47 protein-coding genes and 3 riboswitches (2 of these 50 cut by a window edge) are annotated in these 57,671 nt (G+C 37.8%); of the genes, 5 read left to right on the forward strand and 42 right to left on the reverse strand.

Going from position 1 to position 57,671, the window contains the following annotated elements:
* The 13 genes from EO112_RS00610 to EO112_RS00670 form a co-directional block, all read right to left on the reverse strand.
* Positions 1-1,153 carry the 5' portion of a glutamine synthetase gene (locus tag EO112_RS00610; protein WP_127162437.1) on the reverse strand. It extends 743 nt beyond the left edge of the window, so 1,153 of the gene's 1,896 nt are visible here — the first part of the coding sequence; it begins with the start codon at positions 1,151-1,153; the stop codon falls past the left edge of the window.
* 119 nt (positions 1,154-1,272) lie between these two features.
* Positions 1,273-1,725, reverse strand: a complete 453-nt coding sequence (locus EO112_RS00615; protein ID WP_126940276.1) for a GatB/YqeY domain-containing protein — start codon at positions 1,723-1,725, stop codon at positions 1,273-1,275.
* A gap of 20 nt (positions 1,726-1,745) precedes the next feature.
* Positions 1,746-1,925: a 30S ribosomal protein S21 gene (gene rpsU, locus EO112_RS00620; RefSeq protein ID WP_009353131.1), complete on the reverse strand. Its 180-nt coding sequence runs from the start codon at positions 1,923-1,925 to the stop codon at positions 1,746-1,748.
* A 124-nt stretch (positions 1,926-2,049) separates the two neighbouring features.
* Positions 2,050-4,197 carry a TonB-dependent siderophore receptor gene (locus EO112_RS00625; RefSeq protein WP_127162439.1) on the reverse strand — a complete coding sequence of 716 codons (2,148 nt, stop codon included), beginning with the start codon at positions 4,195-4,197 and terminating at the stop codon, positions 2,050-2,052.
* Between the two features lie 20 nt (positions 4,198-4,217).
* A complete protein-coding gene (locus EO112_RS00630) occupies positions 4,218-5,168 on the reverse strand; it encodes an ABC transporter substrate-binding protein (protein WP_127162441.1) in 951 nt (316 codons plus the stop codon).
* Positions 5,169-5,458: 290 nt separating this feature from the next.
* Positions 5,459-6,736: an amidohydrolase gene (locus EO112_RS00635; RefSeq protein WP_127162443.1), complete on the reverse strand. Its 1,278-nt coding sequence runs from the start codon at positions 6,734-6,736 to the stop codon at positions 5,459-5,461.
* A gap of 9 nt (positions 6,737-6,745) precedes the next feature.
* A complete protein-coding gene (gene mtnA, locus EO112_RS00640; RefSeq protein ID WP_126940272.1) occupies positions 6,746-7,798 on the reverse strand; it encodes an S-methyl-5-thioribose-1-phosphate isomerase in 1,053 nt (350 codons plus the stop codon).
* A gap of 28 nt (positions 7,799-7,826) precedes the next feature.
* Positions 7,827-8,699 (reverse strand): Hsp33 family molecular chaperone HslO, encoded by an 873-nt coding sequence (gene hslO / locus EO112_RS00645; protein ID WP_009353508.1) that lies wholly within the window; start codon positions 8,697-8,699, stop codon positions 7,827-7,829.
* A gap of 14 nt (positions 8,700-8,713) precedes the next feature.
* A complete protein-coding gene (gene ribE, locus EO112_RS00650; RefSeq protein WP_127162445.1) occupies positions 8,714-9,178 on the reverse strand; it encodes a 6,7-dimethyl-8-ribityllumazine synthase in 465 nt (154 codons plus the stop codon).
* A 70-nt stretch (positions 9,179-9,248) separates the two neighbouring features.
* Entirely contained in the window at positions 9,249-10,445 is a 1,197-nt protein-coding gene (locus EO112_RS00655; protein WP_127162447.1) for a bifunctional 3,4-dihydroxy-2-butanone-4-phosphate synthase/GTP cyclohydrolase II, read from the reverse strand.
* Between the two features lie 14 nt (positions 10,446-10,459).
* The gene (locus EO112_RS00660) at positions 10,460-11,113 is read right to left on the reverse strand and encodes a riboflavin synthase (RefSeq protein WP_127162449.1); all 654 of its coding nucleotides are present in this window, start codon (positions 11,111-11,113) and stop codon (positions 10,460-10,462) included.
* Positions 11,094-12,224, reverse strand: coding sequence for a bifunctional diaminohydroxyphosphoribosylaminopyrimidine deaminase/5-amino-6-(5-phosphoribosylamino)uracil reductase RibD (ribD, locus tag EO112_RS00665; protein ID WP_164723929.1), 1,131 nt, complete (start codon positions 12,222-12,224; stop codon positions 11,094-11,096). The genes EO112_RS00660 and ribD overlap by 20 nt, the downstream gene beginning before the upstream one ends.
* A gap of 95 nt (positions 12,225-12,319) precedes the next feature.
* Positions 12,320-12,450, reverse strand: a riboswitch (FMN riboswitch).
* A 133-nt stretch (positions 12,451-12,583) separates the two neighbouring features.
* A complete protein-coding gene (locus tag EO112_RS00670; protein ID WP_127162454.1) occupies positions 12,584-15,400 on the reverse strand; it encodes an FAD-binding and (Fe-S)-binding domain-containing protein in 2,817 nt (938 codons plus the stop codon).
* Positions 15,401-15,625: 225 nt separating this feature from the next.
* Here EO112_RS00670 and EO112_RS00675 point away from each other — a divergent pair, with 225 nt between their 5' ends.
* Complete coding sequence (locus tag EO112_RS00675; protein ID WP_062402869.1) at positions 15,626-16,120, forward strand: S-adenosylmethionine decarboxylase family protein; 495 nt, start codon at positions 15,626-15,628, stop codon at positions 16,118-16,120.
* A 141-nt stretch (positions 16,121-16,261) separates the two neighbouring features.
* On the opposite strand, the gene EO112_RS00680 is transcribed toward EO112_RS00675, so the two are convergent.
* The 3 genes from EO112_RS00680 to EO112_RS00690 are packed head-to-tail and all read right to left on the reverse strand — an operon-like array spanning position 16,262 to position 20,689.
* Entirely contained in the window at positions 16,262-16,741 is a 480-nt protein-coding gene (locus tag EO112_RS00680; protein ID WP_009354146.1) for a dCMP deaminase family protein, read from the reverse strand.
* A gap of 12 nt (positions 16,742-16,753) precedes the next feature.
* Complete coding sequence (gene leuS, locus EO112_RS00685) at positions 16,754-19,222, reverse strand: leucine--tRNA ligase (protein WP_127162456.1); 2,469 nt, start codon at positions 19,220-19,222, stop codon at positions 16,754-16,756.
* 51 nt (positions 19,223-19,273) lie between these two features.
* Positions 19,274-20,689 (reverse strand): glycosyl hydrolase family 18 protein, encoded by a 1,416-nt coding sequence (locus EO112_RS00690; RefSeq protein ID WP_127162458.1) that lies wholly within the window; start codon positions 20,687-20,689, stop codon positions 19,274-19,276.
* A gap of 139 nt (positions 20,690-20,828) precedes the next feature.
* Between EO112_RS00690 and lgt the strand changes: the two genes are divergently transcribed.
* Positions 20,829-21,641 carry a prolipoprotein diacylglyceryl transferase gene (gene lgt / locus EO112_RS00695; RefSeq protein WP_127162460.1) on the forward strand — a complete coding sequence of 271 codons (813 nt, stop codon included), beginning with the start codon at positions 20,829-20,831 and terminating at the stop codon, positions 21,639-21,641.
* Positions 21,642-21,825: 184 nt separating this feature from the next.
* On the opposite strand, the gene trmFO is transcribed toward lgt, so the two are convergent.
* The 17 genes from trmFO to thiD all read right to left on the reverse strand — a co-directional run bounded on the left by trmFO (position 21,826) and on the right by thiD (position 43,956).
* The gene (gene trmFO, locus EO112_RS00700; protein WP_127162462.1) at positions 21,826-23,145 is read right to left on the reverse strand and encodes a methylenetetrahydrofolate--tRNA-(uracil(54)-C(5))-methyltransferase (FADH(2)-oxidizing) TrmFO; all 1,320 of its coding nucleotides are present in this window, start codon (positions 23,143-23,145) and stop codon (positions 21,826-21,828) included.
* Positions 23,142-25,391, reverse strand: a complete 2,250-nt coding sequence (gene topA / locus EO112_RS00705) for a type I DNA topoisomerase (RefSeq protein ID WP_370106285.1) — start codon at positions 25,389-25,391, stop codon at positions 23,142-23,144. The genes trmFO and topA overlap by 4 nt, the downstream gene beginning before the upstream one ends.
* A gap of 13 nt (positions 25,392-25,404) precedes the next feature.
* Positions 25,405-26,508 carry a DNA-processing protein DprA gene (gene dprA / locus EO112_RS00710; protein WP_127162464.1) on the reverse strand — a complete coding sequence of 368 codons (1,104 nt, stop codon included), beginning with the start codon at positions 26,506-26,508 and terminating at the stop codon, positions 25,405-25,407.
* Entirely contained in the window at positions 26,509-28,080 is a 1,572-nt protein-coding gene (locus EO112_RS00715; RefSeq protein ID WP_009354042.1) for a YifB family Mg chelatase-like AAA ATPase, read from the reverse strand.
* A gap of 15 nt (positions 28,081-28,095) precedes the next feature.
* Positions 28,096-28,452, reverse strand: a complete 357-nt coding sequence (locus EO112_RS00720) for a YraN family protein (RefSeq protein WP_009354041.1) — start codon at positions 28,450-28,452, stop codon at positions 28,096-28,098.
* Between the two features lie 264 nt (positions 28,453-28,716).
* A complete protein-coding gene (locus EO112_RS00725) occupies positions 28,717-29,520 on the reverse strand; it encodes a ribonuclease HII (RefSeq protein ID WP_127162729.1) in 804 nt (267 codons plus the stop codon).
* Positions 29,507-30,400 (reverse strand): ribosome biogenesis GTPase YlqF, encoded by an 894-nt coding sequence (gene ylqF / locus EO112_RS00730; protein ID WP_127009401.1) that lies wholly within the window; start codon positions 30,398-30,400, stop codon positions 29,507-29,509. Before ylqF ends, EO112_RS00725 begins: the two co-directional genes overlap by 14 nt.
* Positions 30,401-30,649: 249 nt before the next feature.
* Positions 30,650-30,991 (reverse strand): 50S ribosomal protein L19, encoded by a 342-nt coding sequence (gene rplS, locus EO112_RS00735; RefSeq protein ID WP_009354025.1) that lies wholly within the window; start codon positions 30,989-30,991, stop codon positions 30,650-30,652.
* A gap of 224 nt (positions 30,992-31,215) precedes the next feature.
* Positions 31,216-32,526, reverse strand: coding sequence for a hypothetical protein (locus EO112_RS00740; protein ID WP_127162467.1), 1,311 nt, complete (start codon positions 32,524-32,526; stop codon positions 31,216-31,218).
* 134 nt (positions 32,527-32,660) lie between these two features.
* Positions 32,661-34,103, reverse strand: coding sequence for a restriction endonuclease subunit S (locus EO112_RS00745; RefSeq protein ID WP_127162469.1), 1,443 nt, complete (start codon positions 34,101-34,103; stop codon positions 32,661-32,663).
* Positions 34,100-35,578, reverse strand: coding sequence for a class I SAM-dependent DNA methyltransferase (locus EO112_RS00750; protein WP_127162471.1), 1,479 nt, complete (start codon positions 35,576-35,578; stop codon positions 34,100-34,102). Before EO112_RS00750 ends, EO112_RS00745 begins: the two co-directional genes overlap by 4 nt.
* 2 nt (positions 35,579-35,580) lie before the next feature.
* Positions 35,581-37,923, reverse strand: coding sequence for an EcoAI/FtnUII family type I restriction enzme subunit R (gene hsdR, locus EO112_RS00755; protein ID WP_127162473.1), 2,343 nt, complete (start codon positions 37,921-37,923; stop codon positions 35,581-35,583).
* Between the two features lie 259 nt (positions 37,924-38,182).
* The gene (locus EO112_RS00760; RefSeq protein ID WP_127162475.1) at positions 38,183-39,076 is read right to left on the reverse strand and encodes a zinc metalloprotease HtpX; all 894 of its coding nucleotides are present in this window, start codon (positions 39,074-39,076) and stop codon (positions 38,183-38,185) included.
* 6 nt (positions 39,077-39,082) lie between these two features.
* On the reverse strand, positions 39,083-41,116 hold the full coding sequence (glyS, locus tag EO112_RS00765; RefSeq protein WP_127162477.1) for a glycine--tRNA ligase subunit beta: 2,034 nt from the start codon (positions 41,114-41,116) through the stop codon (positions 39,083-39,085).
* A gap of 1 nt (position 41,117) precedes the next feature.
* Positions 41,118-41,993, reverse strand: a complete 876-nt coding sequence (glyQ, locus tag EO112_RS00770) for a glycine--tRNA ligase subunit alpha (RefSeq protein ID WP_009354040.1) — start codon at positions 41,991-41,993, stop codon at positions 41,118-41,120.
* A 378-nt stretch (positions 41,994-42,371) separates the two neighbouring features.
* Entirely contained in the window at positions 42,372-43,043 is a 672-nt protein-coding gene (gene thiE, locus EO112_RS00775; RefSeq protein ID WP_206168559.1) for a thiamine phosphate synthase, read from the reverse strand.
* A 106-nt stretch (positions 43,044-43,149) separates the two neighbouring features.
* Complete coding sequence (thiD, locus tag EO112_RS00780) at positions 43,150-43,956, reverse strand: bifunctional hydroxymethylpyrimidine kinase/phosphomethylpyrimidine kinase (protein WP_127162481.1); 807 nt, start codon at positions 43,954-43,956, stop codon at positions 43,150-43,152.
* Between the two features lie 66 nt (positions 43,957-44,022).
* Positions 44,023-44,119, reverse strand: a riboswitch (TPP riboswitch).
* A gap of 180 nt (positions 44,120-44,299) precedes the next feature.
* Positions 44,300-44,407: riboswitch (TPP riboswitch) on the forward strand.
* Between the two features lie 143 nt (positions 44,408-44,550).
* Between thiD and cytX the strand changes: the two genes are divergently transcribed.
* From cytX to EO112_RS00795, 3 genes are all read left to right on the forward strand, one after another.
* Positions 44,551-45,732 (forward strand): putative hydroxymethylpyrimidine transporter CytX, encoded by a 1,182-nt coding sequence (gene cytX / locus EO112_RS00785; RefSeq protein ID WP_127162483.1) that lies wholly within the window; start codon positions 44,551-44,553, stop codon positions 45,730-45,732.
* Between the two features lie 81 nt (positions 45,733-45,813).
* Positions 45,814-46,086: a type II toxin-antitoxin system RelB/DinJ family antitoxin gene (locus tag EO112_RS00790; protein ID WP_127160185.1), complete on the forward strand. Its 273-nt coding sequence runs from the start codon at positions 45,814-45,816 to the stop codon at positions 46,084-46,086.
* A gap of 1 nt (position 46,087) precedes the next feature.
* On the forward strand, positions 46,088-46,366 hold the full coding sequence (locus tag EO112_RS00795) for a type II toxin-antitoxin system YafQ family toxin (RefSeq protein WP_126937299.1): 279 nt from the start codon (positions 46,088-46,090) through the stop codon (positions 46,364-46,366).
* A 100-nt stretch (positions 46,367-46,466) separates the two neighbouring features.
* Here the strand turns inward: EO112_RS00795 and EO112_RS00800 are convergent, their stop codons facing one another.
* The 9 genes from EO112_RS00800 to EO112_RS00835 form a co-directional block, all read right to left on the reverse strand.
* Entirely contained in the window at positions 46,467-47,159 is a 693-nt protein-coding gene (locus EO112_RS00800) for a DNA repair protein RecO (RefSeq protein ID WP_127162485.1), read from the reverse strand.
* 139 nt (positions 47,160-47,298) lie between these two features.
* The gene (locus EO112_RS00805) at positions 47,299-48,600 is read right to left on the reverse strand and encodes a hemolysin family protein (protein WP_127162488.1); all 1,302 of its coding nucleotides are present in this window, start codon (positions 48,598-48,600) and stop codon (positions 47,299-47,301) included.
* A gap of 162 nt (positions 48,601-48,762) precedes the next feature.
* Positions 48,763-49,662, reverse strand: a complete 900-nt coding sequence (era, locus tag EO112_RS00810; RefSeq protein WP_127010370.1) for a GTPase Era — start codon at positions 49,660-49,662, stop codon at positions 48,763-48,765.
* Complete coding sequence (ybeY, locus tag EO112_RS00815; protein ID WP_127162490.1) at positions 49,655-50,131, reverse strand: rRNA maturation RNase YbeY; 477 nt, start codon at positions 50,129-50,131, stop codon at positions 49,655-49,657. Before ybeY ends, era begins: the two co-directional genes overlap by 8 nt.
* A complete protein-coding gene (locus tag EO112_RS00820) occupies positions 50,128-51,099 on the reverse strand; it encodes a PhoH family protein (protein WP_127061083.1) in 972 nt (323 codons plus the stop codon). The genes ybeY and EO112_RS00820 overlap by 4 nt, the downstream gene beginning before the upstream one ends.
* 10 nt (positions 51,100-51,109) lie before the next feature.
* On the reverse strand, positions 51,110-52,072 hold the full coding sequence (locus EO112_RS00825; RefSeq protein ID WP_127162492.1) for a TIGR01212 family radical SAM protein: 963 nt from the start codon (positions 52,070-52,072) through the stop codon (positions 51,110-51,112).
* Position 52,073: 1 nt separating this feature from the next.
* The gene (locus EO112_RS00830) at positions 52,074-53,873 is read right to left on the reverse strand and encodes a B12-binding domain-containing radical SAM protein (protein WP_126940252.1); all 1,800 of its coding nucleotides are present in this window, start codon (positions 53,871-53,873) and stop codon (positions 52,074-52,076) included.
* Positions 53,874-54,140: 267 nt separating this feature from the next.
* Positions 54,141-54,290, reverse strand: a complete 150-nt coding sequence (locus EO112_RS08420; protein ID WP_370106296.1) for a putative holin-like toxin — start codon at positions 54,288-54,290, stop codon at positions 54,141-54,143.
* Positions 54,291-55,178: 888 nt separating this feature from the next.
* A protein-coding gene (locus tag EO112_RS00835; RefSeq protein WP_126940251.1) for an efflux RND transporter permease subunit crosses the window boundary here: on the reverse strand, positions 55,179-57,671 show its 3' portion. It continues 672 nt past the right edge of the window; only the last 2,493 of its 3,165 coding nucleotides appear in the window; its start codon lies off the right edge, out of view; its stop codon occupies positions 55,179-55,181.

The following is a 57,671-nucleotide window of genomic DNA, read 5'->3' on the forward strand; positions in this document are numbered from 1 at the left end:
GATCTGTACCCAAGGATGTAACGATACATACAGGTGCTTCAAAGCCTGGTTTTAAGCGATTCAAGGAGTCTGTTGTGGAGGAAATAAATGGGTTGATAGCTTCGTAGTGTTTTAATAGACCCATAATAGCACCATATGCCAATGGGCTAGCATGTTCTTTGCGTAAATCCGCTGGAGAGAACAAATTGTGGACTTTGCCATTTTTCATTTTCACCATTACACCAAAATGTGTATGCTCCCCAGAACCTGCTACACCGATGATTGGTTTCGCGTTAAAAGTAACATCTAAACCATTTTCACGGAACACTTCACGAACAATGATACGGGCTTGTAATTCATTATCTGCTGTTTGCAATGGATTATTTGTATATTTCCAGTCAATTTCTAATTGTTCTAATACCCAGTCCACATTACCTTCATCGTCAAGTTTGGCTTTTACCCCGCCTACTTCTTTATGGCCCATTTCTGCATGTAAACCATATTTATCCAATAAGGATACTGCTTTTTCTAATGCTGTACGCACGGAGCCATGAGTACGTTGCCAGTATTGCTCTTGTAGTTTTTGAGATACGGATAACGCTTTTGCATCTACATTTCTGGACGGTGTTTTCACCCAAAATTCCAATTCTGTAGCAGAAGTGAAAATAACATCTGCAATTTCATTAGCATCAATAAATTCCATACCTTTTACTTGATTAGTTTGTAATAATTTCATTAATTCTTCTTTTACGTACTCACAACTACGTTTTAAGATAGAACGAGAATCTACATAGCGATCACAGTGTTTTAAGAATGCTGGAATACGAAGTGTACCAGTTGGTTTACCTGTTTTTTCATCAATATGTTCATAGTTATAGTCTACAAACCAATTCACACTTGGATCGCCCCACATATCTACACGAGCATTGTTCAATGTTGCAATATTAGTTAATACAACAGAGGAACCATCTGTTTGTACCGCACGGCCTTCAAAAAAAGATTCATAATCATCAAAGAATTGCTCCATTGGAATTTTTTCATCTGTATCATTACCTGCAAGATCAACCCCTACTAAAGATACAAAACGAATTTCTGGATGTTGTTCTAGTAAGGCAAGAACACCTTCTTTACCATATTGGCCCGCTGGAATGTAGTATAATAATTCTTTGCTCATGATAAACCTCCTCATAATAAACAAAAAGACTCTAAGAAACTATATTTCTTAGAGTCCTCATTGACTTAGTATTATATTATGCGATTATAGTAACATAATCAAATAAGTCTGTCAACTCATTAGTTGACTTTTGCAAGTTCTTCTTTAACAATTGCATTGACTAACTTGCCATCTGCACAGCCCTTAGTCTTTGGCATTACCAATGGCATAAGGTCACCCATCTTAATCGGTGCAGTTAGGGTGGAAATCGCTTCTACCACAATGTGACGAACTTCTTCCTCACTTAATTGGGCAGGCAAATATTTTGCTAATACTTCCATCTCAGCTTTTACTTGAGCAATCAAGTCATCACGATGACCCTTCTCAAACTCAGCTAAAGAATCTTGACGAATTTTCATTTCCTTCGCTAATATAGCGATAATATCTGAATCTTCTAATTCAATTTTCTTATCGATTTCTGTATTTTTTATGGCGCTATTTACCATGCGAATGACTGAAAGAGCAACCTTACCCGCTTCGCGAGCTTTCATAGCTTCTTTCATATCTGTTTTAAGCTGATCTTTTAAGGACATGTTGTACCTCCAAGATTGACTTACGCTTTGAATTTGCGTTTTCTTGCTGCTTCAGATTTTTTCTTTCTTTTTACGCTTGGTTTTTCGTAATGTTCGCGTTTGCGTACTTCAGATAAAACACCTGCTTTTTGGCAGGAGCGTTTAAAACGACGAAGTGCACTTTCAAGCGATTCATTTTTACCGACTTTAATTTCTGACATCTATATCCCCCCCTCCAAAACGTATAATGGAAGTGCAGGTAATTTATATACGCACATACAGATATTATAAGCAGTTGACATATATTTGTCAAGCCTAGTCCCCTATACGCTCTAGGATTTTATCTTACCATTTCATTTCCATGCCCATACGATACATACGACCATCAATATACAAATCATGAACTTCACGATTTAATAGATTATCAATTCCTATGTAGGCAGATAATCCATTATTCCATTTTTTATTGACACTGAAATTTAATGTATTAAAAGAGTATTCATTATAACTATTAGTACCGCGATTTCGCGCTTCTTCAAAACCATATTTATGTGTAAAGCTATTCCATAATACAGCACTATATCCATTGGATTTATGGTCATCATAAATCAGCTGTAACGTGCTAATAGAACGCGGACGATTACTTAAACGTTCATGAGTACTCATATCTTTGGCATCCACCAAATTATAAGTACCTTTTACTATAAATTTATCGGTTAATTTATGACCTAAAGTGACTTCAAAACCTTGTATTTTTGCTTTACCAACATTGTAGTATTGATGACGTTGCGATACTCCTACCACATCTGATTGGATCCGATGACTATCAATTAGATTCCTTACCCTTGTATGATAATAGGAGGCTTTACCAAATGTTTTACCACGTTCACCTTCTAAGGCAACATCCAAAGATGTAGAAGTTTCAGGTTTTAAATTTGGATTTCCTACAATATTCAACACTCCCACTGGTGTTGTATGGAACATATTTAAGTATAATTCAGAAATACTTGGTGCTTTGTATCCTTTACCAAAGTTAAATTTCACCCGTGTATGTGTATCGATTCCATAGACTACACCCACTTTTGGTGTTACATTATGCCCAAATTGACTATTATGTTCATAGCGAATGGCTGGTGTTAAGGAAAGTTTTTTATTTACTTGCCATAAATCTTCCCCATAGGCAGCCCAAGAATCATAGTGGAATCCTTTGATTTGTTTTGCACCATGCCCATCCAATCCGCCTAGACGAGTGCCTTCATATAATACATAACGATATTCACCACCAAATGTCACATTGTGATGGTCTCCTACATACATCGTATCTTTACCTTCTACCACATAGGTTTTATATTTTGATGCATCATAATCACTAGCTGGATATAAGGACTGATAATCAAACTTCAATGATGTTGGTGGTTTTGGTGGTTTACTTGGCATCATCACATTGATAATACCTTCAGGTAAAGTACGGTCATCTGTCATTAGATAATTTTTATCTAATTGACTATAATAAGCTCCTATTTCATAATTATTTCTATTGGTTTTACCACTGTAAGTAATACCCGTTTGTACACTCTTATTATCAAAATATTCTGTCTTATTCAAATTGACAGGTACCATTTTGGGGGCTGCTGCAAATACCATTCCACTTTTATGGAATACAGTCGTATATTTATCAGCATTATCAGTTTGTAGCTTTTCTTTAAAATAACTAAAATCTACTTTAATTTTATTTTGATTAGCATTTTTTAAATCATAAATAACACTACTATTATAGGATTGTTTATGACCATACATGATACGACGATATCCTTCAGTATAGCCTGTTAATTGTTTTGTTCTCTCATTGAAAGTCTGATCTGCCATATGTCGATTGATAGGTCTTTCTTTCGTCACATTCACATTGAAACTTGCATTCCAACGATCTTGAGCCCCACTATTAAACGTATAATGTGCTTGCTCATGTTTAGTACCGCTAGATACACCTAAAGATTGTGACATATCGGTAGGCTGCTTCGTAATAATATTAATGATACCGCCCATAGCATCTGATCCATATAAAGCAGAGAATGATCCACGGACAATTTCAATGCGATCCACTTGGTCTAAATTAATGCGGCGCAAGGTGTACACATTCGTCGTATTAGATGCATCTTCACCGGCTAAGCGACGGCCGTTTACGAGTACAAGGGAATGGCGTGATTCCATACCACGAATCATTACCTGATTACCAGTCATGCCTGCTTCTGATAAATTAATATTATCAGCTAATTGTAAAGCACTTTCTACTGTATCTGCCCCTAATCGTTTCATATCTGATTGAGTAATAACTTGTACCGCAGCAGGACTATTTTTAATAGTTTCTTCTCGTTTTGATGCCGTAATAACTACTATATTATTATCACTTGTATCCATTGCATGTGTTACATATACAGGTGCTAATAAAGTACTGAAAATAGCTCCACATAAGGATGCTTTTAAAAGTTTATTCATGATAAAACCTCCTAATATATTTATTCATATAATGCTTTGTACATTAATTCCAGTGTTTGCGTAATCCGTGTGCCCGGATTTAACGCGAATAAACCACCCGGCACATAGTGAATCTGACCATTTTCTACTGCTTGTACGTGTTGCCAAGCTGGGTTTGATTGCATTTCTTTTATAAAAGACTCTTTAATCGAAGGATCAGGATACATAACTACAAAAATAATTCGCTCAGGATTTTGTTCCTGTATAAATTCTAAACTCAGTGGCACATAAGGCGCTTCACTCTTCATATATTTACCAATGTTATTGGCACCTAATGTATCTAACAATTTACCGCTGAAAGAATGATCTGTACTGACGTTTAGATTACCTGGTGTACCCAGTAACAACAATGTTTTAGGATGTGGCTTATTCTTAATTTTTCCTTGATAGTCTGCAAATACAGTATTGATTTTCTCTATTTGCACCTTACTTATATCTGGATGATTCGTTAGCTCACCGAATAGTTGCAAGGATCGATTGACATCTTCAAAGGAATCTAAATCATTAATATACAACGGAATGTTCGCTGATGTTAAAGCCTCCCGAAGTTTTATGTGATTTGCTATATTCATTCCAATCACTAAATCAGGATTTAGGCTAATAATCTTTTCTACATCTGGATTATATGTATTCCCTACAGAGGGAATATCCTTCACCTTTTCCTGTAACTCTCCTGTCAAAGAGGCTGCATCCATGCGCCCCACAATGGTTCCTTCTACAGCTAAATACATATCAATATTGGCTGTATTTAAGATTACAACTCGTTTGGGATGACTTGGCATAGTCACAGAAGTTCCCATCTTGTCAATTTCCGTTCTTGTTGCCGTCTCTTGAGTCACTGCTGTTGGCGTATCAGCAGTCCAAGAGCACCCTGATAGCACCATCAAACCACATAGAACAGAGGCACAAGCTACTGCATTCCACAATCGCATTAGTTTCCTCCTAATAAAAAAATCCACTTTCCCTAAGGAAAATGGAACTTATCCGAATACTATATATTGAGCACTTGCTCACTTGTTACTTAAATTTACAAATTGTTAAATCAATTATTTTTATAATATAATAGTTGATAATTTTTGTCAATTAAAAGCGAGGCCATAAAGACCTCGCTTATATAGGTTATACCTATTAAACTTTCATATTATTAGAACCCTACTATGACCCATGATCACAGTATAGGAATTATATATACTACTATGCCGGGATACACTAATGGGTAGCATTACGCTTGAAACACAACCTGTGCTTGTGCAATTTCATAACGCAACTTTTCTTCATCAATAGTCAATAATTCTTTTTCTTTCATCACTACTTTACCACCCACAAGAACGGTAGTAGCATCTGATGAATTGGCCGCATACACTAAGGATGCTACATCATTATACCGTGGTTGCCAATGCAATCCTGACGTATCATACAATACAATATCTGCCCGATATCCTACGTGTAATATGCCCAAATCATTATAATCTAATGCTTTAGCTCCCATGACTGTACCAAGCTCCCAAGCCGTTTGAGCAGGTATTGCCAATGGATCGTATAAACGAGCTTTATGTAGCATAGCTGCTAAACGCACTTCTTCTAGCATATCTGCATTATTGTTACTAGCAGAACCATCTGTACCTAAGCCTACCACAATTCCTTTAGCAAGCATTTCTGGCACTGGTGCAATACCACTGGCTAATTTTAAATTCGATTGTGGATTATGAGCTACGCGAACAGATTTTTCTTTCATAATATCCATATCTTCATCTGTTACATGCACACAATGGGCTGCTAAACAACCTAAATCAAATAAACCCAAGTCATTCATATGTGCAATAGGAGTTTTACCAGTAGCTTTTATAACATTTTCCACTTCTCCTTTTGTTTCACTTAAATGTATATGAACTTGTGCCCCTAAATCATGACCTAATTGAACCACTCGTTCTAAATACGCATCAGGACAAGTATATGGTGCATGAGGACCTAGCATAACTTTAATTTGCTGCTGATTATATCCATGATAGTTAAGGAATAATTCTTTACTTTCTACTAAAGCTTGTTCTGCCGTAGGCGCTACACCAGCCATACCACGAGATAAAACGGCACGAATACCTGTTTCTTTCACAGCCTCAGCCGTTTGATCCATAAAGAAATACATATCACTAAAACAAGTAGTACCAGAACGGAACATTTCAGCAATGCCTAATTGAGTACCCCAATAGACTAAGTGATTATTCAATTTAGCTTCTGCTGGCCAAATAGCAGTTTGCAACCAATCCATTAACTCCAAATCATCTGCGTAATTACGCAATAAGCCCATAGCAATATGAGTATGCGTATTTACCATTCCTGGGGCTGCTAGCATACCTCTACCATCAATCACTTCTTTAGCTTGAAGTACAGCATCATTAGAAACAAATTCTTTAATATATCCATTTTCAATGACAATGGCAATATCTCTTACAATTGAATTTTCTTGTAACACATCTACATGTGTGATAACAACATCAACCATGTTCAACTCCTATTTCCTTTTCTTTTCTTGTAAATTGCGAATACTTTCATTAAACGGAGGTCGCAACACACCTTCTTCTGTGATAATAGCAGTCACTAAATCATGAGGTGTTACATCAAAAGCTGGATTCAATACTTCAATGCCTTGCGGTGCTGAAGGAACGCCTTGGAATTGCAGTACCTCTTGAGGATTACGCATTTCAATAGGAATATCCTTACCACTTGCCATAGAGAAATCGAATGTACTATACGGAGCGGCTACATAAAATGGAATATTATGATGTTTGGCTAATACGGCAACACTATATGTGCCAATCTTATTGGCCACATCACCTTCTAAAGTAATACGGTCAGCCCCCACAATCACTGCATCAATAAGACCTTGTTGCATAGCATAACCAGCCATATTATCTGTTTGTAATGTCACAGGAATACCATCTTCATGAAGTTCAAAAGCAGTTAGTCGAGACCCCTGCAATAACGGTCTTGTTTCATCTGCATACACACGATCCAATTTACCTTGTGCATGGACTTCTCGAATTACTCCTAATGCGGTGCCTATCCCTGCTGTAGCCAAAGCTCCTGCATTACAATGTGTCAAAATACGATATGTTTCTTTATCTTGGAATAATGTAGCTCCATGTTTTGCCATGCTTTCATTTAAGGCAACATCTTCAGTATCAATAGCGATAGCTTCTTTTACAAGAACCGCATCTAACTCGCCAATATCGCCTGTGAAAGTATCTACAATACGCAATACTCGATCAATAGCCCACATTAAATTAACAGCTGTCGGTCTAGTTTGGCGTAAGGTTTCCGCAAAAGCTCTAAATTCAGACAAAATCTCTGCACTAGCCCCACCACGATGATAGCTCTCACGGAAGGCAAGAATTAATCCATAGGCGGCTGATACACCAATAGCAGGGGCCCCGCGCACACGAAGCATTTTAATGGCTTCAGCCACTTGACGCCAGTCAGTACAACGTACATATTCCAAAGATGCAGGTAATTTCGTTTGATCTAAGATAATAACTTCTGATCCATTCCATTCAATACTTTTCATACTGGTCCCTCCATAGAAACAAGTAGCATTAATGTGTTTCTTCGATTAATAAGGTTTGCATGTCTTCCTTAGAAAAGCGATATTTTTCATTACAGTAGTGACAAGTTAATTCTGTCACTTCATCTTGGGCTAATTCTTGTTTATCATGCATTGGCAAACTTGCTAATCGATCAAAAAATCGTTCTCGACTACAAGGACATGCAAAATGAATACGCTCACTATAGACTTCTTGGACAGTAAATCCATCCAAAATGCGTTCCATCAAGTGTTCCGCATTAGGATTTGCTTTCAAATAATTAGTCACAGGTCCAATGGTTTTCAAATTTGCTTCAATTTTATCAAATGCATCATTTGTTACATCCGGTAAAGCTTGTACTAAAAAACCACCTGCTACAATCGTATGGTAATCTGGATCCACTAGTACACCTAGGCTAAGAACAGAACCTACTTGCTCAGACATAGCTAGATAATAGGCTAAATCTTCCGCCACTTCACCTGTTTGAATCGGACTTTGGGAAGTATAGTTTTGACGAAGTTTAGTAAACCGAGTCACTTGAACCTCTCCATTACGCCCTACAGCAGCCCCTACATCAAGCTTTCCTTCTCGCAATAGTGGTACATCTACATGCGGATGGTCCACATATCCTCGTACAGTGTTATTACTGAATGCATCCACATGAACAATGCCCAAAGGTCCATCACCACGCAATCGGATACTTACATTTTCATCATTTTTAAAATCACTAGCCATTAGCATAGCCCCAGTCATAGTACGACCTAAGGCAGCTGTTGCTACCGGCCACAAATCATGGCGAACTCTCGCCTCTTCTACTGTATCAGTAGTTACGGCAATGGATAGCCGCAATCCTTCTGCTGTTGTATAACGTTTAATAAAATCCACGGATATCCTTCTTTCTATATAGATTCCAATAGATTGATCATTTCAATAGCACCCATAGCGCAATCAAAGCCTTTATTACCAGCTTTTGTACCAGCACGTTCGATAGCTTGTTCAATGTTTTCCGTTGTGACTACACCGAACATAACAGGGACACCGGATTCTAAGGATACATGAGCAATCCCTTTTGCCACTTCGTTACATACATAATCGTAATGCGTTGTAGCACCACGGATAACAGCGCCTAAGCAGATAACAGCATCATACTTACCAGATTTTGCCGCTTTTTGTGCAATCAATGGAATTTCAAAAGCACCTGGTACCCAAATGGTAGTGATATCACTGTCTTGTACGTCATGACGCAACAAGGCATCTTTCGCCCCGCTGATCAATTTAGATGTAATAAACTCATTAAAACGAGAGCCGATAATAGCAAATTTCTTACCTGTGCCTATTAATTTACCTTCTTGAATCATTGTCATTCTCCTCTATTTTTATCAGACATATTCAGACCTGAGCGAGCTAATCGCTAGGTGCTAGTTTCATACTTTTTTACAACATATGGCGCATTTTTTCTTTTTTTGTATTCAAATATTTTGCATTAATGCTATTGGCTTTAATCACAATAGGAACACGTTTAGATACTGTAATACCCCAACGTTCTAAATCTTCTTTCTTTTCTGGATTATTCGTCAACAGTTTAACGCTCTTCACGTCTAATTCGCGCAACATTTGTGCCGCTAAGGAATATTCACGCATATCTGGTGGGAATCCTAGTTTCACATTGGCTTCCACTGTATCATACCCTTGATCTTGTAGTGTATAGGCTTTAATTTTATTCGTTAATCCAATACCACGCCCTTCTTGGCGCATGTAGATAACGATGCCTTCGCCTTGCTCTTCAATAGAGCGCAATGCATTTTCCAATTGTTCCCCACAGTCACAGCGATGAGAACCAAATACATCTCCTGTTAAGCACTCAGAATGAATACGCATCAACACATCAGATTTTCCACGTACATCACCTTTTACAATCATAAGATGTTCTTTATGATCTACTTCATTTTTAAACACAATGATGCGGAAATCACCGAACTTTGTAGGTAGTTTTGTTTCTGCTGCAATGCTTACTAATTTATCGTGTCGCTTTCTGTATTCCACTAAAGCTTCTACAGAAGCAATCTTTAAATTATGTTTTTTACTGAAAGCCAATAAATCATCCATACGTGACATATAGCCTTCATCATTGGTAATTTCACAAATTGCTGCCGCAGGATATAATCCAGCTAGTTTACAAAGGTCAATAGATGCTTCTGTATGGCCCTGGCGTACTAATACTCCACCTTCTTTGTAACGCAACGGAAATACGTGTCCAGGACGTCTAAAATCTTCTGGTTTTGCATTTGGATCAATGAGTTTTTGCATCGTTACAGCACGTTCTTCTGGAGAAATACCTGTGGTCGTATCCACATGGTCTACTGATACAGTAAACGCTGTTTCATGATTATCCGTATTCTTTTCTACCATTTGAGGAATACCAAGTCGTAGCAAATCACCTTCCAACATCGGTGTACACAATAAACCTCGAGCCTCTTTGATGATAAAGTTAATGCTTTCACGAGTAGCAAATTCAGCAGCCAAAACTAAATCACCTTCGTTTTCACGACTTTCATCATCTACAATAATCACAGGCTTTCCTGCTTTTAAGTCTTCAATTACTTCTTCAATAGAGTTTAATGTATAGGACATAAATATCATCCTTTCTATAAAAAGCCGTTGCGCACTAAAGTATCCATCGTCACTGTACTAGTATTAGTAGACTCCAGATGAGTTTCTTTTATAAAATGCTCAATATAACGGCCAAAAATATCTGTTTCTAAGTTCACTGTAGTACCAATAGTAGCATATTGCAAAATAGTGTTTCCAATCGTATGAGGTATAATAGAAATTTCAAACCAACCAGTTCCCACCTTGGAAACAGTCAAGCTAGCTCCATCCACAGTGATAGACCCTTTGTATATAACATAGTGTAGAATAGCATCATCGGCAGCAATACGAAACACAATGGAATTACCCACATGATCTTTACCGATAATCTTGCCTTGACCGTCCACATGCCCTGCCACTACGTGGCCACCGAAACGACCGTTGGCAGCCATAGCTCGTTCTAAATTTACCTTACTTCCTGCTGAAAGATTTATTAATGATGTCATTTTAACTGACTCTGGCATCACATCTGCTGTAAATCTTTGGGCTCCTATGTTCGTGGCTGTTAAGCATACACCATTGACCGCTACGGAATCACCAATTCTTAAATCATCGAAAATGATAGTTCCTGCAATTTCAAGGGTAAGCGAGCTTTGGGAACGTTTTACACTCTGTATGGTCCCTATTTCTTCAATGATCCCCGTAAACATAAACGCCTTCTCTTCCTCTTCGATAACTAATTATTTTCATATTATCACCAACAGCCATCACTTCATCAATATCTAGCTGTACTGCTTCATCTAAACTAGAAAAGCCTAAACCACCCACAGCTGGTGTAGCTCCAATACCTCCAATAATACGATTCCCAATGTAGGTTACCAATTTATCAAAAGATTTAGTTTCTACAAAACTAGCCACCACTTGGCTTCCACCTTCAATGAGTAAACTCATACATTGACGAGCACCTAGTTCTTCCAAAATAAAGGAAATGTCTAAACCTCTTTCATTGGATGGCGTCACAATAACTTCTGCTCCCTTATCACTGAAAGCTCCCATTTGTTCTAGCCCACACTCTTCGCCAACAAATATTGTTATATTGCGATTGGGTACTGTCCAAATGGTTGCATCTAGTGGAGTTCTACCTTGAGAGTCTAGAATGTATAAATGCGGTTGATTTTCTACGGTTTCTTGTGGAAGACGACAACTTAGTAATGGGTCATCCGCTATAATCGTACCTACCCCTACTAACATAGCATCTACTTCTTTACGAATACGATGACCATCGAGCCTTGCTTCTTCGTTGGTAATCCATTTTGATTCACCACTGGCAGTAGCAATCTTTCCATCTATGGACATGGCAGATTTTAAAATCACGAAAGGCTTACCCGTTTTAATGTATGTAATAAAAGCTTCATTCATTTCCACACATTGCCGTTCTAAAACGCCAATCTCCACTTCTATGCCCGCTTCTTGTAGCATAGCTAGGCCTTTACCCGCTACTAATGGATTAGGGTCAATCATACCAATGGCAACCCTAGAGATACCTGCAGCTATTACGCGCTTAGCACATGGCGGTGTTTTTCCATAATGTGAGCACGGTTCTAGTGTCACATATAAGGTAGCTCCTCTAGCATCCATACCAGCTTGATGTAATGCATACACCTCTGCATGAGGCTCGCCGGCTTTTTGATGATATCCTTCACCAATGATGCGCCCATCTTTTACAATGAGAGCTCCTACCATTGGATTTGGAGATGTACATCCTCTTGCTTTTTCTGCTAATTCAATCGCTTTTGCCATATATTTTTCATCAGTTGTCATATGTGTCATGGCTCACCTCTACACAAAAAAGGGACTATATACATAGTCCCTTTAGCATTCCAAATATTTGATAACATACACAATAGCTATCAATATACTGTCTTTTCCCATCCAGACTTTACTGTCGGTTCCGGAATATCACCGGATCTGCTCTCAAGAGCTTGCGGACTATTATACCGCCGGTCAGGAATTGAGGTTCCCCTCGCACCTTGCCTCAAAGACTTCTTTATTTGATTTTAGTTCTTATCTTTATAAGATGACTTTATTGTATCATAAATTGCTTACTATAGCAATGTAATAAGAAAAACAGCCCTAAAGGGGCTGCTTTTCTTTTCATGTTGTATGAATGTATTACACAGTTATTTAGAACATGCATCTAATAGGTAAGCAATACCGATGAATGGAATACCTGCACGTTCGCCTAAGCCGATTTCACATGTGGAGCTAGAGCTTACTCCTAATGTAGCCCCGTACTCTTTCACTTCATCTCCTAAATCCCGTGTAGCGGAATGGTTCAATTCTGGTGTAAAGAAACCTTTTTGCCCTGCGAAACCACAACATGCAAAGGATTTAATATTGAATACTTCATCAGTACATGCACGTGCAAGCAGTTCAATGTATTTTTCTTTGCCAGCTTTTTTGATTTTACATTGTTTGTGAACAATAACACGCTCTTTACACTTCACAATATCTAATTTAGGAACAATATGTGTGTATAAGAACTCAGATACATCAAGGATTGTTACAGATTTAATATGTTTGAAAGCATGGGAGAAACATGCAGAATGGTCAATCACAACTGGATATACACCACCACAGCTTGCTTCTAATAAAGCAATTTCTAAATCGCGTAATGCACGTTTATCAATGTCTTCATAGTTTTCAAAGCTCAAACCACAACATAAGTTTTCAATATGACGTGGATAAATGACATTATAACCTGCTTTTTTACATAAGTTTTCCATCACTTGTTGCAAGCTACGAGTATCTTTTTGACCTTGATTTGGTTTGAAAGCACGATTTGCACAAGTACTGAAATACACAACATTATCATTGCCTACTGTGTTACGTTGATTTTTCAAGGTATGGCGGTTAGCTTTTGGCAATGTAGTTGGTGCATATGGTGTCACACCTGTTAGTTCGTGAGCCCCTTTTGTGATTTTAGAGATTAACTTATTGGTAATCACTTTACCTGCTGCACCACCTAAGGTAACCCCCATGCGAGCTGCTGCCAAGGTAGCTGGGAAATTGTCATAAATCGCTTCTGCAATACCATGACCTTTTGCTGTTACTTTACGAACAGATAATGCAATTTGCGCTGTATCAATGCCTAATGGACATAACATGGAACACATAGAACATGCTGCGCATGTATCTACACCATAGTATTGATAACCTTCAGATAATGCATCTGCTTCTGCATGTTTACCTTCTTGACGAAGACGTGTTTCTTCACGTACCAAGGAAATACGTTGACGTGGTGTTAATGTTAAGTTTTTAGATGGACAGTTCTTTTCACAGAAACCACATTCAATACACATATTAAACAATGGATCAATAGCCGCCATCGCTTTCAAGTTCTTTTTATATACATCTGGATCATCTGTAATGATAACATCTGGATTGATTAAGTAATTAGGATCAAATAATTCTTTGATACGACGGTTAACTTGGTAAGCTTTCACACCCCACTCTAATTCAACGAATGGCGCTACCATACGACCTGTACCATGCTCTGCTTTAATACTACCTTCTACAGCTGCTACTTGTTCTGCCATTTCTTTCACAAGTCCACTAAAATTATCACGTTCTCTTGGATCATTCAAGTCTGGAGTAATGATAAAATGAACATTGCCACTTAAGGCATGGCCAAAGATAATACCATTATCCATAAAATCATATTTACGGAATAACTCTGTAATGATACCGATGCCTTTAACAAAATCTTCAATTTTAAAACATACATCTTCTGTAATTACCGTAGAACCAGATTTGCGTTGTCCTGCTGCAATTGGCAACAATCCTTTACGGATATACCACCAAGAATTATATTCTTCTGGATCCGTAGAGTATAAGCTAGGAATGATAGTTGGAATATCTTTTAATTGTTCTTTAATATATTCCACTTGTTCTTCTAATTCTTGCTCATTATTACTTTCAGACTGGAATAGAATACAGCTAGTACCCTCTGGCACTCCACGTACAAAGTCCGGTACTTGTTCTAACTTTTGTACACTCTTAAGACTGAGGTAGTCCATCATTTCCGCAGATACTACATATTGACGCCCCATATTCGCTAAGGTTACAACTGCGCGAGACGCATCGGATAGCTCTTTATAGAATACAAGACCACAAGCCTTGAATTTCTTATCTTCTACTGTGTTATATACCACTTCTGATACGAACCCTAAGGTACCTTCAGAACCAATAAAAATATGATTTAAAATATCTACAATATCTTCAAAGTCAACTAAGGTATTAATGGAATAGCCTGTAGTGTTTTTAATTTTAAATTTACGTTGGATTAATTCTACTAATTCAGGATCATCAAAAATCCATTGACGAAGGTCTAATAAGCCTTTTACAAGGTCTGCACGAGAGGTCATGAAAGCTTGTACACTAGTTGGATCACTAGTATCTAAAATCGTACCATCCACCAATACAACACGAACAGATTTTACTGTTTGATAAGAGTTTTCTACAGTACCGCAGCACATACCTGAGGAGTTATTGTTAAAAATACCCCCTACCAAAGCACTAGCAATGGTAGCTGGATCTGGGCCAATTTTACGTCCATAAGGAACTAATTTTTCATTAGCATCGGAACCAATAACTCCGCAATCACAACGCAGTGCTTTGCCCCCATCTAATACTTCCATTCGTTTAAAGCCATCATTAGCCACCACTAATACATGTTCACTAGAAGCTTGACCAGATAAAGATGTGCCTGCAGCTCTAAAAGTAACTGGTGTACCATATTGATTCGCCAATTCCAAAATACGAATGACTTCAGCTTCATGATTAGCTTTCACCACTACTTGTGGTACATAGGAATAACAAGAAGCATCTACACCATAAGCATAGCGGTGTAAAAAATCTGTAAATACTCGATCAGGGCATACGGCCTGTGCTTCCGTAGAAAAAGAAGCAAAATCGTAACGTAACGGTGCTTTCATAATAGGACCTCCTAGCATTACTATATGTAGTATGATTTATAAATTTGAACGACTCGTTCAAAGGGGCATAGCTCTCTATGTCTTACCTATAGCTTACCATAGGAGTAGAGTTTCGTAAATTCTATAATTAATTTTTATAATCATAACTATTACAAAAAAGTATAACAAATTTACAAAATCAAAAATTTTTTATATAATAGACTATGAATGAAAGTAGGTGAAAACATGCACGTTTTAGGTGAACACGTTTTAATTGATTTATATTCATGTATTGATGAAAAAATAGAATCTCCTGCTGTCTTACAAGATGCTATTGTGAATGCCTTAGCAATTACAAATCAATGTGTTGAGGAAATCGATTGCCAAATTTTAGAAGATGAAATCTTCTTGGTAGCCGTATCCCATCACTGCCATGTAATTCTTCATGCATATCCACAATTAGGCTATGTAGCAGCAGATGTATATACATTTGAAAAATCTGTAGAACCAAAAGTAATTATGAAAGAATTACAACGATCTGTGGGTTCTGAAAAAGTAAAGGCTACTAGCATCCGTCGTGGTGACTTTGGTAATGAAAGAGACATGAAGCCTCGTAAACAGTCTTCTCTAACTGCTATGGGTAGAGTCACACGAACTCGTACACGGCTGACAAAGACTGGCAAAAATATTACTTCTAAAAGTGTAAAAGCCATCAAAAAAGTAATGGGCAACAACAAATAAATATCGAACATACAAACGGCTAGCCCTTAATGGAAACTAGCCGTTATTTTGTTCGATATTATACTAAACACACATAAAAGGCTGAACCTAGGAATATATCCTCAAGTTCAGCCTTATTATATACATATGTAGTCTATTCAATTATAGTTGCAACGATAATTGTCTACCGCTTGGTTCATATGCCGTAATCGTTACGCCCGCAGTTTGAAACAATCGTTTAGACGCTTGTACTTCTCGTGTATCTTTGTAATCATCGCGCCAATAGATAACTTCTTTAATACCACTTTGAATGATGGCTTTTGCACATTCATTACAAGGAAATAAAGTGACATATATTTTACTTCCTTCTAGTGAACCACCACGATAATTTAAAATCGCATTCAGTTCACTATGAACGATATAAAAATATTTATTATCTTCTTCTCGATTACGATTCCAAGAGAAATCATCATCATCACAACCTAAGGGCATACCATTATAACCGATAGATAAAATTTTATTATCATCGCTCACAATACAAGCCCCTACTTGTGTATTGGGATCTTTGGAGCGTTGCCCTGCTAACATAGCAACACCCATAAAATATTCATCCCAGCTAATATAGTCCTTACGTTTTTCCATAGGAACCTCGTTTTATTTGACTACAATATTAATTAATTTTTTAGGCACTACAATCACTTTCACAACAGTTTTACCCTCTGTAAACTCTTGTACACGTGGTAATGCTTTCGCAGCTGCTTCTAATTCTTCTTTGGATAATGAAACAGATACTGTCAATTTATCACGCACTTTACCATTCACTTGAACTGCCACTTCTACCTCATCTACCACTAGAGCAGATTCTTCATAAGTAGGCCAAGATGCAGCATGTACGGAGCCTTCAAATCCACATTCATGCCAGATTTCTTCAGTAATATGCGGTACAAATGGTGCTAGCAATAATGTTAACTTTTCAACTAGTTCTTTTGCTAAATCACTTTGCACAGATTCATGGCTATCTTTAAATTGGTACATAGCATTTACCAACTCCATAACAGTACTGATGGCAGTGTTAAAATTGAATTTACCATCTAAGTCTTCTGTTACTTTTTTGATAGCACGATGTAATTCACGGCGTAATGCTGTTTCATCTTTGGATAAGCTATCATGATGTCCAGATGCACCTAATTGTTGGTATGTATCGATAATACGCCATACACGACCTAAGAAACGATAGGAACCTTCTACCCCTTGGTCGCTCCAATCCAAATCACGATCTACTGGTGCTGCGAATAAGATGAATAAACGAGCTGTATCTGCACCGTATTTGGCAATGATTTCTTCTGGAGATACTACATTGCCTTTAGATTTAGACATTTTAGAACCTTCTTTTAATACCATGCCTTGTGTTAATAAGGCTTTAAACGGTTCATCCACTTCGACTAAGCCAATGTCATGTAATACTTTCACAAAGAAACGTGCATATAATAAGTGCAAAATCGCATGTTCAATGCCACCAATGTATTGGTCTACGTTCATCCAGTATTTCGCGATTTCTTTATTAAACACTTCTTTGTCATTACGAGCATCTGCATAACGTAAGAAATACCAAGAAGAATCAATAAAAGTATCCATGGTATCAATTTCACGTCGAGCAGGACCACCGCAGCAAGGGCATGTTGTGTTTAGAAAGTTTTCAGATGTGGCTAATGGAGAGATAGCACCGCCGTCAAAGGATACATCTTCTGGAAGTTTTACAGGCAATTGATCTTCTGGGACTAATTGTTCTCCACATTTATCGCAGTATACAACTGGAATTGGACAACCCCAATAGCGTTGGCGAGAAATCAACCAGTCACGAAGACGGAAGTTTACAGTTTTACGACCTGTACCTTGTTCAGTGAAGTAATCACCTAATGCTTGACGTGCTTCTTCAGAAGTTTTACCACTAAATTCGCCAGAGTTCACCAATATACCATCTTCAGTGAATGCTGTATCTAAGGAAGCAAAATCCAAATTTTGTTCTGTATTTTGGATAACCCAATTCACAGGTAAATCATATTTTTTTGCAAAGGCATAGTCTCTTTCATCATGAGCTGGAACACCCATAACAGCGCCTGTACCATAATCCGCTAGTACATAGTTAGCAATCCAAATAGGCACTTCTTTACCTGTTATAGGATGTGTCGCATAAGAACCAGTAAACATACCTACTTTCTCTGCCTCTGTAGAAGTACGTTCAATATCACTTTGGTTACGCAATGTTTCAATGAACGCCTCTAGCTCTACTTTATTAGAAGCATCCTGAATCAATTCTTTTACATATGGATGTTCTGGAGCTAATACTACATAAGATACGCCAAATAAAGTATCTACACGAGTAGTATAGACTTCAAAGGATTTATCAATTTTAGGAACATAAAAAGCAAATTGTGTACCTTCACTGCGACCGATCCAGTTACGTTGCATCGCTTTTACACGGTCAGGCCATTGGTCCAATGTATCTAAATCGTCTAGCAAACGATCTGCATAGTCTGTAATTTTAAAGAACCATTGTTTTAAGTCTTTTTTCACTACATCATTATCACAGCGCCAGCATTTGCCATCAATAACTTGTTCGTTAGCCAATACTGTATGGTCATGTTCACACCAGTTTACTTTTGCTTCTTTTTTATAGGCCAAGCCTTTTTTATAAAATTGTTGGAATATCCATTGTGTCCAACGATAGTAATCTTCTTTACAAGTCGCAACTTCACGGCCCCAATCATAGGATAAACCCAACTCTTTTTGCTGACGTGTCATGTTGGCAATATTATCTAATGTCCAATCTTTAGGAGATACACCATTTTTAATAGCTGCATTTTCTGCAGGCATACCAAATGCATCCCACCCCATTGGATGTAATACATTAAATCCACGCATTTTTTTGAAACGTGCCACTACATCACCAATCGAATAGTTACGCACATGTCCCATATGTAAGTTACCAGATGGGTATGGGAACATTTCTAACACATAATATTTTTCTTTACTTGGGTCATACTCTGTTTTAAATACCCCAGACTTTTCCCAATATGTTTGCCATTTTTTTTCAATGTCTTGTGCCACGTATTTTTCGTACATGCTATGCCTCCTCAATTGTATGTATTAATACTCCTAAGTATACTCCAAATCTTAGTCTTTAGGCAAAGACTTTTTTTCTTTTGTAACCTTTACAACACCTGTTTCATCAGAGTGTTTATGAGGTTTCTTAAACTTTAACACAATTTCTTTACCGTCTTTAGAAATCTTTGTCACTTCTGAAGTATCTGTATGTTTAGATTTTTTCTTTTTCTCTTGTTTTTTTAGTTCTTTTTTATGATCTTTTTTGTCTGAAATTGCTTTCTCCTTTTCAGTACTATTTGTATTAGCACCATCTAGAGCAAAACTCAGTACCGGCCATACATCACTAGCTTCAAAACCTTTACGCCAAGCCGCGACTCCTGCAAGTTGTAATTCTTTTACAAGACCCACTTTATAGCTTAAGGACTGTGGATCTTCAAACCAAATTTTAGTCAGTGTCCCCTCATATGGTTTCTTTTCATCATATATACCATAGACATCATTTTTCTTTGTTAACGTCAAATAATTACCTTTTAATCGCTCATCCCAGCGCATCACATCTCTGTATTCACGTTCTAAGTCCAACGCTTTGGACATGGCTAGTGTTTTACTTTTTGCTTTTCCTTCCCAAGAACCTTTCACTGGTACAGACCACTCACGCATATAGAATGGAATACCCAGTACAAGTTTTGATGCTGGTACTTCAGAAAGCATTTGCTCTGTATGCTTTCTAACCCATGGATAGGAAGCTACTGGTCCAGCTATATCACTAGATGCCCAAGTTTCATCGTACGCCATAAGTACCACATAATCTACTGCATCAGCATACGCTTTACGATCATACACTAAAGACCAGTTTTCACTATTAGAATAACCCGTTACATCTATTGATGTATATAGATTATACGTTCGTAACCCTTTTGCCAAAAAATCAACAAACTTAGTTAGCTGTGCTTTATCTTTATAATGAATGTTTTCAAAATCAAAATTATATCCGTCATAACCATACTCTGTAGCATAATTAATGAGGCCTTGTTTATATCGTTCCCACATAGATTCATTAGCAAGGATTTTACTAGTCATATCTGGATCGAATTGGTTTGTAATCAAAGGCCATATGCGATAGCCTTTTTCCTTATAACTATTCACATAGTCATGGGATAGCTTAGAACTAGCTTTTAGACCAGTCGTAGTCAATTCAAACCAGCTGGGAGACATGATTGATGTACCATTCTGTACATACTTTTTATCATACGCCGTTTCTGATACTATAGGATCAAATACCATGGTGATAGGTAATGTAACTTCTTGCTTTTCTGGGACATACAACATCGGACCCACATATTGTGTAGGTTCTACTGCTATTGTTGTATTGGAAAGTGCTGGAAAGGGAATATGGATTGCTGCCTCTGCTACTGGATAAGAAGCAAACAAACTAAATGCCGATATTCCTAGCACCATATGTTTCATAAATTGTAAGTGTTTCATAAGCGCTCCTTTTAACCTTTATATTATATCACATTCAGCCTATATATTGGGAACACTATACTATTTCTCTAAAATTTATGGTACACTACAAAGGTAGGAATATTACAAGTATATTACATAAACATATTTAGGAGGTACTATGTATCAGTATTTGTTTTTTATCGGAGGCTTTCCTATAAGAGCCTACGGTTTACTTCTCGCTTTAGGTATTATTAGTGCTGCCATTGTAGGATACTTCATTATGAAAAAAGATGGCCGTGGATGGGAAAAATATATGGTAGATTTTACCATTACTGTTGCTATAGCTGGTATCATCGGTGCTCGACTATGGGATGTGTTTTTCTTTGACTGGGGATACTATCACAATCATTTATTGGAAATTCCATACGTATGGCAAGGCGGTATGGCTATCCAAGGCGGCGTATTGTTAGGTGCTATTGCTGGAATTTATTATTTAAAAAAACAACATGTTGACCCTTGGGCATTTGCTGATTTATTTGCACCAGCCCTTATGGTAGGTCAATCTGTGGGACGTATGGCGAATGTCATGAATGGTGATGCCTTTGGTCACCCTACTGGGGGAAACTTCGGTATTCTCTATCCAGAAACTACCTTGGCATACCGCACTTATGGTAATCAACCATTATGGCCTGCTGAAATATGGGAAGGTCAAGTAGATATTATTTTGTTTGTTATCTTACTATTGGCTAACGTGTTCCCTCATAAAAAAGGGCAAATTTTCTGTTTATATGCATTCTTGTACTCTGCCTTGCGATTCTTCTTAGAATTCCTACGTGGAGATTATGTAAACCTAACATTAGGCTTTAAATCTGCGCAAGTTACAAGCTTAATTGTCATGGCTGTGTCCTTTGGCATCTGGCTATACCTTCATTATAAAGGAACAACGGATACACATGTATTCCCTATAGGGAAAGGCAAAAAAGGAAAATAATGATTCATTAGTTTCAACACAAAGTGATGCCTATAAAATCAAAATAATAATAAATATAAAGAGGAAAGGATTGCACATAGCAAATCCTTTCCTCTTTTTCTTATCTATAAAATTTTAAATATTGCAAAATTCTCTTGCCTTTGAATATGTAAAGCACTATATCTATCAAGTACAAAACTATTCATTAAGACAGTAACTCTTCTGCTACAATTAATGCCTCTAATTCTTCTAATGCACGTTGCGCAATTAATGCATTTTTTTCTTTTTTCTTACGTACTTTAGCTCCCCAAGGTTCCATGATACCGAAATTGACATTCATTGGTTGGAAATTAGAACCTTCATAGGCACTGATATAATGGCTTAACCCACCAAGAGCCGTTGTTTTAGGGAATGTAACAAATTCTTTGCCATGCAACATACGCGCCACTTGGATAGCTACCATCATACCTGCAGCTGCTGATTCTAGATACCCTTCCACACCTGTCATTTGACCAGCAAAAAACAATCGTGCATTAGATTGTAGTTGGAACGCTTGGTTCAATAGTTCTGGAGAGTTAATATATGTGTTACGATGCATGACACCATAGCGAATAAATTCAGCATTCTCTAACCCTGGAATCATTTGGAATACTCGCTTTTGTTCACCCCATTTTAAATGCGTTTGAAAGCCTACTAAGTTGTACATAGTAGCTTCTTTATTTTCCTTGCGCAACTGCACTACTGCATGCCACTCAATATTGTTCCGTGGATCTACAAGGCCAACCGGTTTCAAAGGTCCATAACGCAATGTATCTACTCCTCGAGATGCCATAATTTCTACCGGCATACATCCTTCAAAATAGATTTCTTTTTCAAAATCTTTTGGTTGTACTACATCGGCTGTAGTTAATGCTTCATAGAAAACATCATATTCTTCTTTCGTCATAGGGCAGTTTAAATAATCTGCATCCCCTTTATCATACCGTGAGGCTGCAAATACTTTATCGTAATTCAAAGACTCTGCTGTTACAATCGGCGCTGCTGCATCATAGAAATAAAAATCTTTAGAACCAGTTAACTCTTTAATCTTAGTTCCTAACGCTTCTGATGTGAGTGGACCACTTGCAAAAATAACAATACCTTCTTCTGGAATCTCTGTCACTTCTTCATGAATCACTGTGATTAAAGGGTGTTCTTTAATACGTTCTGTGACCCTTTTGCTAAAAGCATGACGATCTACGGCCAAGGCACCACCTGCTGGAACTTGAGTAGCATCAGCAGATTCCATGATTAAAGAGTCTAAACGACGCATTTCTTCTTTCAAAAGACCCACTGCATTTTCTATCGTATTCGAACGCAAAGAGTTAGAGCATACTAACTCTGCAAATTGATCTGTATGATGAGCCGGTGAAGACACTTTGGGACGCATTTCATATAAGTGCACAGGGATACCACGCTTAGCCAGTTGATAGGCTGCCTCAGAGCCAGCAAGACCAGCTCCAATAATAGTTACAAAATCTTTCATTCTTTATCTTCTTTCTTTGTTCTAGGTTTACGTTTTGGCCTTGTTTCACAGTCAGGATTGGAACAAAACTCTTTTTTATTTCCATTTTTATATACTTTTTCAGCCATTAAGCTACCACAAACGGGACAAGTTTTATCAATAGGTTTATCCCACATTGTAAAATCACAAGATGGATACCCTTCACAACCATAAAAAACACGACCTCTCTTGGATTTACGTTCTAAAATCTCATGAGATTTACATTTAGGACATGTCACTCCCGTGCTAACTGTAATGGACTTAATATTTCGACAATCTGGAAAGTTAGAACATGCTAAATATTTACCATAAGGTCCTAGTTTATAGACCATATCATGTCCACATTTTTCACAAAGGATACCACTCTTTTCTGCCTCCAGTTCTATCTTCTCAGCCGATTCAGCTGTGTATAATTCCTTCTCAAAACTATCATAAAATGAATGGATAACAGCTTCGTAGAAGTTAGTCCCTTGTGCAATATGGTCTAAATCTTCCTCCATAGAGGCAGTAAATTTCGTATTAATGAACTTTTCAAAATGAGTTGTTAAAAATTCCACCACGGCAAATCCTAAATCAGTAGGAATAAATTGTTTATCCTTACGCTCCACATAATTCCGTTTTAAGATCGTATCAATAGTAGCTGCATACGTACTTGGCCGACCAATTCCCTGTTCTTCTAATACTTTGATAAGACCTGCCTCAGAATAACGGCTTGGAGGTTGCGTAAAATGCTGTATACCATCCATAGAGATAGGCATAATAGCTTGCCCTTCCTCTAGGGCTGGCAGTATATGGTCATCCTCTTTTTTAGCGTCTTCATAGACTTCTGTAAAACCTTTAAATAATACACGATTCCCTGAAGCCTTCAATGTATACTCATCTACATGAAATTGCATAGTTATAGTTTCACTTTTCTGTGGAGCCATTTGACTCGCTAAAAATCGATTCCAAATCAAGGTATATAATTTTAACTCATCACTAGATAGATAGGACGCTACCGCTTTAGGTGGTAATTCCAACATGGTAGGACGAATCGCTTCATGCGCATCTTGAGCATTCGCCTTCGCTCCAAATACATTTGGTTTACTCGGATAAAACTCCTTCCCAAAGGTCTTGAGAATATAGGCTTTAGCCGCTTCTTGCATTTCCTTTGATACCCGAGTGGAATCTGTACGCATATAGGTAATTAAACCTACATGACCATAGCCCCCAATTTCTTTACCTTCATATAAATGTTGTGCTGCAGACATAATGCGTTTTGCATTCATATTCAGCTTGCGTACACCTTCTTGTTGCATCGTCGACGTCGTAAATGGAGCTGGTGCTTTGCGACTACGTTGTTTTGATTGTACAGAACTAACTACACCTTCACGGTCACGAATAACACGTAACACTTCATTACTTTCTATCTCATTAGAAATCGTTAGCTTTTCATCACCTTTGTGTGTCACTACCACATCAAATTGTTCATTCTTAGCTGTTTGATACACACCTTCGATAGTCCAGTATTCTTCTGGAATAAATGCTTGGATTTCTCGTTCCCGATCGCAGATAATGCGTACCGCTACAGATTGAACACGTCCGGCACTAAGTCCTTTGCAAATCTTTTTCCACAACAAGGGACTCAATTTATAGCCAACAATACGGTCCAACACACGACGAGCCTGTTGAGCATCCACCATATGCATATCAATCGGTCTAGGTGTTGCCATCGCCTCTTGAATAGCATGCTTGGTAATCTCATTGAAAGTCACTCGACATGGTGTAGTACCATCTATATTTAAAATATGTGCTAAATGCCAAGAGATGGCTTCTCCTTCACGGTCAGGGTCAGTTGCCAGATACACAGCCTTCGCCTTATCTGCTTCTTTGCGCAAATCTTCAATAACAGCCTTTCTACCTGGTACATTCAAATATCTAGGTAAAAAACCATTAGTAATAGATACACCCATTTGCATTTTAGGTAAATCCCTTAAATGGCCCATGCTAGCTTTTACCACATAATCATCACCTAAAAATTTTTCAATAGTCTTTGACTTTGCTGGTGATTCCACTATGATTAATGTTTTTCCATCTTTTTTGAAAGTCCGTTTATGCTCTATTTCAATCGGTTCCGGACGCATGACCAAAGGTCTAGACTCTGGTGCTTTGGCGCTTGATTTGACAGCTTCTTTTGTATCTTTGTCTTTTTTCTTCTCCCCTGTAACGAAGGATCTAGTAATGGCCAAAAATCTTCCTCCTCTAAGTATGTAGCACGTACCCCTGAGGGGTATGTGTAATCATTTGTTTTAGCTCTAATTGTAACAGCAATGTATGAAGATTGGATAAAGGCAATTGTGTGCGATGCACAAGTTCTTCAATCGTTGTATTTCCACCAGGATTCATAGCCTTCAACACACTTTGTTCTTCTTCATTCATTATGTTTACTTTATTACTATCCATGTTACTATACTTTGCAACTTTTTGCCAACCATATTCACGCAATACTTGTTCAGGATCTGTTAATACTGTAGCTCCTTGTTGAATAAGCCAATGATTTCCATCACAAGTATGCGTCAATACATTACCAGGTATGGTAAATACATCTCTCCCTTCATTAATCGCCATATCAGCAGTAATCAAAGATCCGCTACTAGCTTTTGCTTCCACAACAATAGTGCCTCTCGTCATACCGCTGATAATTCGATTTCGAGAAGGAAAGTGATGACTCTTTGCTTGCATGTGCGGTCCATATTCTGATAATAGCAATCCATCTTTTTCTAAAATTTCTAAAAATAAATTTCGGTTTGTTCTTGGATAGGTTACATTTAAACCGCAGCCCATAACAGCAATCGTTGGAGTTTGTCCTTGCAAGGCCCCTTCATGGCTAGCACGATCGATTCCCATGGCGCCTCCACTAACAACAATAATGCCTAAATTAGATAAAGCCCGTCCAAAGTGTCTAGCTACTTGTACACCATAGGTAGAGCACTTTCTAGCGCCTACCATCGCCAAAGAACGATCCGTATGTTGCAACACTTCTATATTTCCACGTCCATACAACACTCGGGGACTATTATAAATTTCTAGTAAAGATTTGGGATAGTATGGAGATTCCCAAGTAATCACTTCTATATGATAACGCTCTAAATCTTCTTCTAATTGTAATAGAAAGCTTTCATTGATAGGACGGCGAATTTCATCAAATAATTCATATTTACAACCCAATGATGGTTCCACATTGTGATGTAACACATGATGCCAAGCTTCTTTGGCACTTTCGTAATAGGTAAATAAATTACCTAAGCTTGCATTCCCTAATCCCACTACATGTTGGAGAGCACTCGCATAAATTTCGTCTTTCATTTACAATCCCTCCTGTACCTGCCGATAACTCAAAGCTTCTGCCACATGGTCTGTTAAAATCACCTCAGATTCTGCTAAATCAGCGATTGTTCTTGCCACTTTGATAATGCGGTCATAGCTACGTAAACTCAAATGTAATGTAGTAAAAGCTGAATCTAGCAATTCTTTAGCTTGCTTAGAAAGTTTCACATACATTTCTATATCACTATGACTTAAATGTGAGTTCACCCCAATATTCGTTCCTTTATATCTTTCAGTTTGCATAGATCTAGCACGGATAACACGGCTACGTACTTGCGCTGTACTAACTTTATCCTTAGGGGCATATATCTCTGTTAAAGTAGGTCTTTCTACGGGTACTACTAGATCCATTCTATCCAAAATAGGTCCTGATAACACTCGTTGGTATCTTTGAATTTGCGTAGCTGTACAAGTACATCGATGATCCTCTTCCGTTCCAAACCATCCACATGGACATGGATTCATAGCCATGACAACAATACAATCACTGGGATAGGTAGTTGCCATTCCAATCCGTGCAATATGTACTTGTCGTTCTTCTAAGGGCTGTCTCAGAACCTCTATGACAGGCCTACGAAATTCTGGTGCTTCATCCAAAAATAAAACGCCTTTATGTGCCAAGGTAATTTCTCCTGGTTTTGGCGGTTGTCCTCCTCCCGACATAGCCACTAATGTACTCGTATGATGAGGACTGCGAAATGGTCGTTGTTCCATTAATCGGCCACTTTTTAATAAACCCATTACACTATAAATACGGCTTACCTCTAGTTGCTCCTCCCGCGAAAGGGGAGGCAATAAAAAAGGCAATCGTTTAGCTAACATGGTTTTTCCCGAACCCGGAGGTCCTGTCATCAGTAAATGATGACCACCAGCAGCAGATATTTCTAAGGCCCGTTTTGCCATTACTTGCCCTTTTACATCTTGTAAATCTAGTATTTCCGCACTATATTTTGATGGCACTATAGCTATCTGTGCACATAGATTTTCTTTCTTTTCAGGATGCTCTAATACTTCCACAACTGCAGCTAATGTAGATAGTCCATATACAGGTATAGAGGCCCCACTGATAGCCTCTTCATGATTTCCTATAGGCACTATAATATCTTCTACCTTAGAAAGATAACTATTGTCATTCCCTAACTCCTGATTTGTCACTCCTATCACCATAGATAACATCCCCATCACTGGTTGTAAAGAACCATCTAACGATAATTCTCCTATAAATATATGGTGATCCCAATGTATAGACTCCTTTTTCTTGTGTTTTTCCGATTCTTGAGCGGCTAAAATTCCCATGGCAATGGCTAAATCTAAAGAAGACCCATCTTTACGAATATGGGCAGGTGCTAGATTCACCACAATTCTCTTCATAGGAAACTCAAAGCCCCCATTCTTGATAGCCGATCGCACTCTCTCCTTTGCCTCTTTCACAGAGGTCGCTGGTAATCCAACAATGTCAAAGCTTGGTAGACCTGGGCTAATATCTACTTCTACGGTCACCACATATCCATCAATACCACTCACACATACTCCATAGGTTTTTGCATACATGATACTCCTCCTATCTTATAAATGACACGCTTTCATATGCCGTAATTTAGAATCTCCCACTTGAGGCACATATACTTCTATGACATCAAATCGTATAGATTCATACTCTATATCACGGGTTGTCAAAAACATAGATATGACATGACGTATGTGTTGTTTCTTTTTCCAATGCACCGCCTCACAGGGCATTCCATAGGTTTGGGTCCGTCTTGTTTTCACCTCTACTACAATGAGCATATTTTCTTTTTTAGCGATAATATCTACTTCACCAAATCGATAGCGTATATTTCGTTCCAATACATCATAGTCTTGGCTTTTCAAATAGTTGGTAGCTAGGTCTTCACCGTATCTTCCTAATTCAATATGGTTCATAGGCACCTCCTTAGTTCTACATTACTTTCATTATGAAAGAATGTAAACCGTACAACCCACACTGTTAGGAGTGTGCTATACCAAGAGTGTTATAATCCATATACAATTATCGATATGCAAAAAAGCATTCCCATAGAACAATCTATAAGAATGCTTTTATAAGTAATATAATATTATAATCATTTTCAAACAATGGAATCGCTATGGGCAGAGATATCTTTATAGGTATCCTAAGCATGTATAACCTAAACGATATACTAATACTTAGATTTCTTCTACAGGCTTACCTGCCACAATCGATTTGATAGGTTCAAAACTATGACGATGTAATGGCGTAATGCCAAGGTCTTTTATCGCCTGCTTATGTACATCTGTATAATATCCTTTATGGATCGCAAACCCAAATCCTGGATACTCTTCATCCATAGCTTCCATGAAGCGGTCCCGTGTTACTTTTGCTACAATGGAAGCAGCCGCAATAGATGCACTTTTAGAGTCTCCTTTAATCAAAGATTCTACAGGTACCTCTAAATCTGGTAATTTCATCGCATCCGATAATACAGCCTCTGCCTGTACTGGCAAATTACGAATCGCCTCATACATAGCTTGTCGTGTAGCCTCATAAATATTGAGTGTATCAATGACTTCTGCCTCATAGGACACACAGTGTACCGCTACTGCTACCTCCATGATTTGATCAAATAAGGTATCTCGTTTTTCTGGCGTTAGTTTTTTGGAATCGTTCAACCCTACTAGCTTGCAATGAGGTGGTAAGATAACAGCTGCTACTGTCACAGGACCTGCAATAGGACCTCTACCTACTTCATCTACACCAGCGATTAGGTATTTGCCTTCCTCGTAAAAGCTTTCTTCATAAGCGTACATAGCTTCTAAACGCTGTTGCTCCTCTAAGACTTTTTTCTGCTTTCGTAAATACACACCAGCTGCGTGTTTCACGGATTCACGAGAATCTTCTAATGCCCATTGTACATAATCAAAAGGGCATTCACCTTGCAGTAGATTTTTAATATCTTTAACTTTAAGTTCCTCAAACTCACTCTTCGTCAACATAGTACGGCTCCTCATCGACGCCATCAAAGGTAATGTATCCCAATTTATTATTTCTGTAATCCGTCAAAATCACACGGCGCACCTTGTCATAATCTACGACGCCACCGCTTACCAAACAACCACGACGACGACCAATAGCCTCTAACATGGTATCTACGGATGTACGCTCTTCTTCCGTCAATTTATAACGCTCATGCAATAATGTCGGTTCATGCTCTTCTAAATATGCCAACAACTGCTTGATAACAGAATCTAAATCATACACATCGTCGGAAATAGCTCCTGTCATCGCTAACCGAGCTGCTGCTCGTTGGTCTTCAAACTTAGGCCATAATACACCTGGTGTATCTAATAGTTCAAGATTTTTACCTACTTTTACCCATTGTTGACCCCGAGTATGACCCGGTTTATTGGCAGTTCTTGTCGCAGCAGAACCAGCCAATTTATTAATTAATGTAGATTTACCTACATTGGGTATCCCTAGAATCATAGTACGTACTGTACGACCTTTGATTCCTTTTTTTAGCCATCTATCGATGATGGGCTGTGCTAAGGATTCTACGGTTTTCACGAGTTGCTTATTTCCTTTGCCATTTTTAGAATCAATAGCAATAGCATGAATACCTTCGTTTTTGAAAAATTCAATCCATTCTTTTGTAGCTTTTGGATTTGCTAAATCGCATTTATTTAAAATCACTACATGTGGCTTATCACCTATCAACTCGCGAATAACTGGATTCGCACTACTGCGAGGAATACGTGCATCTAGTAATTCGATAACCACATCAACTTTCTTTTTATGTTCCGTAATCATGCGTGTGGCTTTTGCCATATGGCCTGGGAACCACTGTACGACTGGAAAAATTTCTTGACTCATATTTCACCTACTCGTCTATTATCTATATCATATGCTCATTTTACTGTTATTTTTTCTGCTAATCTAATATCTTTTATGACATACTACTATCAAACTATATACATTTTATGAAAGTATATAAAATCGACTATCAAGTAGCAAACTCCTATCTATGATTTCATAACTAATATGCCCTACTATTTAGCAGTTTCTAAAGGAAATAAAAAAAGGCTAGCCATAGACTTACGTCTCATGGCTAACCCTTTTAAATTAGCGTTTTTCGCGAATACGAGCAGCTTTACCAGTAAGGTTACGTAAGTAGTACAATTTAGCACGACGAACGATACCGCGACGAGTTACTTCGATTTTTGCTAGACGTGGGCTGTGAAGTGGGAATACACGTTCAACACCAACGCCAGAAGCGATACGACGAACTGTGAAAGTTTCACGAACGGAACCACCTTGACGGTTGATTACCAAACCTTCGAAAACCTGAATACGTTCACGGCTACCTTCCACAACTTTTACGTGTACTTTTACAGTATCACCAGCGCGGAACTCAGGAATGTCAGAGCGAAGCTGTTCTTTTTCTAATACATCAATAATATTCACGATTTTTTCCTCCTATTTTGCAGACGTTCGTTACTTACACCTTATAAGCAGAGGACCATCTCAAATTAACAGTATTATTCTATCATAAAAGAAAGTTTTTATGCAAGAGGGAAATTTAAGAATATTAAAGGTAGATAATCCTATTAAATTGCAAGTAGAAATTAAACATATTCAATTCATACTTTTAATAGTTAATCCCATAGTAAAATTGAATAAATATCTTATTACTCTATCGAATTTTTACTTTCTATGATTTTTATAATATCTTCATAAAAATAAAAATTAATTAATTTATCATATGTAATTTTTTCAATCATGGTTTTATCTAGTTCCCCAAAAAGTTGCTTATATAGTTCTCCTAAACGAAATGCACCACTAATTTGATCGTTTTTCACAGATGCCTCTATAATTTCGTTCAGATGCTTTTGAGTTAATCTTGGGATAAAATATAAAATTTTTTTTAATCGTTCTTCTGATTGTCTATAACTTCCTGAATCCTTAAAGAGTTCTACTAGTTTATCAATGCTATAGTTGAGATTCTGTAAGATAGGGGTTGTATTGGGATATTTTTGAATAAATTCAAATAATTGATCATCATCAAAATCATTAATTCTTTGTTTTATTACATCTGACAATTCATTGACACTAGTTAATAATGACAATACATATATTGGCGAATCTTGTAAAATATAGTTTTTAATTTTACTTTTGTTTAATTCACTTAAGCCAGCATATAGAGTAGGTATATTTGCTAACAAGTTACATATATTAAAAAAAGTGTCTTTTTTATTATCATCAAATATATTTTGAGTATAATTTGAGAACTCAATCTCTACTATGTCCTTGTTAAGCTCCCAAAATACAACTAGTGTATTTTGATATTTTTCACAAGTAAGACTGGATCCTTCGCTTGAAATATACTCATTAAATACTCTTTTAAAAAATTGCCTATTTAAACTTTCTTTAGCTCTAGCTAAAGGACCCTCAAGAAGAACTGTTTTTATTTCATTTCGATCTATAGGAAAATAATCAGACTCTAACTTTTTAAATATATTATCTAATGCAGCTTTACCTTGTACTGGAGGTTTAGATAAAACAAAATCAATCACGTTAGTAAGATGATATCGTGCTAGTTCAGCTGTAGCCTCAAATGGTATACCCTCTCCAATCATTGATGGATGTGCACATAAATTTCTATCTTCGTTAAGCCTTTCTAGCATTCTATATTCAATTGGACCTAACAATTCAAATTTTTGCCGCATTGTTTGTAGAGTATTCTTTTCGAACCTCAAAAAGTTCTGAATATTATTATTGGTACGATTACGTTCAATACCAGTCTTTATATTTATTGCTTCTTTATCTCCAGTTAAAGCCAGTTCATTAATTTTTTCAATAAAGTCATAAACTAATGCAATCCATGTAGCAATAATACAAGATCTATATGCCCCTGTTTTATAACAATTTATCGCCTCTTCAATATGGTCTTGAGATGACTTATTTCTGCAGTTTAAATATAACTCTTCTAAACTACGCATATATCCCCTCCACAATATATCAAAAAAGTATCAGTATGTGTCAATCACTATTTAATTATACTCAATCAAGTCAAATCAAATAATAAAAGCGTTACAAGAAAGCAGATAGACAATAAATTTTATCTGCTTTTAAATTATATTAACCTCTTCAACTTTTCAATTAATGGTGTACTACTTTCAATTGTTTTTACTAATCGGTCCTGTTCTCTTAAAGGAGGAATAGGTATAAGCAAATTAAGCATGGTTTCTACACCAACTCTAGGCATTTTCACCCCATATGTAACTGAATTAACTAAAAGATCAACATATGGAGACTTTAGCACAGAAAGAATATACTTTGTATTACATTCTCCAAAAACATTAAAGGGAACTAACTCTGGAGTGCATACACCATCATCAGGAGCAATCAAAATTTTTTTTAAATACGGTCGAAGCTTACTATATAACAATTGACCTTTATAGAATACAACCTTATCCCCTGATACTTTTTTCTCCTTCGCATTAATACGCTCAAGAATATTGCCTGTATTCTTTTCAATATCCTCTAAATCTAATACCCAAGTTGATTGTTTTAAATCAATAGCTTTAACCTTAGGTTTACTTTGATTATATGTAGAAATATTACCTAATCGCTCCCAACACCAATTATCTGGAATATCAAATGGAGTCTCATCTTCTTGAATCGGTGGTAAATCCTTTTGTTTTTTTATTTGACCAGCTTCTATTAAACTCTCTTTTTCTAGTAAAATCTTTTCAATAAGAGACTTAGCAGATCCTTCTTTATCTCTTTGTTTACAAAGTTTACCTTGTATCGCTTCTTGTAAGATTGACTTTTGTAGTGCCACTGGGAACTTTTTATTTAATTCATTAAGCTTTTGCCAAGCATTTTCATATCTATCAATTATAGGGAAAATAGCTTCGATTTTTTCTAGTATCCTTTTTTGCTCTCTTAGTGGCGGTAAAGGGATAAGCAAGTTCTTCACTATTTCTTTAGTAATTGCTTTAAATGTGGTCCCTGTAGATTTTTTAATAAAGATATTTTCATGTGCCATAAGCCAAAAGTATAAAAACTCTGATGAAATAAACCCATATGGCAAAATTGCACTTAATCCACGGCCAATACATATACACCTATCTGTAATATTCACTTTTCCTACAGGAGCTCGAACACAAAGAAGTACAGCACCTTCTGATGCAATTTTTAATGGCTTATTTGTAGCCATCGATGATTTTTTTAAAACTTTATTCCCAAAATTAATTTTTCCTTGGTGAAACTCAATACCTTGATTAGTTCTGGAAACACTATCTTTAGATACTGACTGTCCCATAACTACATCAAAAACATCTCCTAATCTAACCCACTTCCAGCTACTAGGAATTTCCGATAACCATTCATCTTCTATAATTGTATTTATAACTTCTTTACTCTTAAACTTTTGTTGCTTGCTAAAATGTAGTTTTTCTTCTTGAATCAATTGATAGAGTTCTTCACCTGTACCTTCTTCAGGTCTTTGTTCAACTAATTTTCCTTCAATAGCTAGCTGAAGTATACTATCTCTTAATTGTTGGGGTATCATTCTAACTCCCTCCCTAATAGAGATGTTATTTCTTCTAACGCTCTATCAATTTCTGCATTCAAGCTGGCACGTTCTTCTTGATACCTTTGAATTAAATCGTGAGGCGCAAGTATTACTTCTTCTTCATGCGGATATCCACACAAATCTATATTGTAATTATATTTACCTTCTAAATCTTCTTTTCTGTATTTCTTAGCTTTGTCAAACCCATCTTCTTCAATTTCAGTCCGATTATCCCACCACTCCATAACTGGTTTAAAATGCTCCAATTTCATGGGTTTGGTCTTAGAAAAGTGTTTATATCCTTCAGGCATATCTAATCTATACACCCAAGTTTCTTCAGTTTTCCCTGTATTATCAAAGAAAAGAATATTTGTAGTAATCGATGTATAAGGACTAAAAACGCTGGATGGCAATCGAATAATCGTATGAAGATTAAACTCGTTGAGCAACTTTTTCTTTATATTAACTTTTGCATTATCAGTACCAAACAAGAAGCCATCAGGCAATATAACTGCTGCTCTACCTTGAGACTTTAAGCGATACATAATGACAGACATAAACAAATCTGCCGTCTCAGAGCTAGCTAAATCTACTGGAAAATGACTTTTTACATCATTTTTTTCTTTTCCCCCGTAAGGTGGATTCATCAATATAACATCAAATTTATCTTTATCAGTATAATCCAAGACGTCTTTCAATAAAGTGTTATCATGGAATATTCGTGGAATATCTATATCATGAAGTAACAAATTTGTAATTGCGAGCATATATGGAAACTGTTTTTTTTCGATACCATACACAGATGATGAAAACAATTTTTCATCTGCTACTGTTTCTACCTTTTTATGTAGCTCATTTAGCCAGCTTATAAGGAACCCACCCGTACCACAAGCTAAGTCCGCCATCATTTCACCAATTTTGGGATTAATCATCATTGCCATAAAGTCTGTTACAGCCCGAGGGGTATAATATTCTCCATTATCTCTTGCACTTTGTAGCTCTTTCAGAATTGTTTCATAAATTTCTCCAAACGCGTGACTTTCATGATAATCACCAAAATCAATATCATCAATAATATTAATAACTTGTCTAAGTAATACACCATCTTTCATAAAGTTATTTGCATCTGCAAATGTTGTCTGTACAATAGATTTTTTTATTGGTGTATTAACATCGACTGGTAAGGTTTTTAATGTAGGAAACAAAGTATTATTGACGAAATTTAGTAATGCATCTCCTGTTAATGCTCTACCAGATTTATCATCATGGGCCCAACTCAACCACCTACATTGTTCTGGAATGATTGATACATAATTATCCTCATTCATTTCCCAATCAGATTCCTTCGCATCATATACTTTTAAAAATATTATCCATATAAGTTGTTCAAGGCGCTGTCCATAACCGCTCACACCTGCATCATTACGCATAATATTGTCCAATCGCTTCAAAGAAGCCGATAAATTACTCATTTTTATATAGCTCCATAATTATAAATTGCATTTTGCAAGTCAGTGATTGCATTAATATAACCCTCTTTTCCACCAAAATATCTAACTATTTTATTTGGTTTCCCTAACTTCATAAGTGGATCAAGACGCAAAACTTCTAAATTTACAACTTCAGTAATTCCTTTATTTTTATATTTTTCTAACAGTAATTCCAACACTTCTCTAGCTGGACCACTATACTTAGCAAAAAAGTCTTGCTTCATCACATTTTCTGCACGTTCTTTTCGTGTCAGCGGTTTACGGTCAAAGGCTATATGGCAAATAAAATCAAAGTCATCTACGTCTTCCATTTGCTGTTCCTTTTTAATTGCCTCTAAATCGATACCATGCTCCAATAACAGGTTTTTAAGCGTATCTTTAGTAGGGTCTTTACGCCATTCCTCTATAAACAGATCTAATGTTGCATATTCATTTAAAATATTGTGTTTTGTATAATCAACAATACTTTCAGTAATTAAAAGCTTGCCGCTAGGATCATAGATAGACACTTTTTTATGTATGATTTCAACTCGGCATCCATTTTTATCTACTATGGGCTTAATTTTAGGGTCTATTGGATCTGTAGGATCCTTCTTTTTAGGTGGTTTATTTCCTTCACCATCACCCTTCGGCTTGTAATCATCATCCGGTTCTACTGGTCCATCCCATTCAGGGTCCGTAAACATACTTGTAATATTTCTAAAGTCCATCACCACAAAATGCGTTTTGCCATCTTCTACACGTAGTCTAGTTCCACGTCCAATAATTTGCTTAAACTCCGTCATGGAACCAATCATTTCATCTAGAACGATTAGTTTTGTCATCTTACAATCGGCACCCGTGGAAAGCAATTTAGATGTCGTGGCAATGACGGGATATTGAGAGGCTACTGAAATAAAATGATCCAGCTTCGTTTTACCATAGACATCACTTCCCGTAATCCGCACGCAATAATCTGGATTTTCTTTTACCATGTCTGCATTATGATTCACCAGGGCTATGCGCATTCTTTCAGCCGCTTCTTCCGTAGGGCAGAATACTATCGTTTTCGCCATTCTATCTGTAGATTTTAAATAGTTAGTAATTTCAGCTGCAACTTGGTTTGTCCTATCCTCAAGGATAATATTGTAATCATAGTCTAGATTATTATAAATTCTATCCTCAATTATATTACCGTACTTATCCCGTTGGCCTTTAAACGGTCTCCATCCATTGCCAATATCTGTTGTAATAGTAATCACTTTGAAAGGTGCCAAAAAGCCATCCTCTATACCATCTCTTAATGAGTATGTATAAATAGGCTCCCCAAAATAGTTGCAATTAGAAATGTACTTAGTTTCTTTTGGTGTAGCCGTCATACCGATTTGCGTAGCCAAGGAAAAATACTCTAATATTCTTCGCCATTTAGATTCATCTTTTGCAGACCCTCTATGACATTCATCTACTATGATAAGATCAAAAAAATCTGGTCGGAATAATTCAGAAAAATGTTCTTCATCATCATCACCGACTAACTGTTGGTACAAGGAAAAATAAACTTGATATGACGTAATTGTACTAGGGTCATCCTTTGCAACATTCACCTTATGGATAACCTTTTCTAACGGTGCAAAGTCTTGATGAATCGATTGATTCACCAGAATATTTCTATCTGCTAGATACAGTACTTTTCGTTTCATCCCACTTTGCAACAATCGATAGACAATTTGAAATGCAGTGTATGTTTTCCCCGTTCCAGTAGCCATAACAAGAAGAAGTCTATCTTTCCCCTGTGCAATTTCCTCAACCGCTCTATTCACAGCAACGCGTTGATAATATCTAGGTGGATATGTATTTTGGCTTGAGTAGTACGGCTGATCTATTATTTTTTTCACTGCTGGATCTAATCCGTGCCCATTATTAGATTCTTCCATTAATCTTGCTACTAATTCTTCTTCCGTTGGAAATTCATCTAAGGACAATTCTCTTTCCGTCCCTGTTAGATAATCATGTTCATAGAATCCATCACCATTTGAACTATATGCAAATGGTACATCTAGCATCTTAGCATAGTCCATAGCCTGTTGAAGTCCATGTGAAATACTATATTTATTAGACTTTGCCTCAACGATAGCAATCGGTTTTTGCGGGTTTAAATAGAGAATATAATCAGCTTTTTTACCCTCTGCTCTAGACACTTTATTACCACGAATATTAATCATTCCGTCAGTAATTCTTGTTTCCATAGTTATTTTTTTCCGGTCCCACTTAGCAAGTATAGCAGGTGTAATAAACTGTAGCTTTATATCTTCTTCTGTCATTTCAATTTTACTTTTAATTGTACTCATGTTTAATCCCCCAACCTAGGACTCAAAAGAGTTAAACTGTTTTAATTTACCTACTATTATACTACATTTCCGTATAACTTCTATAATTAGAATCTATAGAAATATTAGTTCTATAATTAACCAATCCATATTATCATCCTAAATATATACAAAAACACCTAGCTCCGAATCTTTTCATGGATCTAGGTGTTTTTATACTAGTATTTAATTATATAGATACGATAAATTCATCATATTTTCAGCACCAATACATGAGAGCTTACTTCCCCTCTACATACTGTCGCAATCGTTCAATACGTTTTTCTGTAGCTGGATGTGTGCTATAGAATTTGCTCATGAGCCCACTTTCACCGGTTTCAACTGTATAATTGCGTAAGGTAATCAATGCATTATGGAGTTCAGCACCTAAGCCGATTTCATAAGCATATTTATCAGCTCGGTACTCCGCTCGTCTACCTGTGAATAAGTCAATAATGACCAAAGGCGCCTTAATGACCCACTGCATAAATAGAATTTGTAAAACTACGAGAAGATAAAAAATCTGCACAATGAATGTAATTACTGGCAGTCGTAAATATTGAATCCATAATATGACACGAGCGAAGAGTTCATACACACGAATGCACATTTGTCCCAAATAGTTCATATAGAAGCAAGAGAATCCATAGGCTCCATCTTTATGATGAATATGCCCCATTTCGTGAGCCACTATACCTAGTAATTCGTCATAAGGCAAGTTTATGATGGCCCCCGTATTGAGACAAATTCGATTATGTCCCATCGCAAAAGCATTGATGGAATCATCATTTTTGATAAACCAATCGAATTGCGACATATCGATGCCCGTATGGTTTTGTATATCCTTCTGAATCATCTGTAGAATCTCTACCTCTTGCCCTATTGGTCGACGTCCCCCATAGAGCCACATGGTAATGCGATGAAACCAAGGAATTTGCACTAGTGCCGCCACAAGTAACACAGAGGTACCTGCTACGGCGTAGCTAATATTTTCCAGGTTAATACGCACATGAAAGAGGTCCATTGCTTTCATCAAAAACGGATGATCAATAGGCCCAAAGATAACCTGGTACATATACACAATACTGCCAATGATGAACAGATTGGCAAAAAATGTTAGTACTGTAACAATCATATGACCCTACTTCAATTTACCCAAGTTACTTACTTCATAAGTCATACGCAATAATTGAAGACGATTTTGCTTCACTGCTTCGTCTTTATCCATAACCATAACATGTTCAAAGAATGTTTCAATATATGGCACCAAAGATTCTGCCAAGCTTACAGCTTTCACATAGTCCCCAGCTTCTAAGGCATTACGATTTGTTGTATATACCGGCAATGCCGCTTTGTACAAGGCTTGTTCAGAATCTTCTTTTAACAAGGATTCGTCAACGCCTGTGAAAGTCACATCTTTCACCATATTAAAAATACGTGTGTAAGCCTGCATTAATGGTTCGTTTTCATCAATACGGTTTGCTGTTAAGGCTTGTCCCAAACCTTCTGCTAAAGCAACTGTGACAGTCTCTTGGCTCAATACAATATCCACTACTTGGTATGGCATGCCTTGTTCTAGCAAGATATTTTTCAGACGAAGGATGAAGAAGTTTTCTAATTGACCTAGTAATTCTTCTTGTTTTTCACTAGCCACGCCTAATAATTCCATCGCTTTCAGCCAAATTAGACGCATGGATAAAGACCATTTGCTATCCATCAAGATGTTGATGATACCGATAGTTTGACGGCGCAACGCATATGGATCCTGGGAACCTGTAGGGATTAAACCACGGCTGAACGTAGCTACAATGGTATCTACTTTATCAACGATACTCAAAATACGTCCTGCATCGGTAGTTGGTAAGATATCCCCTGCAAAACGAGGCAAATATTGTTCAAAAATTGCTTCCCCTACAGCTGGTGTTTCGCCATCTAGTAAAGCATATTCTTTACCCATAATGCCCTGTAATTCAGTAAATTCACTCACCATACCTGTCGTTAAGTCAGTTTTAGCAAGATGAGTAGCTCGTTCTAAGGTAGCTGTATCTGCAAATCCTACTTCCTTCGCTAACGCAGCACCTAATGTAAGTAGACGTTCTGTTTTATCTTTCAAATTGCCCAAACCTTCTTGGAAGACAATTTTTGTCAATGCTTCATAACGACCTGCTAATGGGGTTTTACGGTCTTCATTAAAGAAGAATTTCGCATCATCTAAACGAGCACGAAGCACACGTTCATTACCAGCTGCCACAACTTCTAAGGATTTGCTATCCCCATTGCGAACTGTCAAGAACATAGGAAGCAATTTTCCTTTGCCATCCACCATTGGGAAGTAACGTTGATGGTCTTTCATTGGTGTGATGATGCAATCAGATGGCAACGCTAAATAGCTTTCATCAAAGGTACCACAAAGAGCCGTTGGATATTCTACTAGGTAAGTAACTTCTTCTAATAAGTCTTCGTCCCACACCACTGTAGCACCTTTCGTAGCTGCTAGTTCTGTTAATTGTTTACGAATTGTTTCACGACGTACGTCTTGGTCGATCATAATGAAGTTCTTAGTTAACGTATCTACATAGTCTTTTGGTTCAGCTATAGTCAATTCAGATTCACCAAGGAAACGATGTCCACGGCTCACGTTCGTGCTTGTTACATTGGCAAATGTCACTGGTACCACGTCTTGACCGTACAATGCCACCAACCAACGTACTGGGCGTACAAAACGCTCTTCTAAATCGCCCCAATGCATAGATTTAGGGAAACTTAATCCTGTAATCAAGGATGGTAATACGTCAGATAAAACTTCTTTTGTATCTAAACCAGCTGTCGTTGTATCAGCAAAGATATATCCATCTACTACTTTCAATTCAGATACATCTAATCCTTTACCACGAGCAAAACCGATAGCTGCTTTTGTAGCATTTCCATCAGCATCATAGGCAATGGATACAGATGGACCTTTATGAGTTTCGTGAACATCTTCACCACGTTCTGCTACGTCATTGATGAGTAATGCAACACGGCGAGGTGTGGCATACACTTTCACAGCCCCATGTGGAATGTGACGCTCTGCCAATGCAGCTATTGCTAATTCACCTAATTGTTTAATAATATTTGGCAAAAATCCTGCAGGAATTTCTTCTGCCCCAATTTCAAAGAGTAAATCCTTAGCCATCTTATTTATCTCCTTTCAACAATGGGAAACCAAGTTCTTCTCGTTTCGCCAAATAGTTTTGTGCACAAATACGAGCCATGTTACGAACACGACCGATGAAAGCTGTTCTTTCAGAAATAGAAATGGCACCACGTGCATCTAGCAAGTTGAATGTGTGAGAACATTTCAACACATAATCGTAAGCCGGCAATACAAAACCTAATTGACATACACGTGTCGCCTCTGCTTCGTACATATCGAACAATTTGAATAACATATCTGTATCTGCTAATTCAAAGCTGTACGTAGATTGCTCTACTTCGTTAGCATGCCATACATCACCATATGTATATTGTTCGTTCCATTGTAAGTCATACACATTTTCTACGCCTTGAATGTACATAGCCAAACGTTCTAAGCCGTATGTAATTTCTACGGACACTGGTTTTACATCGATAGATCCTACTTGTTGGAAATAGGTAAACTGCGTTACTTCCATGCCGTCTAACCAGACTTCCCAACCAAGGCCCCAAGCGCCCAATGTTGGAGACTCCCAGTTATCCTCTACGAAACGGATATCGTGATCTTCTGCATGAATGCCAAGAGCAGCCAAACTTTGCAAGTATAATTCTTGAATATTGTCTGGAGAAGGTTTAATAATCACTTGGAATTGATGATGTTGAAATAAACGGTTCGGATTGTCACCATAGCGGCCATCCGCAGGACGACGGGATGGTTCTACATAACATACAGACCATGGTTCTGGTCCCAATGCATGTAAGAACGTAGCAGGGTTCATAGTACCCGCCCCTTTTTCAATGTCATATGGTTGTTGCAAAATGCAACCTTGTTCACCCCAGAAGTTTTGGAGTGTAAAAATCATCTCTTGAAATGTCATTTCCATTCCTCCTTATGTTTTACAGGGAATAAAAAAAGTCCCTGCAACGAAAATCGCTACAGGGACGAGATATACCCGCGGTTCCACCCTAATTGGCTAATGCCCTCTTTTAAAAAATAGCCTTTACTAATTGTCCATACCTAGTATGGTACAACGTTCCTGCCCATGCTCCACAGCGCCTTCTACTCAATTGTGAGCTTTCACCGTCCTCACTCGCTAACGGGAGTATACTACTCTGCTTCATCACTTATGTATATATACTATTGTATGGATAAAAGGGATTAGTGTCAAGGTGTATCCGCTGAATTACTGATGTAAGTTCTTAATTACTTTTACTATCCCCCTATTCCACAATAGTCTAGCAATATGTTCTGTATATTATTTTTCCAAGAACATCTTACACCATTCCATGTTCTCTATCCACATGGCCGTTTCATATTCGATATCTTCCATTTCCGTAATAGCTGAGATTACCGCAATACCGTCCACTGGTTCCGCTAACACATCATCAAAATTATCTCGATTGATACCACCAATAGCCACCATAGGAATAGTTGGATTATGAGCACGTAAAGCTAAAATTAATTCGGGCCCTCGCACAGTTTTGGCATCTTTCTTTGTACTTGTCGCATACATAGGACCTACGCCGATATAATCCACATAGTCCAACTTTGTGTTCTCTAACTCTTCTACAGAGTTAATAGACGTCCCCACAAGGGCGTGAGGCAATCGTTTGCGTACTTCGTCAAGGTCCATATCGTCTTGTCCCAGATGGACGCCATCAGCGCCTATCTTTTCAGCTAATTCTACATCATCATTAATGATGAAAGGCACACCATATTCCTTACAAATGTGTTGTAACTCTCGTGCCAACTGTTCTTTTTCCTCCCCTACAAGAGCTCCTTCTCCTTTTTCACGAAGTTGAAAGCAAGTAATACCGCCTTTACAAGCTTCTGTAAGGTTCTTGTGAATATCCTTCGTATTCAGTGTTCCACAAATGAAGTACAACCCCATCATGGAGCGCACTGTATCTATATCATAGCGTTTCAAAATAATCCTCATTTCTTATATAACAACGATAAAAGATTACCTATAGTATACCACGACATCAAAACTATTCGATATGACTTGCATCATACCTATATAACTGGGCAGATTATTCTGAATACTCATCCCCATAAGCCATATGGTTCACTGGTCCATTGCCTGTACCCAACCCTGGATTATGTAAGATAGCTAACCGGATATATTCTTTACCAATGGTGATGGCTTCTTCTAAGGATTTACCTTTTGCTAATTCTGCTGTGATTACCGCCGAGAATGTGCAGCCTGTACCGTGAGTATGTACTGTGTCATATTTAGGGCTTGTCCAAGAACGATGCATGGACATGGTATCTTTTGTAAACAAGTAATCTGTGGCCTCATCTCCTATGTGACCACCTTTGATGATAACTGCTTGAGGGCCTAATTCTTGTAAAATACGAATCCCTGCTGTATGTAAAGCTTCTACCGTATCAATTTTCATATCTGCTAGTACTTCGGCTTCACTACGGTTCGGTGTAATCAAGGTCGCTTTCGGAATCAATTTGCTTTGTAAGGCTTTCACCGCCTCATCGGAAATCAATCGATCCCCACTGGTGGCAATCATCACAGGGTCTAACACATAGGGTACCTTAGGATCTATATATGTCCCGATGAGTTCCATCATCTCTGCTGTGGCTAACATGCCAGTTTTCACTGCTTCCGGTACAATGTCTGTATACACCGATTGTAACTGTGCTTCAATCATGGATACATCCATATGGGCAATTTGCGTTACACCTCTTGTGTTTTGTGCCACTACGGATGTAATAACAGCCATCCCATAGACATGACGACTTTGAAAGCTTTTTAAGTCCGCCATCACCCCTGCACCGCCTGTTGGATCTGTTCCTGCAATTGTTAACGCTTTATGTAATTTCATAGGTATCTCCTTTACTAGTAACAAAAAAGAACCAATCCTAGGGACGGTTCTTATACAATATCTAGTATTCGATGCCATCCACTTTCCTCCGCCAGCATTATCTGGTTCAGGTCTAGGGTTTTGATACTCATCAATCTCAGCATAAGCACCCCTAGTGGTTCTTATATTAATTTAGTTATAACATGAAATAGTAACCAATGCAATACAATAAATTACAGCTAAACTACTTTCACTAGAAGAGATTTTCTCTCAATATAGATATTTAAATATCTTATGTATTTCATATAATACATTACATTTACCTATATATTGCTATTGACGTAGTATCATTCAATTCGTATAATACATCTGTAAGGGGTGCTCACTAAAGTGGGCTGAGAAGTGGCTATGTGCTACTAACCCATAACCTGATTTGGATAATGCCAACGTAGGGATATATTAGTATATTTTTGTAGTACCTATACAAACACATAAGGACACATTACCATATGGTTCCTGTTTACAATACTAGGTATATTAAGAATATCTATCATCTACAGGCTAATCGTTTCAGATTAGTCTTTTTTGTTCCCACTGGCATAGTTAGGAGTATTCATGAGTGATTCAAAACTTTCATCATCGCGGTTGTCCCTCATTTGGTTCGGCGCCGCTCTTTCCATTGCGGAAATTATGACGGGCACCTATTTTGCGCCCCTAGGATTTTCCGACGGCCTATTAGCCATCATCATAGGTCACGTCATCGGCTGTTTGTTATTATTTGGTGCAGGACTCATCGGCGCTCGTGAACACATGAGTTCTATGCAAACTGTATCCACTGTCTTTGGCAATGGGGGCATGAAATTATTTTCCATTTTAAACGTTCTACAACTGATTGGTTGGACCGGTATTATGATTTATGACGGTGCTCTTGGTGCCGTAGAATTATGGAATCTACCATTCACTGCATGGACTATCATTATCGGTGCTCTCATCATTGTATGGCTCTTCATTGGTATCCGTAACATGGGCTATATCAACAGTATCATGGGCTACGGCTTAGGTATCCTCTGCATCTATTTGTTAATTAGCTTGTTACAAGAAAGTTCCATTCACAGCCAAGGAATCATCACTGATGAAATGACTTTCACAGCAGCCTTAGAATTGTCCATTGCTATGCCATTGTCTTGGCTTCCATTGATCAGCGATTATACTCGCTTGTCCAAGAACCCTGTGGCGGGTACTGCGGCTAGTGCCATTGTATATGGCATCACAAGTTCCGTTATGTATGTGTTAGGCCTAGCAGCTGCACTCTATACAAATGAGAGCAACATTGCAAAGGTTCTTCTTCATGCTGGTTTAGGATTTGGTGGGTTAATTATCATCGTATTCTCTACTGTCACAACTACTTTCATGGATGCCCTATCTGCTGGTATTTCCTCTGAAAGTCTGCAAACTAAATACTCTGGTCGTACTATCGGTATCATCGTTACCATCATCGGTACTATTGGTGCATCCATCTATCCAATGGATAATATCATTCCATTCTTATATATGATTGGATCCGTATTTGCCCCAATGATTGCTATTTTATTAACACACTATTTCTTATTACGTCATTGTCCACACCTTGACCATGGTCCTACCCTATACATTATTTGCTGGGCATCTGGTACTTATATGTACCATCAATTCCTTGACAGCAACCCATTCTTAGGGGCTAGCCTATCTACTATCGTAGGAACAGCATTAGCAACCATTGCAACGGCCTATATCATTAGCAAATTGAGCAAAAGTTAATATTCCCCTTATTATTTTATAATTACATTTAATTTACATTGTAAACTGAATGTAGTAAAATAAGAAAAAGGAGGTAAGACTATGGCTACAATTCCTACACAAATACGTATCGACGAACATGTAAAAAAAGAAGCTACTGAACTTTTTGGATTACTCGGTTTAGATATGTCTAGTGCTGTAAATATGTTTTTAAACCAATGTATACTACGAGGTGGAATTCCATTTTCAATAGAAGTACCAAACTATTCCACTAAAGTTCTAGATGCCATGAATGAAGCCCGACATATATCTAAAAATCCTAACGTAGTTGGTTATACTACCATGGAAGATCTAAAAGAAGCATTAGAGGCATAATATGTTTACAATTAAGTTTACTACTGCATACAAGAAAAGTTATAAACTTATGAAAAAAAGAGGTCTAAATCTTTCCCTCTTAGATTCAGTGGTGTACATGCTTGCAAATGGAGATACACTTCCAGAAAAATATCATGATCACGCCCTCAAAGGTAAGTTCAAAGGGTTTAGAGAATGTCATATTCAACCAGATTGGCTACTAATCTATATGTTAGAAGATGATATCTTAACTCTTACATTAGTAGATACTGGTACCCATACCGATTTATTAAATATTTAATACTTTATTATACATTACTTTTAGAAACTACATTTTATCATAGAACTATTTTAGTATCTTATAATAACAAAACGCGGTCACATGACCGCGTTTTTGTTAATTATATCATCGTCTCTAAAAACTCAATACTATGCAATGTATATCCTAGTTGATATGTCAAAAGTTTCCGCAATAGAATTTCTAATTGATCCCATTGATTCGCAGTAAGACGTAGAGGCTTTGTAGGAATCCAATCATAGTTCAAAAGCATTGTTATACCTTGTTGTAGCTCTTGTTTCACTATATACTGACAGGCTTCATAGATTTCATCACAAAGAATTGCCATTACCTCAGGGTCTTCACAATGTTGCCCTTGTGGCACAAATCCCGCCAGACTTAACATATGCCACCCCAGCACAATAGAACCTAAGCGAATGGGTTTATCCTGTATAGATTGTAAAAATCGGCTCATGTTCGTATATACACTGCGGTCTAATTTACCTTTTTCAAATAAAGCACTTACCAGTTCACCGCTAAAAGTAGCATAGGAAATATCTTCTAAACTTTCATAATCACGTGTAGAAATCCCATCTATCTGGATAATATCGTACATGTCTCCGTTAGGTGCTACTGTCAAATATAAACGGCTTAAAGGTTGCAAATACGCACCTTCTTTATAGTTAGCTTTACGTTTATGAGGCACAGAACAAAGTATAATGCCTTCTAACTTCGTGAGGAATGCATAGATACTATAGTATTTTCGTTTTTTACGCCACAGTACGATGGATTCACTAGTAAACGTATTTGCTTTCATCTACAATTCCTCACACTTAACAGTATATTACTACTAATTCAGCAATACATGTATCATCCTTGTATATACTCTTGATTTTCTTCAACATATACATACCCTACAAACCTAAAATTCCTATGAGTATTACATACAGTATCTATTAATTTGATTCGTCATCTATGTTTTCTTCAACAGGCACTGGCACGGCATATACACGTTCTATTCGATATCCTTGCATTTCTGTGACTGTGAAAGTATATCCATCTACAGTGATGACGTCACCAATGGCAGGTGTTCGCTCTAACATACCGAAAATAACACCACCAATAGTATCTTCGTCCACATCACCAAAGGAAATATCTAACACATCTTCCACTTCGTCTACCAGAACTTTCCCAGCAAAATTATAAGTTCCATTTGGATTTTCTACAATGGCTGGTAAATCTCGTTCGTGTTCGTCTTGAATATCCCCAACCAGTTCTTCTAGGATATCTTCTAAACCTACTAAGCCAACCATACCCCCGTATTCATCCACCACAATAGCTTGATAAATACGACGTGTCCGCATGTGTTGTAATAGAACAGATAACTTCATCACTTCTGGAATGATAAGAATATTACGACGTATGGAACGTAAATCTTTACTCGCCTCTTCACGGCGTTCCATTAAATCCTTAATATGCACAAGGCCGATAATATGATCTTTATCTTCTAAACACAATGGATATCTTGTGTGGCTTGTAGACGATACAATATGCATGGTTTCTTCAAAACTATCTTGGGTATATACACACACCACATCTTGTCGAGGAATCATAACTTCTTTCGCAATGCGATCCACAAAATCGAATACATTATCGATAAGCTCACCTTCCACATGGTCAATTTCACCTTGTTGATGACTACGGCTTACCAAGGCACGGATTTCTTCTTCTGTATGCACTAGATCGATTTCTGTACGATAGGGAGCTTTGAAAGCTTTCAGTACTGTATTACCAATTTGTTCCGCAAGATATACAAAAGGAATTACAACTTTTCCAGCTAATCTAACAATGGTCACTGTAGTCCCCACATAGCGTTCAGGGAAGGATAATGCCAGTCCTTTGGGAATAATTTCACCAAATATGAGCACTACTACAGCAAATAATGCTAATACAATCCATTCTACTATAATGGCATATGTGGCATCATACACTCCTAAATAATGTAATACCACATCAGTCCCATCTTCTAAATAGCGTCCTACATAGACTGCTAAAACGACTATGAAGAAGAGAATAAAGAAAGTGGATGTATTCATAAACCGTTCAGGTCGTTGGTATAATTCACGTAATTCTTCTTTTTTTCCATCACTCAAGGAGTCCATATCTTCTAGATGTTCTTCTCGTAAACGAGCAAAGGAGAATTTACTTATAACAAACAAACTAATGATTAAAATACAAAAGATGGCAAATAGAATCATGCCACCCGTGACGGGGGTATCGATATAAATCAGTCCTTTCTATATACACTATTTTAACAATACCATACTCTATCTCAAGGTATGTGATTTTTCATACGTAATATTGTCTACACTATGACCTAAAAAATTAACAGCGTGCCATAAAATAACCGGCCTTAAGTATTAATTCCGATATCCCAATTCAGATAACATACCAGATTTATTGCGCCAGTCTTTTTTCACTTTTACCCATAAATCTAGGAATACTTTTGTAGCCAATAAACGCTCTACATCACCACGAGCTTGGCGGCCAATAGTTTTTAACATGGCTCCTTGTTTACCAATGATGATACCTTTTTGGGAATCTCGCTCTACATAGATAGTAGCTCGTACATAGGTAGTGCCATCCTCTCTTGTCTTCATTTCATCTACATCAACAGCTATGGCATGAGGAATTTCATCATGAGTCTGTAACAGGATTTTTTCACGCACAATATCAGAGATAATCAAACGTTCCGGTTGATCTGTAATCATATCATCTGGGAAGTATTTTGGACCTTCCGGTAAATGTTTTTCTAATAAATTCACCACTTCTTCAATATTGTCTTTTTCTTTCGCAGAAATCGGTACCACCGCTTCAAAAGGATAGCTATTTTCATAGGATACGATAGCCTCTAACAAGTCTTGCTTTTCCATCGTATCAATTTTATTCACAATGAGGAACACTGGTACATTCACCTTACGAAGTTGTTCAATGACAAAGTTGTCACCAGGACCACGCTTCTCATTAGCTGCCACTACAAATAAGACAGCCTCTACTTCACGCAAAGAATCTACCGCTTGGTCTACCATGAATTCACCTAATTTATGTTTTGGCTTATGAATCCCTGGTGTATCCATGAACACGATTTGTTTCTTTTCATCTGTATAGACACAAACAATACGGTTTCGTGTCGTTTGCGCTTTATCAGATACGATAACAATTTTATCATCAATTAAGGCATTGATTAAGGTAGACTTTCCTACATTTGGTCGTCCTACAACGGCTACAAAGCCTGATTTAAATCCTTTTTCACTATTCATTATATGGCATATCCTCTCGTACATAACCTAAATTACCAAGTACAAACTCTTCTTCTGTGCGCATTTCTTGTTTATCTTCATCTGTCATATGGTCATAACCTAAAATGTGTAAACAGCTATGAACAGTTAAATAGGCAAGTTCACGAATAAAATCATGATTATACTCTTTCGCTTGCTCTGCTGCTCGCTCAAGGGAAATGACAATATCCCCTAATAACTGTCCTTCTTCCTCGATAGAAGCTTCATCTCCTTCATTGAGGGCAAACGATAACACATCTGTAGGCATATCTTTACCACGGTATTCACGATTTAATTCCTGAATTTTTCCGTTGTTACAGAGGAGCACACTATATTCATCTTCCTCGTGTAATCCATATACACGAGCCACTTCATTACAGCACCGTTGAATGACTTCCTCGTAAGTGCTATTCTGTTCGATTCCCTCATCATAGGAAATACTTACAATCATTCTTGTTTCCCTTTCTCTGAAAGTTGATATTCTTCATAGGCTTTCACAATACGACCTACCAAATCATGACGCACCACATCTTGGTCAGAAAAATAAATACACCGAATCCCTTTGATGCGTTGTAACACTTGCTCTGCTTCAATCAAACCAGATGTTATCTTCGGTGGCAAGTCAATTTGCGTTGGGTCTCCATTAACCACCATTTTCGATTGATACCCTAAGCGAGTTAAAAACATTTTCATCTGTTCTGGCGTCGTATTCTGCCCTTCATCAAGGATCACAAAGGAACGTTCCAAGGTGCGACCACGCATATAAGCCAATGGTGCTACCTCGATAGTCCCTTGTAAGAGCATCTTCTGCACTCGTTCTACACCGAACATATCATGTAAAGCATCATAGAGAGGACGTAAATAAGGATCTACTTTTTCTTGTAAATCACCTGGCAAATACCCTAGCTTTTCCCCTGCCTCTACAGCAGGTCTTGTCAAAATAATACGATCCACTTCACGATTTTTCAAGTAAAATGCTGCCAGTGCAACAGCTAAATAGGTTTTTCCTGTTCCCGCAGGACCAATACCAAAGGTGATCGTATTGCGACGGATACTATCTACATATTGTTTTTGACCCACTGTTTTAGGAATGATAGGATTCCCCTTCACAGTCACATTGATAGTATCTTCATATAACTGAAAAAGTGATTCTTTTTCGCCTTTCAAGATCATCGTAGTAGCTGTTCGCACATGATGATCGGTGATTTTAATATGATTTTTAAACAAGTATAACAGTACATCTAACACTTCCATTGCTACTTGTACAGATTCCTCTGAACCTGTTATATCCACAATGGTATCTCGATGTAATATATCTACTGTTACTAGTTCTTCTAATACTTTCATATGAGATCCTTGAGGTCCCACGATAGGTCCTACCATGTCATAAGTAGGTATGGTAAATCTCTGATTAGCCATATGCTCCCTTTCACAGAAATTTTTGAACCGCAGCGCCATGTAAATAATCATAGCCGCTGCCTTGAGAAATATCTTCGTCTTCCATAATTTGATCAATCAAATCTTGTACGCGCCACCAGCCCATAGACCAATTCGTGAAGATTGTATTTTCCTCTGGCGCACGTCCTACGAGTCGTTGTAAGACAATCATAGGATCTAGGTAACGTAAAAATTCTACCACTCGTCGAGCGTATTCTTCTGCACTGATTAAGGTAAATTCACCAGCCTCATAATCACGTGCCATTTTCGTATTCTTTACTAAGTATAATGCATGAAGCTTCACTTGGTCTACTTGTAATGCTGATAAAGTTTTCGCTCCTTCAATAACATCGTCCATGGTGTCCCATGGAAGGTTCAGTATCATATGAGCACAGACTTCAAATCCATAACGCTTGATGCGCAATACTGCATCGATAAACTCCGCCATCGTATGTCCTCGGTTTACCTTTTGTAATGTATGATAGTTCACCGATTGTAAGCCTAATTCTACATAGATATCAATACCATATTTGTTTTGTATATCTTTTAAAATATCTAAATAGGCATCATGTACACAGTCTGGACGTGTGGCAATGGCAATGCCTACCACATGTTCTAAGCAAGCTTCTTCCACATACTGGCGAAACTTCTCTGGTGGTAAATAGGTGTTACTAAAATTCTGAAAATACGGTATATATTTATAGGCTTTATATTTTTTCGCAATATGCACCACTGTTTCATCAATTTGCTGTTTCACCGTCATAGAGGCTGGTCGATTTTCATAGCCTGCTCCAATTTCACCACAGAAGGTACATCCACCTACACCTGCTGATCCATCGCGATTAGGGCATGTCAACGGTAATGCCACTGGAATTTTATAAGCCTTTTCCCCATATCGCTCTTTGTAAAAAGCAGATATCATACGATACCGCTTTGGCTTTGTGGTATCACTCATATCACACCTCCTCCCTGATAGTTGAACTAGCAATATGTTCTGGATAATTCAAATTCGTATCTACACATTGTTGAGGACGTATAAAAGGTTTCGTCTCACCTTTTACATCGATGATGACCTCTACAGCACTATAAGAACCCCTTGAAATCCCTAAGTATGGCAATGTAGCACCACACACCTCTATCGTGTGGTAATCTTGTCTCACTTTACGCCACTCCACAAAGGAATAGTTAGAAATGTATTGTCGAACTAATGCTTCCTCACGCCAGAATATCTCGGCATCTTGCATTTCTTGCTTTCTATCCTTAGATAAACCAAATCGTTCATCACGGATTTTCCCATTGAAAGATGTCAATACATCGTAGCGCAATAAATCACAGGCCACTTGGTCCTCTTTCAAGGTAAAGAACTCATAAAGGAATGCTATTTGATCAGCATCATTTAATTTACGGTCTTGATTCCCTTTTTCTAACCATAGCTTGGTCATTTCTTCAAAATAGGCAAAGGCCGATCCTTCTTGGATTAAGCTTTCACTAATGTACCCAAAAACTGTGCGATACCGTTCACTATTATAGAACCGTTCAAACACATCTTCAAAATGTTTTAACATGCGTACATCATCATAAGGCAAGACATGGGTTTGTAATACTTCATAAGGTGCTTTCGGATTGGCAATATACTCGTACTCTGCCATGGAACGCACGCCAGAGCCTTTTAATAACTTTAAAAACCCAATCTGCAACGCATGAGGTTGCAAACTGAATAAATCATTAAAGGACTTCTCGAAAATAGATTTACTTTCATATGGCAAACCTACAATTAAGTCCATATGCACATGGGTGCGCCCAGCCTTGATGATTGGTGGTATCACAGATTGAATACGACCCCAATCATTGCGCCGATGGATCGCCTCTAAGGTCTTATCATGCGTACTCTGAACGCCTACCTCAATCTGTATTTGACCATGACGAGTAGAACTTAGAATATCTACTTCTTTTTCAGTCATTAAAATGGATTCCATTTCCAGGTGAAAGTTCGTCTGTCCCCCATGGTCACGCATCCACTCCATCAATGGAATATGATGATGAGGCGCACAGTTAAACGTACGATCCACAAACTTCACCTGTTTTACATTGTGCTCTACGAACCAAGCTAACTCTTCGATTACCCGTTCTTGGGGAAAGAATCGTACAGTGTTGCGATTTCCAGATAAACAATACTGGCAACTAAAGGGACAACCACGAGAAGATTCATAATAGACAATTTTATTCCCTAAGGTAAGCATATCTTCCTCTGTGTACGGGAATGGTATTGTACTTAGGTCCTTCACCTCTACAGCCTCTTCAGACCCTTGAATGTTCCCTTGTTCTCTACCTAGGATACCAGGTATGACAGGATCAACAGGAGAGTGACCTGTACGAATTGCTTTCACAAACGAAGTGAAAGCCTCCTCAGCTTCCCCTTGTACAATATAGTCAATACACGGGTGGTCTTCTAATAGTTCCCGCGCTGTATAACTCACCTCAGGCCCCCCTAAGATAATCTTAGTACTAGGGCGGACCGCTTTGATCATAGAACATAGATGCAATGTCATATCGATATTCCAGATATAACAAGCAAAGCCTATTACATCTGCGTCTAACGTAGTGACATTATTTAAAATATCTAAAATAGGCATATTAATAGTGTATTCCACTATCTCATATGCCTCGTCTTTCGTTCTTCCATAAGCCTGCAAATAGCGCAACGCCAAAGAAGAATGTATATATTTTGAATTCAACGTTGAAATAATAACTTTCATTTGTACCTCACTCATCGAATGAACTTAGTTCATCGGCTATTATTTCATTATACCACAAAACACAAACCTCTCCCATAATTTAACTCTTAGAGGGACGCAGTTAGACGTAGGAACAAGTAGTATTTTTTTGCAAAGTATGGTATACTTGACATGTAAAAAAGAAGAGCCATCAACGTGTAGCTGGCGTTAGGCTCATCTCAAAAAGTCAAAATTTGATTTCGCCTAACGTGTGAGGGCCGTAAAACCTCATTTCGTTAGGCGTTTTCATTAGCTATAAAAGCAACGAATAACTTCTACAATTAACATAGAAAATTGAATCAATAAAGATAATTTTTCATATGCAGTCATAGTATCACCTCCTCCCATAATAGGAAGAGATGAGCCTAACAACACGTTAATGACTCTTCTAATCTTCATTATACTACAAAATTACCCAAACTATTAACATGTATCAATATAGTTTCCTACCCCGGAGGAATGCAGTTAGGTGTAGCAGCCTTCGTGGCGGTCTTTACTGACAAAATTACACAAACACAGGAAGAGCACGGCGTGCTCCGAACAAACATTATGAAATACCGTTTGTAAGGAGTATGCCGTGCTCTAACTATACTCTGAGGAACGCAGTTAGGCGTAGCAGCCTTTGTGGCGCCCTTACTGACAAAATGATACAAACACAGGAAGAGCACGGCGTGCTCCGAACAAACATTATGAAATACCGTTTGTGAGGAGTATGCCGTGCTCTTCCCTTTTTTATCATATTCAATTAAGACCGCCACAAGGCTGCATAGCCTAATTAGTGACAACCTACAAGCTGCATACTCTAAAAAGTAGTATTTTATCATAAAGTATGGTATACTTAATTTATAAATAAGAAGAGCCATCAACGTGCGCAGGCGTTAGGCTCATCTCAAAGCTTAAAAGAAATGGGCCTAACGTGTGAGGTGGTCAGACCTCTTTACGTTAGGTCATTTTATTATCTATTTCAAGATATCAATAAAATGAATTAGTAATTCCAAAGCTAAAATGATCAAATAAACCTAACCACTGTATCAGTTCGGGTCGGAATATGTCGTGCTCACACATTATAAAATCCTGAGGAACACAGTTAGGTGTAGCAGCCTTTGTGGCGCCCTTACTGACAAAATGATACAAACACAGGAAGAGCACGGCGTGCTCCGAACAAACATTATGAAATACCGTTTGTGAGGAGTATGCCGTGCTCTTCCCTTTTTATCATATTCAATTAAGACCGCCACAAGGCTGCATAGCCTTACAAGCAACGACCAACGAGGCTGCATAGCCTAATTAGTGACGTTTAAAGCCTAGTTTTTCTATAATGATGAACAGCATAGGGATGATTGCCACTCCAAAGAATGTGGCTGTAATCATACCAAATACTACGGTCACACCCAAGGATGCACGGGCACCAGCACCAGCGCCACTTGCCAACATCAATGGCGAGCATCCAATGATGAATGCAAAGGACGTCATCAAGATAGGACGTAAACGAATCTTCGCTGCTTCAATAGCTGCGTCTACATAGTTCATACCTCTTTCATCAACACGAATCTTAGCATATTCAATGATTAAGATCGCATTCTTCGCTGCCAAGCCCACTAATGTAAGTAAGCCGATTTGGAAGTAAATATCCAAGGCAAAGAAATGTGTAGATTTCATCATGGCACCAATCATATTGAATAACCATGGACCAAGAACAGCACCAAAGATACCTGTTGGAACAGATAATAATACTGCAAATGGCACTTTCCAAGATTCATACAAGGCAGCCAACACAAGGAATACAAAGACAATACCGAATCCAAAGATAATCAACACTTGGGATCCCGCTTTGATTTCCTCACGAGTTTGTCCACCCCAATCATAGGTATATCCTTGTGGCAATGTATTTTTCGCCACTTCTTCTAAGGCTTTGATAGCATCACCAGAGCTAACACCTTGCTTAGTATTACCACCAATGCTCACTGCTGGGAAGTTGTTATATCGTGTTACCACAAAGGCAGATGTCGTTTTTTGCGGTGTAATATACGTATCAACTGGCACCATTTGACCTGCTGCATTACGAACAGTCAATAGATGATTCATACTAGGATCGGTACGGAACTGATTGTCCGCTTGTAACATAACTTTGTAGTTTTTACCAAACTTAGTAAAGTCATTTAACTGCATACCACCATAATATCCTTGTAAGGCTGTATAAATATCTGTCACAGCTACACCATCACGAGCCGCTCTATCACGATTCACATCAAAATTATAGGATGGTGTGGCCGTATTGAAAGTCGTATAAATACTAAGGAACTCAGGACGTTTTTGAGCTTCTCCTAAGAACTGTTGCACTACCGCATTCATTTGTTCTGTACTATGACCCGCTTTATTGATGAGGTACATGGAGAAACCACCCGTCTTACCAAGACCTGGGAGGGATGGTGGATTCAACGGAATAATCGTTCCTCGTGGATCTTTAGAACCATGCATGAAAGTATTTCGAATCTTTAAGCCAAGCTGTTGATCTGGTTGCGTTCTTTCACCCCAATCTGTTAAGGATGTAAAGATTACACCACCACTCGTTTGTGCTGCCCCAGCTAAGATATCAAAGCCAGGTACTGTGATGGTCCCATCAGAATCTTTATCTTCGTTCAAGAAATGACCTAAATCAGTTAATACATCTTTTGTACGACTAGAAGTCGCCCCTGGCGGCAAGGATACCGCAACCAGAAAATAGCCACTATCTTCAGCAGGTACGAATCCACTTGGCACCATACGCATCATACCAAAAGCTGCACCTAAGAAGATAGCCAATGCCAACCATGTGGCCCATAGACGATTGGACCAACGAGCTAAAAGAATACCATACTGATCGATTCTTCGATCCAAGAATCCATTAAACCACTCCAAGAAACGACCCACTATATTAGTAGTCTCTTTTGGCTTATGTGGTTTTAACATAATACCACACAATGCAGGCGTCAATGTCAATGCTACAAAGGCAGAAATAATAACAGAAATAGCTACTGTTAAAGCGAATTGTTTATACAATACCCCCGTTAAACCACCCATGAAGGCCACTGGAACGAATACGGAAATCAATACGAAAGCAATACCAACAACAGGGCCTTGTACTTTTTCCATGGCTGCTACGGTAGCCGCCTTTGGTTTCAACCCATTGTAGCGCATTTCATATTCTACAGCTTCGATTACGACGATCGCATCATCCACGACGAGACCGATCGCTAACACCATGGCTAGCAAAGTCAATGTATTAACAGTAAAGCCCATTACTTGGAACGCCGCAAAAGTACCAATCAAAGATACTGGCACTGCAATCATTGGAATCACTGTAGACTGCCATGTTTGCAAGAACAAGTACACAATAATCGCTACGAGAATCAAGGCTTCTTCAAAGGTTTTTACTACTTCTTTCATAGAAGCTTTTACAAATTTTGTATTATCTACAATAATCTTCGCTTGCATATCCGGTGGGAATGCTTCTTCTTGTTGGTGAATAACCTCTTTTACAGCATTGATTGTTTCTAATGTATTCGCATCATTCGTTAATGAAACAGCAAATACAGCTACTGGTTTATCATTGCCCGTTTCTTTTGAGAAGCTTGTAGGCTCTACAGAATAACTTTGTGCCCCTAATTCAACACGAGCTACATCTTTTAAATGCAATAAATTATTCTTTTTATCTTTTTTAATTACGATATTTTCAAATTCTGAAATTTCAGCCAAACGACCTTGTACTTTCACAGATGTGTTGAAAGCTTGATCTTTGTC

The sequence above is a fragment of the Veillonella sp. VA141 genome, assembly GCF_003992175.1.
Taxonomy (GTDB): domain Bacteria; phylum Bacillota; class Negativicutes; order Veillonellales; family Veillonellaceae; genus F0422.

Coding starts and splice junctions, on each gene's coding strand:
- EO112_RS00615 (WP_126940276.1), bottom strand. CDS start 1,725: ATGTCCTTAAAAGATCAGCTTAAAACAGATATGAAAGAAGCTATGAAA.
- rpsU (WP_009353131.1), bottom strand. CDS start 1,925: ATGTCAGAAATTAAAGTCGGTAAAAATGAATCGCTTGAAAGTGCACTT.
- EO112_RS00625 (WP_127162439.1), bottom strand. CDS start 4,197: ATGAATAAACTTTTAAAAGCATCCTTATGTGGAGCTATTTTCAGTACT.
- EO112_RS00630 (WP_127162441.1), bottom strand. CDS start 5,168: ATGCGATTGTGGAATGCAGTAGCTTGTGCCTCTGTTCTATGTGGTTTG.
- EO112_RS00635 (WP_127162443.1), bottom strand. CDS start 6,736: ATGGTTGATGTTGTTATCACACATGTAGATGTGTTACAAGAAAATTCA.
- mtnA (WP_126940272.1), bottom strand. CDS start 7,798: ATGAAAAGTATTGAATGGAATGGATCAGAAGTTATTATCTTAGATCAA.
- ribE (WP_127162445.1), bottom strand. CDS start 9,178: ATGACAATGATTCAAGAAGGTAAATTAATAGGCACAGGTAAGAAATTT.
- EO112_RS00655 (WP_127162447.1), bottom strand. CDS start 10,445: ATGTCCTATACATTAAACTCTATTGAAGAAGTAATTGAAGACTTAAAA.
- EO112_RS00660 (WP_127162449.1), bottom strand. CDS start 11,113: ATGTTTACGGGGATCATTGAAGAAATAGGGACCATACAGAGTGTAAAA.
- ribD (WP_164723929.1), bottom strand. CDS start 12,224: ATGACAACTGATGAAAAATATATGGCAAAAGCGATTGAATTAGCAGAA.
- EO112_RS00670 (WP_127162454.1), bottom strand. CDS start 15,400: ATGAAAGCACCGTTACGTTACGATTTTGCTTCTTTTTCTACGGAAGCA.
- EO112_RS00675 (WP_062402869.1), top strand. CDS start 15,626: ATGCACGTTTTAGGTGAACACGTTTTAATTGATTTATATTCATGTATT.
- EO112_RS00680 (WP_009354146.1), bottom strand. CDS start 16,741: ATGGAAAAACGTAAGGACTATATTAGCTGGGATGAATATTTTATGGGT.
- leuS (WP_127162456.1), bottom strand. CDS start 19,222: ATGTACGAAAAATACGTGGCACAAGACATTGAAAAAAAATGGCAAACA.
- EO112_RS00690 (WP_127162458.1), bottom strand. CDS start 20,689: ATGAAACACTTACAATTTATGAAACATATGGTGCTAGGAATATCGGCA.
- lgt (WP_127162460.1), top strand. CDS start 20,829: ATGTATCAGTATTTGTTTTTTATCGGAGGCTTTCCTATAAGAGCCTAC.
- trmFO (WP_127162462.1), bottom strand. CDS start 23,145: ATGAAAGATTTTGTAACTATTATTGGAGCTGGTCTTGCTGGCTCTGAG.
- dprA (WP_127162464.1), bottom strand. CDS start 26,508: ATGAAAGACGAAATTTATGCGAGTGCTCTCCAACATGTAGTGGGATTA.
- EO112_RS00715 (WP_009354042.1), bottom strand. CDS start 28,080: ATGTATGCAAAAACCTATGGAGTATGTGTGAGTGGTATTGATGGATAT.
- EO112_RS00720 (WP_009354041.1), bottom strand. CDS start 28,452: ATGAACCATATTGAATTAGGAAGATACGGTGAAGACCTAGCTACCAAC.
- ylqF (WP_127009401.1), bottom strand. CDS start 30,400: ATGAGTCAAGAAATTTTTCCAGTCGTACAGTGGTTCCCAGGCCATATG.
- EO112_RS00740 (WP_127162467.1), bottom strand. CDS start 32,526: ATGCGTAGTTTAGAAGAGTTATATTTAAACTGCAGAAATAAGTCATCT.
- EO112_RS00745 (WP_127162469.1), bottom strand. CDS start 34,103: ATGATACCCCAACAATTAAGAGATAGTATACTTCAGCTAGCTATTGAA.
- EO112_RS00750 (WP_127162471.1), bottom strand. CDS start 35,578: ATGAGTAATTTATCGGCTTCTTTGAAGCGATTGGACAATATTATGCGT.
- hsdR (WP_127162473.1), bottom strand. CDS start 37,923: ATGAGTACAATTAAAAGTAAAATTGAAATGACAGAAGAAGATATAAAG.
- EO112_RS00760 (WP_127162475.1), bottom strand. CDS start 39,076: ATGATTGTTACAGTACTAACATTTTTTGCCAATCTGTTCATCATTGGC.
- glyS (WP_127162477.1), bottom strand. CDS start 41,116: ATGGCTAAGGATTTACTCTTTGAAATTGGGGCAGAAGAAATTCCTGCA.
- glyQ (WP_009354040.1), bottom strand. CDS start 41,993: ATGACATTTCAAGAGATGATTTTTACACTCCAAAACTTCTGGGGTGAA.
- thiD (WP_127162481.1), bottom strand. CDS start 43,956: ATGAAATTACATAAAGCGTTAACAATTGCAGGAACAGATCCAACAGGC.
- cytX (WP_127162483.1), top strand. CDS start 44,551: ATGAGTGATTCAAAACTTTCATCATCGCGGTTGTCCCTCATTTGGTTC.
- EO112_RS00790 (WP_127160185.1), top strand. CDS start 45,814: ATGGCTACAATTCCTACACAAATACGTATCGACGAACATGTAAAAAAA.
- EO112_RS00795 (WP_126937299.1), top strand. CDS start 46,088: ATGTTTACAATTAAGTTTACTACTGCATACAAGAAAAGTTATAAACTT.
- EO112_RS00800 (WP_127162485.1), bottom strand. CDS start 47,159: ATGAAAGCAAATACGTTTACTAGTGAATCCATCGTACTGTGGCGTAAA.
- EO112_RS00805 (WP_127162488.1), bottom strand. CDS start 48,600: ATGATTCTATTTGCCATCTTTTGTATTTTAATCATTAGTTTGTTTGTT.
- era (WP_127010370.1), bottom strand. CDS start 49,662: ATGAATAGTGAAAAAGGATTTAAATCAGGCTTTGTAGCCGTTGTAGGA.
- ybeY (WP_127162490.1), bottom strand. CDS start 50,131: ATGATTGTAAGTATTTCCTATGATGAGGGAATCGAACAGAATAGCACT.
- EO112_RS00820 (WP_127061083.1), bottom strand. CDS start 51,099: ATGGCTAATCAGAGATTTACCATACCTACTTATGACATGGTAGGACCT.
- EO112_RS00825 (WP_127162492.1), bottom strand. CDS start 52,072: ATGAGTGATACCACAAAGCCAAAGCGGTATCGTATGATATCTGCTTTT.
- EO112_RS00830 (WP_126940252.1), bottom strand. CDS start 53,873: ATGAAAGTTATTATTTCAACGTTGAATTCAAAATATATACATTCTTCT.
- EO112_RS08420 (WP_370106296.1), bottom strand. CDS start 54,290: ATGAAGATTAGAAGAGTCATTAACGTGTTGTTAGGCTCATCTCTTCCT.